Source organism: Actinomycetospora sp. ABD4_176, assembly GCF_056311855.1.
In genome coordinates this window covers 337882-394472 of the sequence record NZ_CM149974.1, presented here as the reverse complement: position 1 = coordinate 394472, position 56591 = coordinate 337882, and the positions used below count along the sequence as shown (strand labels likewise).

Annotated in this window: 53 protein-coding genes (2 of these 53 only partly in view); 22 read left to right on the top strand and 31 right to left on the bottom strand. The window is 75.9% G+C overall.

The features are described from left to right. Together aceE and ACYX4T_RS01850 are read left to right on the top strand one after the other, a co-directional pair. Positions 1 to 2553 carry the 3' portion of a pyruvate dehydrogenase (acetyl-transferring), homodimeric type gene (gene aceE, locus ACYX4T_RS01855; RefSeq protein WP_476012881.1) on the top strand. Its footprint begins 240 nt before the window's first position, so the window shows 2553 of its 2793 coding nt (coding positions 241–2793); its start codon lies off the left edge, out of view; the stop codon is at positions 2551 to 2553. A 203-nt stretch (positions 2554 to 2756) separates the two neighbouring features. Continuing rightward, positions 2757 to 2960 (top strand): cold-shock protein, encoded by a 204-nt coding sequence (locus tag ACYX4T_RS01850; RefSeq protein ID WP_116710338.1) that lies wholly within the window; start codon positions 2757 to 2759, stop codon positions 2958 to 2960. 133 nt (positions 2961 to 3093) lie between these two features. Here the strand turns inward: ACYX4T_RS01850 and ACYX4T_RS01845 are convergent, their stop codons facing one another. After that, complete coding sequence (locus tag ACYX4T_RS01845; protein ID WP_476012880.1) at positions 3094 to 3768, bottom strand: pirin family protein; 675 nt, start codon at positions 3766 to 3768, stop codon at positions 3094 to 3096. A 56-nt stretch (positions 3769 to 3824) separates the two neighbouring features. Between ACYX4T_RS01845 and ACYX4T_RS01840 the strand changes: the two genes are divergently transcribed. The 5 genes from ACYX4T_RS01840 to ACYX4T_RS01820 all read left to right on the top strand — a co-directional run bounded on the left by ACYX4T_RS01840 (position 3825) and on the right by ACYX4T_RS01820 (position 8716). Then, positions 3825 to 5018 (top strand): PucR family transcriptional regulator, encoded by a 1194-nt coding sequence (locus ACYX4T_RS01840; protein ID WP_476012879.1) that lies wholly within the window; start codon positions 3825 to 3827, stop codon positions 5016 to 5018. 147 nt (positions 5019 to 5165) lie between these two features. Continuing rightward, on the top strand, positions 5166 to 6101 hold the full coding sequence (locus tag ACYX4T_RS01835) for an ACP S-malonyltransferase (protein ID WP_476012878.1): 936 nt from the start codon (positions 5166 to 5168) through the stop codon (positions 6099 to 6101). After that, a complete protein-coding gene (locus ACYX4T_RS01830; RefSeq protein ID WP_476012877.1) occupies positions 6098 to 7078 on the top strand; it encodes a beta-ketoacyl-ACP synthase III in 981 nt (326 codons plus the stop codon). The genes ACYX4T_RS01835 and ACYX4T_RS01830 overlap by 4 nt, the downstream gene beginning before the upstream one ends. A 122-nt stretch (positions 7079 to 7200) precedes the next feature. Then, positions 7201 to 7443: an acyl carrier protein gene (locus ACYX4T_RS01825; protein ID WP_274201806.1), complete on the top strand. Its 243-nt coding sequence runs from the start codon at positions 7201 to 7203 to the stop codon at positions 7441 to 7443. Between the two features lie 10 nt (positions 7444 to 7453). After that, positions 7454 to 8716: a beta-ketoacyl-[acyl-carrier-protein] synthase family protein gene (locus tag ACYX4T_RS01820; protein WP_476012876.1), complete on the top strand. Its 1263-nt coding sequence runs from the start codon at positions 7454 to 7456 to the stop codon at positions 8714 to 8716. Here ACYX4T_RS01820 and ACYX4T_RS01815 read toward each other — a convergent pair. Both ACYX4T_RS01815 and ACYX4T_RS01810 read right to left on the bottom strand, forming a co-directional pair. After that, positions 8713 to 9318 carry a hypothetical protein gene (locus ACYX4T_RS01815; protein WP_476012875.1) on the bottom strand — a complete coding sequence of 202 codons (606 nt, stop codon included), beginning with the start codon at positions 9316 to 9318 and terminating at the stop codon, positions 8713 to 8715. The two genes, ACYX4T_RS01820 and ACYX4T_RS01815, sit on opposite strands and share 4 nt — an antisense overlap. A 49-nt stretch (positions 9319 to 9367) precedes the next feature. Then, positions 9368 to 9859 carry a DUF3145 domain-containing protein gene (locus ACYX4T_RS01810; RefSeq protein ID WP_476012874.1) on the bottom strand — a complete coding sequence of 164 codons (492 nt, stop codon included), beginning with the start codon at positions 9857 to 9859 and terminating at the stop codon, positions 9368 to 9370. A gap of 167 nt (positions 9860 to 10026) precedes the next feature. On the opposite strand from ACYX4T_RS01810, the gene ACYX4T_RS01805 reads away from it, so the two are divergent. Beyond that, positions 10027 to 11241: an MFS transporter gene (locus ACYX4T_RS01805; RefSeq protein WP_476012873.1), complete on the top strand. Its 1215-nt coding sequence runs from the start codon at positions 10027 to 10029 to the stop codon at positions 11239 to 11241. Positions 11242 to 11385: 144 nt separating this feature from the next. Here ACYX4T_RS01805 and ACYX4T_RS01800 read toward each other — a convergent pair whose 3' ends face one another. After that, positions 11386 to 11523 (bottom strand): hypothetical protein, encoded by a 138-nt coding sequence (locus ACYX4T_RS01800; protein ID WP_476012872.1) that lies wholly within the window; start codon positions 11521 to 11523, stop codon positions 11386 to 11388. Between the two features lie 462 nt (positions 11524 to 11985). Between ACYX4T_RS01800 and ACYX4T_RS01795 the strand changes: the two genes are divergently transcribed. Further along, positions 11986 to 13383 carry a sensor domain-containing diguanylate cyclase gene (locus ACYX4T_RS01795; protein WP_476012871.1) on the top strand — a complete coding sequence of 466 codons (1398 nt, stop codon included), beginning with the start codon at positions 11986 to 11988 and terminating at the stop codon, positions 13381 to 13383. A 4-nt stretch (positions 13384 to 13387) separates the two neighbouring features. Here ACYX4T_RS01795 and ACYX4T_RS01790 read toward each other — a convergent pair whose 3' ends face one another. Both ACYX4T_RS01790 and ACYX4T_RS01785 read right to left on the bottom strand, forming a co-directional pair. Continuing rightward, positions 13388 to 14575: an acyl-CoA dehydrogenase family protein gene (locus tag ACYX4T_RS01790; RefSeq protein ID WP_476012870.1), complete on the bottom strand. Its 1188-nt coding sequence runs from the start codon at positions 14573 to 14575 to the stop codon at positions 13388 to 13390. A 4-nt stretch (positions 14576 to 14579) separates the two neighbouring features. After that, positions 14580 to 15038 carry an NUDIX hydrolase gene (locus tag ACYX4T_RS01785; protein WP_476012869.1) on the bottom strand — a complete coding sequence of 153 codons (459 nt, stop codon included), beginning with the start codon at positions 15036 to 15038 and terminating at the stop codon, positions 14580 to 14582. Positions 15039 to 15106: 68 nt separating this feature from the next. Between ACYX4T_RS01785 and ACYX4T_RS01780 the strand changes: the two genes are divergently transcribed. Further along, the gene (locus ACYX4T_RS01780; protein ID WP_476012868.1) at positions 15107 to 16201 is read left to right on the top strand and encodes a carboxylate-amine ligase; all 1095 of its coding nucleotides are present in this window, start codon (positions 15107 to 15109) and stop codon (positions 16199 to 16201) included. 46 nt (positions 16202 to 16247) lie between these two features. On the opposite strand, the gene ACYX4T_RS01775 is transcribed toward ACYX4T_RS01780, so the two are convergent. Continuing rightward, a complete protein-coding gene (locus ACYX4T_RS01775) occupies positions 16248 to 17693 on the bottom strand; it encodes a DUF2867 domain-containing protein (RefSeq protein ID WP_476012867.1) in 1446 nt (481 codons plus the stop codon). Between the two features lie 45 nt (positions 17694 to 17738). Beyond that, positions 17739 to 17948 (bottom strand): hypothetical protein, encoded by a 210-nt coding sequence (locus ACYX4T_RS01770; protein WP_476012866.1) that lies wholly within the window; start codon positions 17946 to 17948, stop codon positions 17739 to 17741. Between the two features lie 573 nt (positions 17949 to 18521). Between ACYX4T_RS01770 and ACYX4T_RS01765 the strand changes: the two genes are divergently transcribed. Beyond that, on the top strand, positions 18522 to 18779 hold the full coding sequence (locus tag ACYX4T_RS01765) for a WhiB family transcriptional regulator (protein ID WP_476012865.1): 258 nt from the start codon (positions 18522 to 18524) through the stop codon (positions 18777 to 18779). Positions 18780 to 18869: 90 nt separating this feature from the next. Here the strand turns inward: ACYX4T_RS01765 and ACYX4T_RS01760 are convergent, their stop codons facing one another. The 5 genes from ACYX4T_RS01760 to ACYX4T_RS01740 all read right to left on the bottom strand — a co-directional run bounded on the left by ACYX4T_RS01760 (position 18870) and on the right by ACYX4T_RS01740 (position 26824). Next, positions 18870 to 19793 carry a DUF2188 domain-containing protein gene (locus ACYX4T_RS01760; protein ID WP_476012864.1) on the bottom strand — a complete coding sequence of 308 codons (924 nt, stop codon included), beginning with the start codon at positions 19791 to 19793 and terminating at the stop codon, positions 18870 to 18872. 90 nt (positions 19794 to 19883) lie between these two features. After that, on the bottom strand, positions 19884 to 24482 hold the full coding sequence (locus tag ACYX4T_RS01755) for a cation-translocating P-type ATPase (protein WP_476012863.1): 4599 nt from the start codon (positions 24480 to 24482) through the stop codon (positions 19884 to 19886). Positions 24483 to 24646: 164 nt separating this feature from the next. Further along, complete coding sequence (locus ACYX4T_RS01750; protein ID WP_476012862.1) at positions 24647 to 25969, bottom strand: FAD-dependent monooxygenase; 1323 nt, start codon at positions 25967 to 25969, stop codon at positions 24647 to 24649. A gap of 175 nt (positions 25970 to 26144) precedes the next feature. Next, positions 26145 to 26342, bottom strand: coding sequence for a hypothetical protein (locus ACYX4T_RS01745; RefSeq protein WP_476012861.1), 198 nt, complete (start codon positions 26340 to 26342; stop codon positions 26145 to 26147). Then, complete coding sequence (locus ACYX4T_RS01740) at positions 26339 to 26824, bottom strand: helix-turn-helix domain-containing protein (RefSeq protein WP_476012860.1); 486 nt, start codon at positions 26822 to 26824, stop codon at positions 26339 to 26341. The genes ACYX4T_RS01745 and ACYX4T_RS01740 overlap by 4 nt, the downstream gene beginning before the upstream one ends. Positions 26825 to 27103: 279 nt before the next feature. Here ACYX4T_RS01740 and ACYX4T_RS01735 point away from each other — a divergent pair, with 279 nt between their 5' ends. Further along, entirely contained in the window at positions 27104 to 28942 is a 1839-nt protein-coding gene (locus ACYX4T_RS01735) for a serine/threonine-protein kinase (protein WP_476012859.1), read from the top strand. Positions 28943 to 28955: 13 nt separating this feature from the next. Here ACYX4T_RS01735 and ACYX4T_RS01730 read toward each other — a convergent pair whose 3' ends face one another. Further along, complete coding sequence (locus tag ACYX4T_RS01730) at positions 28956 to 29240, bottom strand: MSMEG_0570 family nitrogen starvation response protein (RefSeq protein WP_476012858.1); 285 nt, start codon at positions 29238 to 29240, stop codon at positions 28956 to 28958. Positions 29241 to 29369: 129 nt separating this feature from the next. Between ACYX4T_RS01730 and ACYX4T_RS01725 the strand changes: the two genes are divergently transcribed. Both ACYX4T_RS01725 and ACYX4T_RS01720 read left to right on the top strand, forming a co-directional pair. Next, a complete protein-coding gene (locus tag ACYX4T_RS01725) occupies positions 29370 to 29936 on the top strand; it encodes a type II toxin-antitoxin system PemK/MazF family toxin (RefSeq protein WP_476012857.1) in 567 nt (188 codons plus the stop codon). A gap of 224 nt (positions 29937 to 30160) precedes the next feature. Further along, on the top strand, positions 30161 to 31042 hold the full coding sequence (locus ACYX4T_RS01720; protein ID WP_476012856.1) for a PP2C family protein-serine/threonine phosphatase: 882 nt from the start codon (positions 30161 to 30163) through the stop codon (positions 31040 to 31042). A gap of 26 nt (positions 31043 to 31068) precedes the next feature. Here the strand turns inward: ACYX4T_RS01720 and ACYX4T_RS01715 are convergent, their stop codons facing one another. The 4 genes from ACYX4T_RS01715 to ACYX4T_RS01700 form a co-directional block, all read right to left on the bottom strand. Next, positions 31069 to 31275 (bottom strand): hypothetical protein, encoded by a 207-nt coding sequence (locus tag ACYX4T_RS01715; RefSeq protein WP_476012855.1) that lies wholly within the window; start codon positions 31273 to 31275, stop codon positions 31069 to 31071. 61 nt (positions 31276 to 31336) lie between these two features. Continuing rightward, a complete protein-coding gene (tsaD, locus tag ACYX4T_RS01710; RefSeq protein WP_476012854.1) occupies positions 31337 to 32392 on the bottom strand; it encodes a tRNA (adenosine(37)-N6)-threonylcarbamoyltransferase complex transferase subunit TsaD in 1056 nt (351 codons plus the stop codon). 37 nt (positions 32393 to 32429) lie between these two features. After that, positions 32430 to 33401: an NAD-dependent epimerase/dehydratase family protein gene (locus ACYX4T_RS01705; RefSeq protein WP_476012853.1), complete on the bottom strand. Its 972-nt coding sequence runs from the start codon at positions 33399 to 33401 to the stop codon at positions 32430 to 32432. After that, complete coding sequence (locus ACYX4T_RS01700; RefSeq protein WP_476012852.1) at positions 33398 to 34522, bottom strand: FAD-dependent monooxygenase; 1125 nt, start codon at positions 34520 to 34522, stop codon at positions 33398 to 33400. The genes ACYX4T_RS01705 and ACYX4T_RS01700 overlap by 4 nt, the downstream gene beginning before the upstream one ends. 72 nt (positions 34523 to 34594) lie before the next feature. Here ACYX4T_RS01700 and ACYX4T_RS01695 point away from each other — a divergent pair, with 72 nt between their 5' ends. Then, positions 34595 to 35158 carry a TetR/AcrR family transcriptional regulator gene (locus ACYX4T_RS01695; protein WP_476012851.1) on the top strand — a complete coding sequence of 188 codons (564 nt, stop codon included), beginning with the start codon at positions 34595 to 34597 and terminating at the stop codon, positions 35156 to 35158. Here the strand turns inward: ACYX4T_RS01695 and ACYX4T_RS01690 are convergent. The 3 genes from ACYX4T_RS01690 to sigJ form a co-directional block, all read right to left on the bottom strand. After that, positions 35139 to 35549, bottom strand: coding sequence for a hypothetical protein (locus ACYX4T_RS01690; protein ID WP_476012850.1), 411 nt, complete (start codon positions 35547 to 35549; stop codon positions 35139 to 35141). The genes ACYX4T_RS01695 and ACYX4T_RS01690 overlap by 20 nt on opposite strands. Beyond that, positions 35546 to 36202, bottom strand: coding sequence for an SDR family oxidoreductase (locus ACYX4T_RS01685; RefSeq protein ID WP_476012849.1), 657 nt, complete (start codon positions 36200 to 36202; stop codon positions 35546 to 35548). The genes ACYX4T_RS01690 and ACYX4T_RS01685 overlap by 4 nt, the downstream gene beginning before the upstream one ends. Positions 36203 to 36312: 110 nt before the next feature. Next, entirely contained in the window at positions 36313 to 37227 is a 915-nt protein-coding gene (gene sigJ, locus ACYX4T_RS01680; protein ID WP_476012848.1) for an RNA polymerase sigma factor SigJ, read from the bottom strand. A 59-nt stretch (positions 37228 to 37286) separates the two neighbouring features. Between sigJ and ACYX4T_RS01675 the strand changes: the two genes are divergently transcribed. Together ACYX4T_RS01675 and ACYX4T_RS01670 are read left to right on the top strand one after the other, a co-directional pair. Continuing rightward, positions 37287 to 37745: a MerR family transcriptional regulator gene (locus tag ACYX4T_RS01675; protein WP_476012847.1), complete on the top strand. Its 459-nt coding sequence runs from the start codon at positions 37287 to 37289 to the stop codon at positions 37743 to 37745. Between the two features lie 31 nt (positions 37746 to 37776). Next, on the top strand, positions 37777 to 38466 hold the full coding sequence (locus ACYX4T_RS01670; protein WP_476012846.1) for a TetR/AcrR family transcriptional regulator: 690 nt from the start codon (positions 37777 to 37779) through the stop codon (positions 38464 to 38466). On the opposite strand, the gene ACYX4T_RS01665 is transcribed toward ACYX4T_RS01670, so the two are convergent. From ACYX4T_RS01665 to cobN, 3 genes are all read right to left on the bottom strand, one after another. Next, entirely contained in the window at positions 38427 to 38834 is a 408-nt protein-coding gene (locus ACYX4T_RS01665; protein WP_476012845.1) for a RidA family protein, read from the bottom strand. The genes ACYX4T_RS01670 and ACYX4T_RS01665 overlap by 40 nt on opposite strands. A gap of 188 nt (positions 38835 to 39022) precedes the next feature. Then, positions 39023 to 40612 (bottom strand): SLC13 family permease, encoded by a 1590-nt coding sequence (locus tag ACYX4T_RS01660; RefSeq protein ID WP_476012844.1) that lies wholly within the window; start codon positions 40610 to 40612, stop codon positions 39023 to 39025. A 106-nt stretch (positions 40613 to 40718) separates the two neighbouring features. Continuing rightward, positions 40719 to 44366 carry a cobaltochelatase subunit CobN gene (cobN, locus tag ACYX4T_RS01655; RefSeq protein ID WP_476012843.1) on the bottom strand — a complete coding sequence of 1216 codons (3648 nt, stop codon included), beginning with the start codon at positions 44364 to 44366 and terminating at the stop codon, positions 40719 to 40721. Between the two features lie 69 nt (positions 44367 to 44435). Here cobN and ACYX4T_RS01650 point away from each other — a divergent pair, with 69 nt between their 5' ends. From ACYX4T_RS01650 to ACYX4T_RS01640, 3 genes are read left to right on the top strand one after another with little or no spacing between them, the layout of a single operon-like run. Then, on the top strand, positions 44436 to 45563 hold the full coding sequence (locus tag ACYX4T_RS01650; protein WP_476012842.1) for a precorrin-3B synthase: 1128 nt from the start codon (positions 44436 to 44438) through the stop codon (positions 45561 to 45563). Continuing rightward, positions 45560 to 46231, top strand: coding sequence for a precorrin-8X methylmutase (locus ACYX4T_RS01645; protein ID WP_476012841.1), 672 nt, complete (start codon positions 45560 to 45562; stop codon positions 46229 to 46231). The genes ACYX4T_RS01650 and ACYX4T_RS01645 overlap by 4 nt, the downstream gene beginning before the upstream one ends. Next, positions 46228 to 47742 (top strand): precorrin-2 C(20)-methyltransferase, encoded by a 1515-nt coding sequence (locus tag ACYX4T_RS01640; protein WP_476012840.1) that lies wholly within the window; start codon positions 46228 to 46230, stop codon positions 47740 to 47742. The genes ACYX4T_RS01645 and ACYX4T_RS01640 overlap by 4 nt, the downstream gene beginning before the upstream one ends. 6 nt (positions 47743 to 47748) lie before the next feature. Here ACYX4T_RS01640 and ACYX4T_RS01635 read toward each other — a convergent pair whose 3' ends face one another. Genes ACYX4T_RS01635 through ACYX4T_RS01625 form a run of 3 tightly spaced genes read right to left on the bottom strand, consistent with a single transcriptional unit; the run spans position 47749 to position 48692 of the window. Further along, positions 47749 to 47934: a hypothetical protein gene (locus ACYX4T_RS01635; protein ID WP_476012839.1), complete on the bottom strand. Its 186-nt coding sequence runs from the start codon at positions 47932 to 47934 to the stop codon at positions 47749 to 47751. A 12-nt stretch (positions 47935 to 47946) separates the two neighbouring features. Then, a complete protein-coding gene (locus tag ACYX4T_RS01630; RefSeq protein ID WP_476012838.1) occupies positions 47947 to 48339 on the bottom strand; it encodes a hypothetical protein in 393 nt (130 codons plus the stop codon). After that, the gene (locus ACYX4T_RS01625; protein ID WP_476012837.1) at positions 48336 to 48692 is read right to left on the bottom strand and encodes a VOC family protein; all 357 of its coding nucleotides are present in this window, start codon (positions 48690 to 48692) and stop codon (positions 48336 to 48338) included. The genes ACYX4T_RS01630 and ACYX4T_RS01625 overlap by 4 nt, the downstream gene beginning before the upstream one ends. A 100-nt stretch (positions 48693 to 48792) precedes the next feature. On the opposite strand from ACYX4T_RS01625, the gene ACYX4T_RS01620 reads away from it, so the two are divergent. Beyond that, complete coding sequence (locus ACYX4T_RS01620; RefSeq protein ID WP_476012836.1) at positions 48793 to 51582, top strand: DUF2232 domain-containing protein; 2790 nt, start codon at positions 48793 to 48795, stop codon at positions 51580 to 51582. Between the two features lie 65 nt (positions 51583 to 51647). Next, a complete protein-coding gene (locus ACYX4T_RS01615; protein WP_476010294.1) occupies positions 51648 to 53249 on the top strand; it encodes an IS1182 family transposase in 1602 nt (533 codons plus the stop codon). 224 nt (positions 53250 to 53473) lie between these two features. Here ACYX4T_RS01615 and ACYX4T_RS01610 read toward each other — a convergent pair whose 3' ends face one another. The 4 genes from ACYX4T_RS01610 to ACYX4T_RS01595 form a co-directional block, all read right to left on the bottom strand. Continuing rightward, positions 53474 to 54184 (bottom strand): cobalt-precorrin-6A reductase, encoded by a 711-nt coding sequence (locus ACYX4T_RS01610; protein WP_476012835.1) that lies wholly within the window; start codon positions 54182 to 54184, stop codon positions 53474 to 53476. A 157-nt stretch (positions 54185 to 54341) separates the two neighbouring features. After that, positions 54342 to 55085, bottom strand: coding sequence for a precorrin-4 C(11)-methyltransferase (cobM, locus tag ACYX4T_RS01605; RefSeq protein ID WP_476012834.1), 744 nt, complete (start codon positions 55083 to 55085; stop codon positions 54342 to 54344). Further along, the gene (gene cbiE, locus ACYX4T_RS01600; RefSeq protein WP_476012833.1) at positions 55086 to 56285 is read right to left on the bottom strand and encodes a precorrin-6y C5,15-methyltransferase (decarboxylating) subunit CbiE; all 1200 of its coding nucleotides are present in this window, start codon (positions 56283 to 56285) and stop codon (positions 55086 to 55088) included. A 167-nt stretch (positions 56286 to 56452) separates the two neighbouring features. Then, positions 56453 to 56591, bottom strand: partial view of a PaaI family thioesterase gene (locus ACYX4T_RS01595; RefSeq protein WP_476012832.1) — the end only. The gene runs 797 nt beyond the window's last position; the window shows 139 of its 936 coding nt (coding positions 798–936); its start codon lies beyond the right edge, outside the window; the stop codon is at positions 56453 to 56455.

Sequence of the window (56591 nt, the reverse complement as noted above, 5' to 3'; positions counted from 1 at the left end):
GACTACGTCAACACCATCCCCACCGACCAGGAGCCCTGGTTCCCGGGTGACGAGGAGACCGAGCGGCGCTACCGGGCGTGGATCCGGTGGAACGCGGCGGCGATGGTGCACCGCGCGCAGCGCCCGGGTGTCGGGGTCGGCGGCCACATCTCCACCTACGCGTCGGCCGCGTCGCTCTACGAGGTCGGCTTCAACTGGTTCTTCCGCGGCAAGGACCACCCGGGCGGCGGCGACCACGTCTTCATCCAGGGCCACGCCTCCCCCGGCATCTACGCGCGCGCCTTCCTCGAGGGGCGCCTCGGCGCGCAGCACCTCGACGGCTTCCGCCAGGAGCTCTCCCACGCGGGCCCCGGGGGCGGGCTGCCGTCGTACCCGCACCCGCGCCTCATGCCGGCGTTCTGGGAGCACCCGACGGTGTCGATGGGCCTCGGGCCGATCAACGCGATCTTCCAGGCGCGCTTCGACCGCTACCTGCACAACCGCGGGCTCAAGGACACCAGCCAGCAGCACACGTGGGCGTTCCTCGGCGACGGCGAGATGGACGAGCCCGAGTCCCGGGGCGCCATCCACGTCGCGGCGGCCGAGGCCCTGGACAACCTGACCTTCGTCATCAACTGCAACCTGCAGCGCCTCGACGGGCCGGTGCACGGCAACGGCAAGGTCATCCAGGAGCTGGAGTCGTTCTTCCGCGGCGCCGGCTGGAACGTCGTCAAGGTGATCTGGGGCCGGGAGTGGGACCGGCTGCTGCACGCCGACCGCGACGGCGCGCTGATCAACCTGATGAACAACACGCCGGACGGCGACTTCCAGACCTACAAGGCCAACAACGGCGCCTACGTCCGCGAGCACTTCTTCGGCCGCGACCCGCGGACGAAGGAGCTGGTCAAGGACCTGTCCGACGACGACGTCTGGAACCTCAAGCGCGGCGCCCACGACTACCGCAAGGTCTACGCGGCCTACCAGGCGGCCATGGAGCACCAGGGCCGGCCGACGGTCATCCTCGCCAAGTCGATCAAGGGCTACACGCTCGGTCCGACGTTCGAGGGCCGCAACGCGACCCACCAGATGAAGAAGCTGACGCTGCAGGACCTCAAGACGTTCCGCGACGAGGTCCGCGTGCCGATCAGCGACGCCGAGCTCGAGCGCGACCCGTACCTGCCGCCCTACTACCACCCGGGCGCCGACGCGCCGGAGATCGAGTACATGCTCGACCGCCGCCGCCAGCTCGGCGGGCCGCTGCCCGAGCGCCGGGTGCCGGGCAAGCCACTGGTGCTGCCCGGCGACAAGGTCTACGACGTGGTCAAGCGCGGCTCGGGCAAGCAGGAGATCGCCACGACGATGGCGTTCGTCCGGCTGGTCAAGGAGCTCACCCGCGACGCGGAGATCGGCAAGCGGGTCGTCCCGATCATCCCGGACGAGGCGCGGACGTTCGGGATGGACTCGTTCTTCTCCAACCTGAAGATCTACAACCCCGAGGGCCAGCTCTACACCTCGGTCGACCACGACCAGCTGCTCGCCTACCGCGAGTCCGAGGCCGGCCAGCTGCTCCACGAGGGCATCAACGAGGCCGGGTCGGTCGGCTCGTTCACCGCGGTGGGAACGTCGTACGCCACCCACGGCGAGCCGATGATCCCGATCTACATCTTCTACTCGATGTTCGGGTTCCAGCGCACCGGCGACGGCATCTGGGCGGCCGCCGACCAGATGGCCCGCGGCTTCCTGCTCGGTGCGACGGCCGGCCGGACGACGCTGGTGGGCGAGGGTCTGCAGCACAACGACGGGCACTCCGTGCTGCTCGCGGCCACCAATCCCGGCGTCGTCGCCTACGACCCGGCGTACGCCTACGAGATCGGGCACATCGTCCGTGACGGGCTCGCGCGCATGTACGGCGAGGCCGATCCGCACCGCGACCCGAACGTCATCTACTACCTGACGGTCTACAACGAGCCCTACCAGCAGCCCGCCGAGCCCGAGGGCCTCGACGTCGACGGACTGCTGCGCGGGCTCTACCGCTACGCCCAGGCGCCCGGTGGCCCCGGGCCGCGCGCGCAGGTCCTCGCGTCCGGCGTCGCCATGCCGTGGGCGCTCGAGGCGCAGCGGATGCTCGCCGAGGAGTGGGGCGTGCAGACCGACGTGTGGTCGGCGACGTCGTGGGGCGAGCTGCGTCGCGACGGCGTGGAGTGCGACGAGCACAACCACGCCCACCCCGAGGTCGACCCGCGCACCCCGTACGTCACCGAGGCCCTCGCCGACGCCGCCGGGCCCGTGGTGGCGGTGTCGGACTGGATGAAGGCGGTCCCCGACCTGATCCGCAAGTGGGTGCCCGGCGACTACACCGTGCTCGGCACCGACGGCTTCGGGCTCTCGGACACGCGCCCCGCGGTGCGGCGCCACTTCGGCGTCGACGCGGAGAACATCGTCGTCGGCGTGCTCGCCGCACTGGCCCGCCGCGGCGAGGTCGGGCGCGACACCGTGGTCCAGGCCGCCCGGCAGTACCGGATCGACGACCCCCAGGCGGCCGGTCCCCAGACGTCCGACTCCGGAGTGGCGTGACCGTTCGGTGACCGTTCGTCGCGGGGTTGGTGGTCGGGGCTGGCAGACGACCCCGTCCTTCCGGATAGGCTGTCGGCGTCGCGCACCTCGGACGTCTCCGGACGATCCGGGACGCGACTCCGACGTGCGGAGCCCGGACTCCAGCGGCGGATCTGAAGGCCGGGGCTGATCGACGCCTCGGGACATCGGTATGAGGAGCAAGAATGGCAGAAGGCACCGTCAAGTGGTTCAACAGCGAGAAGGGCTTCGGCTTCCTCGCTCCCGACGGTGGTGGCGCTGACGTGTTCGTCCACTACTCGGCCATCCAGGCCCGCGGCTTCCGCACCCTGGACGAGGGTCAGCGCGTCTCGTTCGACGTCGAGCAGGGCCAGAAGGGCCTGCAGGCCGTTCAGGTCACGCCGCTCTAAGCAACGCAGCGGAGTCACCTCACGAAGACGGGGGCGGTGCGTCGGGAGACGCACCGCCCCCGTCGTGTGTCCGGGGTCGGGTTGCGCGCGGTGATCGCGGAGCTCTCCCACCACCCGGCGCTCCCCACGCCCCTCACACGGTGGTGACGACGACGAGCTCAGCGCCGTCGGGACCCGCGTCGAGGGTGACCGGGCCCGTGCCCGTGATCTCCAGCGCATCGCCCGCCCCCGCATCGCCCGCCCCGGCCCCGTCCAGCGACCCGCGCGCGACGTGCACGTGGCGGAAGGTGCCGTCGGCAGGCGCCCACGTCACCCCGGCCCCGAGGCGCGCGACCGTCACCGTGACACCCGGACGGCGCAGGGCGAGGACGAAGGGGCCGGCGTCGAGGTCGGGGCGGTGGTGGGTCAGCGACGGCTCCCCCGCCGGCGGGTCGTCGAGGCCCGGCGTCACCCAGAGCTGGAGCAGGTGCACCGGGCCCTCGTCGGCCGCGCGCTCGTCGTGGTGCCAGCCGGTGCCGGCGACGAGGTGCTGCAGGGTGCCGGCGGGCACGCGCGTCTCGCGGCCGTCGGGGCCGGTGTGGACCATGGTGCCGTCGAGCACCCACGCGAGGATCTCCACGTCGCGGTGCTCGTGCGCGCCGTAGGCGACGCCGGCGTCGAGGACGTCGTCGTTGTGGGCGACCAGCGCGCCGAAGGAGGTCCGCTCGGGGTCGTAGTGGGCGCCGAAGGACAGCCCGTGGCGCGAGGACACGCCGCCGCCCGCGCTCTCGGGACGGTCGGTGCGCAGGAGACGTCGGAGCGTCGGCATCCGTGGAATGCTGCCCCGATGGGTCGAGCTCCGCTGCGCTGCGTCTCCCGCCGGCCATGACCAGCGCGGCAGCGCCAGGGCGGCAGGACCCCCGGCGCAGCCCCGTGCGCGCCACGACGCTGCGGCGCCTGGAGAAGGCGTCCGGGGACCTCGCCGCGGCCGGGGTCGCGGCGATGGGCGAGCGTCTCGCCTGGTTCGGGCGGTTGACCGCCGAGCAGCGCTCCGGGGTCCTGCTGGTCACGCAGACCGGGGCGGCGAACTTCGTCGCCTGGCTCCGCGACCCCGACGCCACCCCGCGCCTGACCGCCGAGGCCTTCCGCTCCGCCCCGCTCGACCTCGCGCGCCGGGTGACGCTGCGCCAGACCGTGGAGCTCGTGCGCATCGCGATCCAGGTGTTCGAGGAGCGCATCCCGGACCTCGGCGCCGACGAGGCCGAGCGCGCCGCCCTCGTGCACGCGATCCTCCGGTTCGGCCGCGAGGTCGCGTTCTCCGCCGCCACGGTCTACGCGAGCGCCGCGGAGGCACGCGGGGCGTGGGACGCGCGCCTCGAGGCGCTGGTCGTCGACGCCGTGGTGCGCGGCGAGGCGGAGGAGACGCTGCTGTCGCGGGCCGCGGCGCTGGGGTGGGACCCGGCGGCCGAGGCGACGGTGCTCGTCGGGGAGCCGCCGGCCGAGGAGCCGCCCGAGCCGCTGCACGCCGTGCGCCGCGCCGCGCACCGGGCCGGCGCCACCGTCCTGCTCGGCACCCACGGCGCCCGCCTCGTCATGATCGCGGGACCCGGCGCGCCGCTGGCGGAGCTCTCGGCGTCGTTCGGGCCGGGCGCGGTCGTCACGGGGCCGACGGCCGCCGGGCTGACCGGTGCCCACCGCAGCGCGACCGCCGCGCTCGCCGGGCACCGGGCGGTGCGCGCCTGGCCCGGGGCGCCGCGCCCCGTCGCCGCCGACGACCTGCTGCCCGAGCGCGTGCTCGACGGCGACGCCGAGGCCGTCGAGCAGCTGCGCCGTGACGTCGCGACGCCCCTGCGCGCGGCCGGCGGGGAGCTCGCCGCCACCGTGGAGTGCTACCTCGACGCCGCCGGGGTGCTCGAGGCGGCGGCCCGGCGGCTCTTCGTCCACCCCAACACCGTGCGGTACCGCCTGCGGCGGGTGGCCGAACTCACGGGGGTCCACCCCGGCGACGCGCGGGGCGGGCTGGTGCTGCGCCTGGCGATCGGGTTGGACCGTCTGCACCCGGACGGCGAGCCCGGATGAGCGCTGAGCTGCGCGGACGATCGTGGTCGCCGGTCTCGCGCCAGGTGTGTGACCCAGGGCATTGTGGGAACACGACAACGGCGACGGGCACGGTTTCGTCGCTCCGAGCCTTCGGAGGAGACCCCGAGCCGTGATGAGGTGGCCCACGTGATCGCGATCCTCGCTCCCGGCCAGGGCGCCCAGAAGCCCGGCATGCTCGCCCCGTGGCTCGACCGCCCGGAGGCCCGCGGACGGCTCGAGACCTTCTCCGAGGCGGCCGGCCTCGACCTCGTGCACCTCGGCACCGAGGCCGACGAGGCCGCGATCGCCGACACCGCCGTCACCCAGCCGCTGCTCGTCGCGTCGGCGCTGCTGGCGTGGGACCAGCTGCGGCTGCAGGTCTCGGTCCCCGACGACACGATGGTCGCCGGGCACTCGGTGGGCGAGCTCGCCGCCGCCGCGATCGCCGAGGTCCTCGACGCCGAGCAGGCCGTCGCCCTCGCCGCCGTCCGCGGCCGCGAGATGGCCGCCGCCTGCGCCGAGGAGCCGACGACGATGGCCGCGGTGCTCGGCGGCGACGCCGACGCCGTGCTCGCCCGTCTCGCCGAGCTCGACCTCGAGCCCGCCAACCGCAACGGCACCGGGCAGCTAGTCGCCGCGGGCCGCACGGAGGCCGTCGACGAGCTCGTCGCCTCCCCGCCCGAGGGCGCCCGGGTGCGCGGGCTGTCGGTGGCCGGCGCGTTCCACACCCGCTTCATGGAGCCCGCCGAGAAGGCACTCGGTGCGTGGGTCGCCGAGCACCGCGGCCGGCTCTCCCCCGCCGACCCGACCCACCCGCTGATCCAGAACGCGGACGGCGCCGTGGTCACCGACGGGTCGGAGATGCTCGACCGGCTCGTCGCGCAGGTGACGCGCTCGGTGCGCTGGGACGCCTGCATGGACACCATGCGGGAGCGCGGCGTCTCCGGCGTGGTCGAGCTGACGCCCGCCGGCACGCTCACCGGGATGGTGAAGCGGCAGATCAAGGGCACGCCGACCCACAACGTCAACACCCCCGACGACCTGGAGAAGGCCGTGCAGATGATCGAGGGCGGGTCGAGATGAGGCTGCAGCTCACCCCGCAGGCCGCCGGCGCGCGCCTCCTCGGGCTCGGCAGCATGCAGCCCGACCGGGTCGTCACCAACCACGACCTCGAGAAGATCGTCGAGACCGACGACCAGTGGATCCAGAGCCGCGTCGGCATCGTCGAGCGCCGCTTCGGCGGCGACGACGACTCCGTCGTCTCGATGGGTGTCGAGGCCGGGTCGAAGGCGCTCGCCGACGCGGGCCTCGGCCCCACCGACCTCGACGCGGTCATCGTCGCCACCTGCACCATGCCGAAGCCGATCCCCAACGCCGCCGCCCAGACCGCCGACCGCATCGGTGCGGGCGGCATCGGCGCGATGGACCTCAACACCGCCTGCGCCGGCTTCTGCTACGGCACCGGGCTCGCCGGCGACATGATCCGCTCCGGCACGGCGAAGCACGTCCTGGTCATCGGCTCGGAGAAGCTCTCCGACTGGCTCGACATGAACGACCGCTCGACGTGCATCATCTTCGCCGACGGCGCGGGCGCGGCGGTGGTCGGCCCGGCCGCCACCGAGGAGGAGGTCGGCGTCGGGCCCGTCATCTGGGGTGCGGCCGGCGACCTCGTCTCCACGATCCACATCGACGAGACCGACGCGCTGCGCCAGGAGGGGCAGGCGGTGTTCCGCTGGGCCACGACGAAGATCGCGCCGGTCGCGCTGCGCGCGGTCGAGGCGGCGGGCCTGCAGCCCTCCGACATCGACGTCCTCGTCCCCCACCAGGCCAACCTGCGCATCGTCGAGGCCATCGCGAAGCGGCTGCGCCAGGTCGGGGGCCGCGACGACCTGCGGGTCGCCGACGACATCCAGTACTCCGGCAACACCTCGTCGGCCTCGATCCCGATGGCCATCGACCACATGCGCGGTGCCGGGCGCGTGCGCTCCGGCGACGTCGCGCTGCTGGTCGGCTTCGGGGCCGGCCTGTCGTACGCGGCGCAGGTCGTCGTCCTGCCATGACCGTCCTGCCCTGACCCTCCTGCCGTGACCGTCCTGCCCCGATCTGTCCTACGGTGCGCACCCGAGCACCGGCAGGACGTCCGACCGCACGTCCGCACGTCCGAGAAAGAGAAAGGGAGCCCGTGGCGACCAACGAAGAGATCCTGCCCGACCTCGCGAGCATCGTGGAGGAGGTGGCCGGCGTCGACGCCGCAGAGGTGACCGCGGAGAAGTCGTTCGTGGACGATCTGGACATCGACTCGCTGTCGATGGTCGAGATCGCGGTCCAGGCCGAGGACAAGTTCGGCGTCAAGATCCCGGACGACGAGCTCGCGAAGCTCACCACCGTCCAGGACGCCGTCGACTACATCTCCAACCACTCGTAAGGGGCGACGCGTGAGCAGCACCGGCCAGGGGGTCGTCGTCACCGGTATGGGAGCGACGACCCCGCTCGGCGGCGACGTGGCGACCACCTGGGACGGCCTCCTGGCCGGTCGCAGCGCCGCGTCGAAGATCGAGCAGGACTGGGTCGACACCTTCGAGCTGCCCGTGAAGATCGCGTCGCAGCTCGCGGTGGAGCCCGGGGAGATCCTCAAGCGCGTGGAGGCGCGCCGCCTCGACCGCAGCGAGCAGACCGCGATCATCGCGGCCCGCGAGGCCTGGCAGCACGCGGACCTCGGCGACTACCCGGCCACCGAGGACGGGTCGCCGAAGGTCGACGCGCTGCGGCTCGCGGTCATCATCGGCACCGGCATCGGCGGGGCGCTGACCCTGCTCGGCCAGGACGACATCCTCGAGCAGCAGGGCCTGCGCAAGGTCGCGGTCCTGACCATCCCGATGCTCATGCCCAACGGGCCGGCCGCGCACGTGGGCCTGGAGTTCGGGGCGGCCGCGGGCGTCCACGCGCCCGTGAGCGCCTGCGCGTCCGGCGCCGAGGCGATCGCCTGGGGCTGGCGGATGCTCATGGCGAACGAGGTCGACGTCGTCGTCGCCGGCGGCACCGAGGCCTGCATCCACCCGATCACGCTGGCGGGTTTCAGCCAGGCCCGCACCATGGCGCTGCGCAACGACGAGCCCGAGCGTGCCTCGCGCCCGTTCGACACCGGGCGCAACGGGTTCGTGCTCGGCGAGGGCTCGGGCATGGTGGTGCTCGAGCGCGAGGAGTTCGCCGCCGCCCGCGGGGCCACCGTGCACGGGCGGCTCGCGGGCATCGGCACCAGCGCCGACGCGTACCACATCACCGCGCCGGACCCCGAGGGCACGGGCCAGTCCCGGGCCGTCGCCAATGCGCTGCGCACCGCGGGCCTCGAGCCCGCCGACGTCGGCCACGTCAACTGCCACGCCACCGCCACCAACGTCGGCGACGTGGCCGAGACCGTGGCCGTGAAGAAGGCGATCGGCGACCACCCGGTGCTCACCGCACCGAAGGGCTCGCTCGGTCACCTGCTGGGCGCCGCCGGCGCGGTCGAGGCGATCGCGACGATCCTGTCGGTGCGCGAGGGGCTCATCCCGCCCACCGCGAACCTCGAGGAGCTCGACCCCGACGTCACCCTCGACGTCGTGGCCGGCGAGGCCCGCAAGACGAGCCTGGACGCCGCGATCAGCGACTCCTTCGGCTTCGGCGGGCACAACGTCTGCCTGGCGTTCACGCCCGCCTAACAGGGTGTGCGGAGCTGGCTGCCCGGCCTCGGTTCGACGAGGCGGGGTGTGCCGCTCGCGGTCTCGACCACCGCGCTGATCTGCCAGCACAGGCGCGGGACGCGGACGTCGGGCGGGGCGACGGCGGGGTCCTGGGTGGTGACGTAGCCCAGGGGCACGACGATCTCCCCGCCCGCGACCGGGTCCAGGCGCCGGACGACCACCGAGCCCACCCGCTGGGTGCGCGCGGTGTCGGCGAACGTCGCCGGGTCGACGCGGGCGTCGGGCACGAGCGTGGCGCGGTAGGCGGCGAGGTCGCCGGCGTTGCGCGCGTCGGTCCAGCGCTGCACGAGGTCGCGCACCGCGGCCGCCTGCGGGTGGACCGCGGCGGCCGGCGAGAGCACGACCGTCGGCGGGCCCGCCGACCCGTCGCCGGGGAGGTCGACCCCGGCCAGCACCGGGCCGGTGTCGCCCACCGCGGCCCGGCCGACGACCGCCGCGCGGGCCCCGAGCAGGGCCCCCGCGACGACGAGCAGGGTCAGCGCCACGACGAGCACCACCGGCACGACGATCCCCGGGCGCAGCCGATCGGCCGGCGCACCGTCGCGGAACCGCCCGAGCATGCCGTCCAGACTGCCAGCACTCCCCGACACTCCCCGGGCGGGCGTCAGGTCAGCCCACCTGGTGCAGGCGTGCCGGCGCCACGCCGTCCCCGGCGTAGCGGAACTCCTCGAGGGCCGCGTCCCAGCGGGTGCCGAGGAGGTCGTCGAGGCGGCGGGTCAGCGATTCGCGGGTGGACGCGCCGGCGAGGGCGGCACGCACCTGGTCCTCACCGAGGACGATGTCGCCGTTCGCGCTCGTGCGCCCGTGCCAGAGACCCAGGCCGGGGACGTGGCTGAAGCGCTCGCCGTCGGTGCCCGGCGAGGGGTCCTCGGTGACCTCGAAGCGCACCATGCCCCAGGCGCGCAGCGCGGTCGCCAGACGGGCCGCGGTGCCCACGGGACCGTCCCACGCCACCTCGGCACGCACCGACCCCGGTGCCGCGTCCTGCGCGGACCAGTCCAGTGCGACCCGGGCGTCGAGGACGCCCGAGATCGCCCACTCGACGTGCGGCCGGACCGCAGACGGCGACGAGTGGACGTAGATCACGCCACGGGTGCTCACTGCTGACCTCCGACTGAGACGAGAAGCGTCTTCCCCAACGTCCTCGTGCTCGGGCAGAGATCGAACCGATCGCAACCGGCGTGAAGTGTGCACCGTGATGCTCCTGTGGCGCCAGTGTCACCGATTCCCGGGCGTGTCGCGGACCTCGACCGTAGAGTCGTCACACCGTGACCGAGGATGACCGTCCGAGCACGGGCGGTGCCCGGTTCGGCGACGTCCTCGCCGATCCCCAGTTCCGCGCCCTGTGGGCCGCGCAGCTGCTCTCGGTGCTCGGCGACCAGGTCGCCCGCGTCGCGCTGGCCGTGCTCGTCTTCACCGACACCGGCTCGGCCGGGCTCACCGCGCTGACCTACGCCCTGACCTTCCTGCCCGACCTCGTCGCCGGCCCCCTGCTCTCCGGCATCGCCGACCGGGCGCCGCGGCGCGCGACGATGGTCGTCACCGACCTCCTGCGGGCGGCGCTGCTCGCCCTCATGGCGATCCCCGGGACGCCGTTCTGGGTGCTCTGCCTGCTCGTCGTCGCCGGCCAGCTGCTCGCGGCGCCCTTCGCGGCCGCGCGGGCGGCGATCCTGCCGCACGTGCTCGCCGGGGAGCGCTACGTCGTGGCGTCGGCGGTGTCGGGCACGACGTACCAGAGCGGGCAGGTCCTCGGGTTCGCGCTCGGCGGCCCGCTCGTGGCCCTGGTGGGCGTGCCGGTCGCGCTGCTCGGGGACGCGGTCACGTTCGTGCTCTCGGCGGTGATCCTGCAGCTCGGGGTGGCCGAGCAGCGGGTGACGACGTCGGTGGAGGGCCGGGCCGGCTCCGGGCTGCGCGAGGGCGCCCGGATCGTGACCGGCGACCGGCGGCTGCGCGCGCTCGTGGCGCTGGCCTGCGTGTCGGCGTTCGTGGTGACGATCGAGGGACTCGCGGCGCCCTACGCGGCCTCGCTGGGCGGGGGCCCGGTGGCCGTGGGGCTGCTGCTGGCCGCGAACCCGCTCGGGGCGGCGCTGGGTATCGTGCTGCTCGCGCGCCTCGTGCCGCCCGAGCGCCGCGACCGGCTGCTCGGGCCGCTCGCCGTCACCTCCTGCGTGCCCCTGATCGCCTCGGCGCTCGACCCGCCGCTCGCGGGGGTGGTGGCGCTGTGGGTCGCGTCGGGGCTCGCCTGCGCCTACCAGGTGCCGGCGAACGCGGCCTTCGTCGCCGCGGTCCCCGACGCCCACCGCGGCCAGGCCTTCGGGCTCGCGGTGACGGCGCTGCGCGTCACCCAGGGCCTCGGGGTGCTGCTCGCGGGCGTGCTCGCCGAGGCCACCGGCCCGTCGACCGCCGTGGCGATCTCCGGCGGGGTCGGCGTGCTCGTGGCGCTGGGGTGCGCGCTCGCCTGGACCCGCGCCCGCCGGCCCTGAGCGAGCGAGGGACGCCCTGGCTGCGCACCAGGCAGCCGGGGCGTCCTTCGCTTCGCTGTGCAGCCGACCACTGGACGCGGCGCCGCATGTCGACACCTCGTGCGACGGAGGAGCAGGAGGTGTCGAACCGGCTTGCCGCGACTCCTAGTGCCAGTTGGAGTCGCGGTGCCAGTTGGAGTCCGCGTAGTGCCAGTTGGAGTCCCGGTGCCAGTTGGAGTCGCGGTGCCAGTTCGAGTCCGCGTAGTGCCAGTTGGAGTCGCGGTGCCAGTTCGAGTCGGCCACGGGGCGTCCTTTCGCAGGGGGGCGGGAAGATCGACCGGGACGGCGTCCCGGACGACACGGACGTGGTCCATCGCACACGCTGTGTGGCGGACCGGGTCGCGGCGACGAGCGCCGGACTGATCGCCCTCCGCGTTGACGGAGAGCGACCGAACTGTCACATCCGGCGGCACGTCGCCGTGCATCCGCCCCTCGATGCTGGTCAAAGAAGCGGTGCGTGACCAGACGGCGACTGGGCGTCAACCAACGGGGTGATCTCTTCCCAACGGGTGACGTCCACTGCCGAGATCCAGAGTCCGTCGGTACCGTGTTCCGCACGCGGAGACCGCCCGGCGCGGGCTCTGCCGAGCCCGGAGGAGGTCACACATCGTGACGGCGCGTGAACCCTGGAGGGGTCCCAGCGACCCCGGGTCCGCGCTCACTCCCGCGCCCGGACCAACGCGCCCCGAGCGGCCGGTACGCGCCGTGACCGACGCCGGGATCCCGGCCGAGGGCGGCGGGGGTGCGCGCCCCTGGCGTCACGCCCGCCATCGCCGCGAGGACACCGGCGCCACCGGCGCGGCCGGTGTTGCCCAGAACACACCGCCCCGGCCCTCCCTGGGGCGCCGGCTCGACCCGCGGCGCTGGAGCCTGTGGCAGGCGCCGCGCCGGGTCGTCGTCGCGGTGCTCCTCGTCGACGTGCTCGCCGTTGCGCTCTCGCTGGCCGTCGCGGGACTCGAGCCGGTGGGCCCAGCCGATTGGCGGGCCCTCGCGCTGCTCGTCCTCGGGCTCGTCGTCCACGTCGAGACGGCGCGCGGCATCGAGCGGCGCCGCGAGGTCGTCGCCGACGGCGCGCCCTACATCGAGCTGAAATCGGTGTGGAGCTTCGCGGGCCTCCTGCTGCTCCCCCTCGGCCTCGCCCTCGCGCTCGTCGTCGTCACGTTCGCCTACTGGTGGCTGCGAGTCAGCCAGCGCCCGGTGCCCCACCGGTGGACCTACTCGGCGGCGACGGTCCTCATCGCGTCCGTGGCCGCCTGGGCGGTGCTCGAGCTCATCCCCGGCGGGCTGCTGGCCAAGGTGGCCGGGCCGGTCGGGCTCCTCGTGCTCGTCGCCGCGGGCCTGACGCGCTGGACCGTCAACCACGGTCTCGTCGTCTTCATGATCTGCCTGAGCGCCCCCGGCACGCCCTGGTGGAAGCGCCTCGGCTCCCCCACCGACACGCTCATCGGGCTCGGCGCGCTGGCCCTCGGCGCCGCGCTCGCGGTCGTGGCCCTGACGACGCCGTGGCTGCTCCCGGTGCTGCTCGTGCCCGTGATGGGCATGCACCGCGGCTTCCTCCTCCAGCAGTTCGCCCGCGCCGCGCGCACCGACCCGAAGACCGGCCTCGCCAACGCCTCGGCCTGGCGCGACCAGGCCGAGCGCGAGCTCGCCCGATTGCGGCGCCGGGGCGGCGAGCTCGGCGTCATCATGGTCGACATCGACGCCTTCAAGGCGATCAACGACCGGCACGGCCACCTCGTCGGCGACGCCGTCCTGCGCGCCGTGGCCGACACGCTGCGCTCCGAGGTCCGCCCCTACGACGCCGTCGGGCGCTTCGGCGGCGAGGAGTTCGTGGTGCTGCTCGCCGAGGCGGGGCCCGAGCAGGTGGGCACCACGGCCGAGCGGCTGCGCCGGCGGATCAGCGAGTGCGAGGTCGAGGTCGCCCCCGCCCTCGGCGGCGGCACCGTGCAGGGGCTGACGGCCTCGATCGGCACGGCGTCGTTCCCGGACGCGTCGCGCGACCTCGACGGCCTCATGGTCAGCGCCGACACGGCGCTCTACGCCGCCAAGCACGGGGGCCGCAACCGGGTGGAGTGCGCGCCCCCGCGCCAGGCGCCGCGCTAGCGACCTACCGGAAGGCCGCGATGCCCGTGACGGCCTGGCCGATCGAGAGGGCGTGCATCTCCTCGGTGCCCTCGTAGGTCAGGACGGTCTCGAGGTTCGTCATGTGCCGGAACACCGGGTACTCGAGGGTGATCCCGTTGCCGCCGAGCACGGTGCGCGCGGTGCGGGCGACGTCCAGCGCGGCCCGGACGTTGGCCATCTTCCCGAAGCTGACCTGCGCGGGGTGGAGCTGCTCGGCGTCCTTGAGCCGGCCGATGCGCGACGCCGTGAGGCCCGCCTGGTTGACGCTGACGACCATGTCGGCGAGCTTGCGCTGGGTGAGCTGGAACCCGGCGATGGGCTGGCCGAACTGCTCGCGGTCGACGGCGTAGGTGCGCGCCGACTCGTAGCAGGTGCGCGCCGCCCCGACCGCGCCCCAGAGGATGCCGTAGCGGGCCTCGTTGAGGCACGACAGCGGGCCCTTGAGGCCCTGCACCTCGGGGAACACCGCGTCGGCGGGCAGGCGGACGCCCTCGAGGACGAGCTCGGCGGTCAGCGACGCGCGCAGCGAGAGCTTGTGCTTGACCTCGTTGGCGGTGAACCCGGGGGTGTCGGTGGGCACGACGAAGCCGCGGATGCCCTTGCTGCCCTGCTCGGGGTCGGTCTGCGCCCACACCACGGCGACGTCGGCCAGGGTGCCGTTGGTGATCCACATCTTGGAGCCGTCGAGCACCCAGTCGTCCCCGTCCCGGCGGGCCCGGGTGCGCATCGAGCCCGGGTCCGAGCCCGCGTCGGCCTCGGTGAGCCCGAAGCAGCCGAGCGCCTCGCCCGTCGCCATCCGCGGGAGCCACTGCTGCTTGTGCTCCTCGGAGCCCCAGCGGTGGATCGCGAACATCGCCAGCGACCCCTGCACCGACACGAACGACCGCAGCCCCGAGTCGACGGCCTCGAGCTCGCGGCAGGCCAGGCCGTAGCTCGTGGCGTTGGTGCCGGCGCAGCCGTAGCCCTCGAGGTGCATGCCGAGCAGGCCGAGCGAGCCCAGGCCCTTCGCGATGTCGCGGGGCAGGGTGTTCGACTCGTACCACTCGGCTATGCGCGGCTCGAGCTCCACGGCCGCGTAGTCGCGCACGGCGTCGCGGATGTCCCGCTCCTCGGCGCTCAGGTCGGCGTCGACGGCGAGGAAGTCACTGGGGTCGGGAGGTGCGGCAGCCATGGCTTCACGGTAGGTGTTCGACGGCCTCGGGACCTGCCCAGAACGCCCCGAACCCCGGGTGCAGCGCCAGGTCCGACACCTCGTCCACCGGCGTCCAGCGCAGCTCGGTGGCCTCGCCGTCGGTGGGCTCGAGGGGCGGGGGCTCGTCGGTGTCGAGGCGCGCGTGGACGGTGACGTAGGACCAGCCGCCGTGGTCGTCGGTGGTCTCGCCGGTCAGCCGGACCCGCGAGGCGTCGACGCCGGTCTCCTCCACGGCCTCGCGCAGCGCGGCGTCCCGGGCGGACTCGCCGGAGTCGCGGGCGCCGCCGGGGATGCCCCACGTCCCGCCGTGGTGGCTCCACCAGACCCGGTGGGCGAGCAGGACCGCGTCGCCGTGGCGCAGCAGCAGCCCGGCCGCCCCGAACCGCCCCCAGTGCCGGTGGCCCGCGTCGCACACGACCCAGCCGTCACCGTCGCCACGCACGGGAGATCACACTAAGCGCAGCGGGCCCCGACGGCGATCGCGGCGGCCGGAACGGGAACATGACGGCCATGAGTGCCGTACCCCCGTTCGGGGCCGAGGAAGAACTGCTGCTGGTCGACCCGGCCACCGGCTCCCCCCGCGGGCGGGCCGGCCGGGTGCGCGACGCGGCGTCCGGCGAGCTCGACGGGGAGATGCGCACCGAGCAGGTGGAGACGGCGACCGCACCCCACCACGACGCGGCCTCCCTCGCCGACGACCTGCGCCGCCGGCGGCGCGAGGCGCGCGAGGCGGCGCACCGGGAGGGCGTGGACGTCGCCGGCCTGGCCACCTCGCCGGTCGCGCCGGACGAGGCGTCGGAGCCGAACGCGGTGCCCGACGGGCGCTACGGCGACATCGCGGAGCGCTTCGGCGCCATCGCCACCGCCCAGCTGACGAGCGGGCAGCACGTGCACGTCGAGGTCGCCTCCCCCGAGGAGGGTGTCGGCGTCCTCGACCGCATCGGGCCGTGGCTGCCGGTGCTGCGGGCGCTGGCGAGCAACTCCCCCTGCTGGCGGGGCCGCGACACGACCTACGCGAGCTACCGCAGCGTCGTCTGGTCGCGGTGGCCGTCGGCCGGCCCGACGCGGGTCTTCGGCTCGCTGGCCGCCCACGACGAGGCCGTCGCGGCGATGCTCGCCACCGACACCGTGCTCGACGAGGCGATGGTCTACTTCGACGCCCGGCTCTCCCGCGAGCTCGGCACGGTCGAGGTGCGGGTGTGCGACGTGGCGCTCGAGGTCGACGACGCGGTGCTGGTCGCGGTGCTCGCGCGGGCCCTGGTCACCACGGCGGCCCGCGAGGCGCGCGACGGCGTCGCCCCCCGCGACGAGCCGATCGAGGCCCTGCGCCTCGCGCACTGGCGGGCGGCGCGCTGGGGGCTCACCGCCGAGCTCGTCGACCCGCGCGGCGGCAAGCCCGCCCCGGCCGGCGACGTGCTGCGGGCCCTCCAGGAGCACGTGGCCGGGGCGCTGGCCGAGGCCGGCGACGCGGACCTCGCGACCGACGGCTGCGCGCGCGTCCTGGCGAACGGGACCGGGTCGGTCCGCCAGCGCGCGGCCATCGAGGCCGCCGGCGGGGACCTCGCCGGCGCCGTGCACGCGGCGGTGGAGCGCTTCCTGCCCTGACCGACCTTGTGTGAGCACTTTCCGGGCCCATAGGCCCGGAAAGTGCTCACGTGGGGGCGGCGGCGGTGATGCCCCGGGCCATGGCGCCGAAGACGGTGGGCGCGCCGGCGAGCAGGGCGCGGCCGTAGACGAGGCCCGCGAGGCCGGAGGGGACGAACGCCACGTCGAGGCGCAGGTGCGCGCCGTGCCCGGAGACGTCGGGGTCGACGGCCAGCGTGAGGGTCAGACGCCCGGGCTGGCGCAGCTCGGAGCGCAGCACCAGGCGCGCGCCGGGCTCGACGGCCTCGACGCACCAGCCGTCGACGACGTCGCCGGCCCGCAGCGCCCGGCCGTGCGGGCGGCCGCGGTAGCCGCCGACCCCACCGAGGAGCTGGTCGGCCCAGCCCCACAGCGTCCAGGCGCCGAGCGGGACGTACCAGCCGGCGTCCCCGCCGATGCCGGCCACGACCGCCCAGAGCGCCGCCGCGTCCGCGCGGCACGGGGCCGTCGTGCCCCAGCGGTGGACGGTGCCGCCGGAGCCCACCGGGTCGGTGGGGCCCGCGAGCGCGGGGTCGCCGGCGGGCGGCGACGCGGGGGCCTCGTACCGCCGGCCCAGCGCCGCGCGGACCGCGTCGTCGTAGGTCGTGCGCCCGCCCGGCGGCGGCCCGATCACGGTGAGGACGTCGTCCTCGCGGCAGACGAGGTCGTCGGCCAGCGACTCGATCAGCGGCGTCGCCAGCCCGCGGGGCAGCGGCGTCAGGGCCTCGACGACCCGCCCGGCGAGGGCGGGCCCACCGGGCGGCACCGGCACGGGCACCGGGACGACCGCGCTCTGGGGCAGGCCCGCGAGGCGCAGGTAGCGGCGGACGAGCTCCAGGTAGCTCAGGACGTCGGGGCCGCCGACGTCGAAGCGTCGGTCGACCTCGGGCGGCAGGGCGAGGGCGCCGACCAGGTAGTGCATGACGTCGGCGATCGCGATCGGCTGCGTGCGGTGCGCGAGCCACGGGACCGCGGGCAGCACGGGGACCCGTTCGGCGAGGTGGCGGATCATCTCGAAGCTCGCCGAGCCCGAGCCCACGACGATCGAGGCCTCGAGCGCCACGGTGGGCACGGCGCCGTCGAGGAAGACGTCGGCCACCTCGGCGCGCGACGACAGGTGCCGGGACGCGGCGCCCCCCGGGCGCAGGCCCCCCAGGTAGACGATGCGTCCCACCCCGGCCCGGGCGGCCGCGGTGCTGACGAGACGGGCGGCGCTGCGGTCCCGCTCGGGGAAGTCGGGCCGCTCGAGGGCGTGGGCGAGGTGGACGACGGCGTCGGCGCCCCCGACCAGCGTCCGCACCGCCTCCGGGTCGGCGAGGTCGCCGAGGACCGCGTCGACGCGCTCGGCCCAGCCCGTCGCCGCGAGCTTGTGCGGGCTGCGCACCAGCACCGCGACGTCGTGCCCGTCGGAGAGCAGGCGCCGGACCAGGCGCACGCCCACGTAGCCCGTCCCGCCGATCACCGCGCAGCGCATGGGGCCATCCTGGGGCGGAACGGGCGGTGCCGGCACCCCGGGCGATCAGGAGACGGTGGGCTTGCCTGGGCGGTCGAACGGACGCTGGTCGACGAACAGGCCGCCGCCGCGCCGGGCCACGAGGGTGAGCTGCCACACGCCGAACGCGAGCAGCACCAGGCCGATGATCCCCTGGCCGAGGACCAGGGCCACGATGCCCGCGGTGACGACCACCCAGATGACGACGTCCCGCGCCGTCCGTCGTGCCGTCTTCATCGCAGGTCGCCTCCGTCCCACGTCCGGGGGTCACCCGGTCGTGTCCCCGCTCCGGCCAGTCTGGCCCGCGGGAGGCCGAACCGCAGCACTCCGGCATGCTCGAGGTGGTCCCCACCCGTTCGCCGCGACCCGTGGGCGGAGCGTGAGCGCACGAAGTGTGCGACATCACACAGGTTCAGCAGGGTGGCGCGGATCAAATGCGTTTGCCCGACGCGCTGTACGGCTAGATCATGGAGGCTCGTTCGACACGGGGTTCCGGCATGCCCGGGAACCACGGCCGCGACCAGGTGTCGCGGGTGGAGGGAACCGATCCGGCTCCCTCGACGTCATATCGAGTACCGAAGTGCTCCGGACCCCGGGGCGCGGGCCCACCCGGGCCGCTCCGAGGACCGACACGCAGGAACCCCCGGATACGTACCGACGCCCGGCGCACGAACCGTGCCGCAGGGGCCGTCGCGAGGTGCGCACGCGCGCGCCTCGCGTCGGGCCCGGCGGCACCAGGCCCGCCCCGCCCGCTCCGGCGGGGCACGGGCCGGTGAGACCACCGACGAGCGAGATGGGACTGGCAAGGACATGGATTGGGAGCAGGCGGCCTGCCGCGACCACGACCCCGAACTCTTCTTCCCCCTGACCGAGCACGGTCCGGGCTCCGCGCAGCTGGCCGAGGCCAAGGCGGTCTGCCACAGCTGCCCCCTCCAGCGTGGCTGCCTGCAGTGGGCCATGGACACCGGCCAGGAGGCCGGCGTGTGGGGCGGGACCAGCGAGGACGAGCGGCGCGCCATGCGCCGTGCCGCGCGCGTGGGCGACGTCGCGCGCCCGCACGCCGCCTGAGCGGCGCGCACAGCACGCACACGACGGGCCCGCCCCCAAGCCGGGGGCGGGCCCGTCGTCGTCGGTGGGCCGGGCGGACCGGCCGGGGGCTCAGCCCCGGCCGGTGACCTTCCGCGCGGCGAACTGCAGCACCTGGCCGCTGGTGGAGATGACGGCCCCGGCGATGCTGAAGCCGGTCTTCACCGCCATCGAGGCGGCGTTGCCGACGATGCGCACCGGGTTGTAGCCCGGCGCGTTGTCCCGCACCTGGTCGGCCGCCTCGCGCACGTTGCGGTCCAGCTGCTGGGCCGCGGCCTCGCTGGCGCGGTTGACCCGCTGTGCCGCGGCGTCGCCCGCCCCGTCCAGCTCCGAGGCGACCCCGGCCGACACGGTGGCGGCGCGGTCGCCGCTCTCGGCGAGCGACCCACCGGCCTCGTCGGCGCGGGCCCTGGCCTCCGAGCCGGCGTGCTGGGCCACGCGGGTGGCGTCCTTGGCGATCCGCTCCCCCGCGCGCGACGTGGTGGTGGCCACCTGCTCGCCGCTGGTCTGCGCGATCGACGAGGCGTCCTTGGCGGCCGCCGACACCGACTTCTCGCCCGACGCGGCCTTCGCGGCCTCGTCGGCGACGCCCGACGCGCCGGCCTCGGCCTGCGCGGCGGCCTTCTTGCCCGACTCCTGGGCGCGGTCGGCGTCCTTCTGCGCGGTCGCCTTCGCGTCCTCGCCGACCTTCTTCGCGCTCGACGACGCCTTGTCCGACGCGGACTCCGCCTTCGCGCGGGCCCCCTCGGCGTTGGCCTTCGTCGTCGCCTTGGCCGCCTCGGCGGGCGCGCTGTCGGTGCTGTTGACCGTGTGGGTCTCGCGGACCTTGCCGTCCGTGCCGTGCACGACGACCTTGCCGCCGCCGTCCTTCTGCACGATCTCGGTCGCCCGCTCGACGGCCTCGGCCTGCGTGGCCGCCTTGGCGCTGGCTCGCTGGGCGCCCTTCTTCTGCACCTGCCAGCCGTCCTCGGTGGGAACGACGTACCGGTCGGCCATGACGGTCTCAACTCCTGTTCGACGGTGTCTTCACCAAGCCTGATGCCCAGGCCTCGACCTGCACAAACGCATCAGTAACCGGCACCGCACTCACCCGTTCAGCGCCTCCGCGGCGCGCTCCTGCAGCTCGAGGTACCGCTTGGCGGCCTCGTCGCGGATCTCCTCGAGGCGCTCCAGCCAGGACGCCTGGGGCGAGCCCTCGGGCACCACGATCGGCCCGTAGCGCTCCACCAGCCGCGGCCCGACCACCGACGCGGCGGTGGCGACGCCGGCGGACCCGGCGGCCTGCGCCCAGGCGACGGGGCCCAGCGGGACGCAGCCGAAGAACTGGCTCACGCCCGGGGTCTGCACCACCGCGACCAGCGCGCCCGCGGACACCACGCTCGCCCCGATGACCAGCGGGCTGCGCCCGCCGCCGGCGACGATCGTCTGCCCGAGCTGCGTGCCGACCAGCGCGGTCAGCGCGACCGTGCGCGCCCGCGCCGGGCTGCCGTACGGCGTGCTCTGGGCGGCCAGCCAGGCGAGGCTCGCGCCGCCGGCCGTGGCCATGGCACGCAGCCCGATCTCCTGGTTGAGCGCCTCGCCCAGCGACGCCTCCGGGCCCTCGGCGAGCAGCGAGGCCGCCGACCCGGGCTCGGGCGCGCGCACCGCCAGGGCGAGCGAGGGCACGAGGTCGGTGAGCAGGTTGACCAGCAGCAGCTGGCGCGCGTTGAGCGGCGAGGTGCCCGTGGTGGTCGCCCCGAGCACCGTGAAGGCGATCTCGCCGAGGTTGCCGCCGACGAGCACGCCGAGCGCCTCGCGCACCGACGCCCACATCGCGCGGCCCTCGACCAGCGCGGCGAGGATCGTCTCGAGGCGGTCGTCGGTGATGACGAGGTCCGCGGCGGCGCGCGCGGCGGGGGTGCCGCGCCGACCGAGCGCGATGCCCACGTCGGCCAGGCGGATCGCCGGGGCGTCGTTGGCGCCGTCGCCCGTCATGGCCACCGTGCGCCCGAGGCGCTGGAAGGCCTGCACGATCCGCACCTTGTGCGACGGCGTCCCGCGGGCGACCACCCGCACCTTCGGCAGCAGGTCGTCGAGGGCGTCGTCGTCGAGGGCGTCGAGGTCGGAGCCGGTGACGACGACCCCGCCGTTGAGGACGTCGAGCTCCTCGGCGACCGCCTCGGCGGTGCTCGGGTGGTCCCCGGTGATCATGACGACCTGCACCCCGGCGTCGCGCAGGTCGCGCACCGTGGCCTGCGAGCCGGCCCGCACCGGGTCGGTGAACCCGACGAAGCCGGTGAACTCGAGATCGGCGACGTCGCCGTCGTCGAGGGCGTCCTCGGAGCCGCCGTCGGTGTCGCGCCCGTCGGCGCGCGCCGCGTACTCGTCGGCGGTGAGCACCCGTTCCGCGACGGCGAGCACGCGCATGCCCTGGCCCGCGAGCAGCTCGGTGTGCTCGACGAGGCGCTGGCGGGCCTCGTCGTCGAGCGGGTCACCGCCCCAGCTCGCCGCGCGGGCGATGACGACCTCGGGCGCGCCCTTGACCGAGAGGAGGCGGTAGGGCCCGTCCTCCTCGCCGGCGTCCTTCGGCGGCTCGACCTCGCCGAGGGTGGCGTGGTAGCCACGGGAGGGGTCGAAGTCGAGCGACGCGACCGGCCACCAGCCCGGGCGCTTGTGGGCCGGGTCGACGTCGAACTGCTGGCCGCCGGAGACCACCGCGCGGTCGGTGAGGTGCGCGAGCCGCTCCCCCGGCGCCGGGCGCGGCGTCGCGCGCAGGGCCGCGGCGAGCACGCGCCGCTGGCGCTTGCGCAGCCGGTCGGTGGGCCGCAGCTTGATGCCGTCCGAGATCGCCGAGAGGGCCAGGCGGCCCTCGGTGAGGGTGCCGGTCTTGTCGAAGCACAGGACGTCGGTGCGCCCGATCGCCTCGATCGTGCGCGGGTTGCGGACCAGCGCGCCCTCGGCCGACAGGCGCCGCGCGGACGCGAGCTGGGCGGCCGAGACCACGAACGGCAGTCCCTCGGGCACGCTGGCCACGGCCAGGCCGACGCCGGAGTGCAGGTTCTGCTGGAACGGCAGCCCGCGCACCGCGCCGGCGGCCACGACGGCGGCCGCCGAGCCCAGCGCGAGCGGGGTGGTGATGCGGGTCAGGCCGGCGAGGCGCTCGTCGACGCCCGCGACCGGCGCGGCGGCCTTCGCGGCGGCGGTGGAACGGCCGACCTCGGTGCTCGAGCCGGTGGCGACGACGACCGCGCGCCCGCGGCCGGTGGCCACGGTGCTGCCCTCGTAGAGCATCGAGCGGCGGTCGGCGACGGTGCGCGCGATGACCGGGACCGGGGTCTTCGTCACCGGCAGCGACTCGCCGGTCAGCGACGACTCGTCGAGCTCGAGCGCGTCCGAGGACAGCACGCGGCAGTCGGCGGGGACGACGTCGTCGGGACCGAGCTCGATGACGTCGCCGACGACGACCTCGTCGGCGCCCACCCCGCGCGCGGTGCCGTCGCGCACGACCCGCGTGCGGATCGCGGAGCGCTCGAGCAGCCCGGCGACGGCGCGCTCGGTGGCGACCTGCTGGACGCCGCCGATCAGCGCGGAGAACGCGGTGACACCGACGACGATCGCGGCGTCGACGATCGCGCCGATCGCCGCGGAGAGGACCGCGCCGCCGGCGAGGACCGGGGTCAGCGGGTTGTTGAGCTCGTCGAGGAACGCGCGCCCGAGCGTCGTCTGGCTCTCGGCGGCGGCCGGGTCGTCGCGGTAGCGACGGTGCGCCTCGGCGGTGGTCAGGCCCTGCTCGGTGACGTCGAGGCGCGCGAGCACGGTGCTCGTGGGCATGACGTGCCACGGCGTGCGGCTGACGCCGGGCACCACGACGCGGCGCCCGAGCTCGGTCGCCGACCAGGCGCCCGCGCCGAGCGAGACCCCGGCCGCGCCGTTGACGGCGAGGCCCGCGAGGCCCGGGGCCGCGGGGGTCGTGCCCGCGGTGGCCATGACGGCGCCGAGCACCGTGCCGGCCCGCGCGAGGTTCACCGACCGGCCGGACACCCCGCGGGCGACCTTGACCCCCTCGATGAGCAGCGCGGCGGTGCCGAGGTCGTCGCCGACGAGGACGTGCGCGCCCCACGGGGCGACGCCGTCGGGACGGGAGACGCCGACACCGACGTCGGCGGCGGCCAGGGCGCGGCGGTCGCGGGAGACGACGAGCACGCCCGCACCGGCGGCCTGCAGGTCGCGCACCGAGGAGCGCAGGGCCTCCCCGCCCGCGACGGTGCGGTCGCCCGCCGCGGCGCCGCCGACCTCGCCGCCGATCACCAGCGTGACGCCGGCGCGGCGCGCGGCCGCGGCCAGGGCCTCGGCGGCCGAGGCGGGCTCGGGCAGCACGCCGACGACGGCGGCGAGCCGGTCGCCGCGGCGCAGGCCGAGCACGAGGGTGGCGCCGTCGGCGACGAGGGCGTCGGCGGCGGAGACCGCGCGCTCCTCGTCACCGCCGGGGACGTCGTCGAGGCCGGCGAGCAGCCAGTGCTCGGTGGTGCCGGTCGAGTCGTCGGTGACCCGGTGCGGCGCTGTCGGCGCGGTGGGGTCGAACAGCTCGTGGACCCGCGGGACGAGCTCCTCGAGCGGGTCGGTCGCGCCGTCGTCGCCGGGCAGCGGCAGCAGGTCGCCCAGCATGAGCACGCCGGTGGTCAGCGCGTCGGCGTCGAGCACCACGGTGTCGACCCGGTCCATGCGGCGCAGCGCCGACGGCTCGACCACCACCGCACCGCGGCGCGCGAGCACCCGGCCGAACGTGGTCGCGAAGCCCTCGCGGCCGAGGCGCCCGGCCTTCGGCAGCGTCGACAGGGCGACGCCGGCGGCCTTGCGCACGTCCCGGGTCGCGGCCGCGGTGGCGGCGAACCCGCCCGCGGCGGCCATCCCGACCACGTCGCCGTGGCGCTCGACCGGGCCGGCGGGCAGCGCGACCGGGCGCTCCTCGAGCAGGTCGTCGTCGGCGGGCGCGCCGGCGTGGTCGGCGGACTCGAGCAGGCGCGGTTCGGCCCGGCTCCACGTCGTGGTGCGCGCGCGGACCTCGGCGACCTGCAGCGCGCGGTAGGCGGCGTCGACCACGAGGCCCGTGGTGCCCTGGCCGAGGGCCTGGGCGGCGGCGTTGGACAGGGCGAGCAGGACGTTGGCGCGGTCCTGGCCGACGGCGCGCTCGACGGCGGCGCGCAGGCGGGGCTGGTGGTCGACGAACGTCGCGGCCGAGGAGAGCTCGGCGGGTAGTGGGCTGCGGCGCAGGACGCGGCCGACCGCGGCGACGCCGATGCCGGCGAGGTCGGCGGCGAGCGCGGTGAAGGCCTGCTGCGCGCCGCCTAGCGAGGGCGAACCGGCGGGCTCGACGGCGACCCCGCCCTCGCGCTCCTCGAGGATCTCGACCAGGTCGACGAGGTCGTCCACCAGCTCGTCGTCGGGCAGCGCGCCCTGCCCGTCCGGGCCCTCGGGCAGGCCCACGACGACGGCGGCGAGGTGCGCGTTCGCCGCGGCCCACCCGACGTCCGGGTGCGCGGCGAGCGCCTTCTCCACGGCCCGGGCCAGCTCCGACCCGGACTCGCGGGCCACCGCGGGCACCCCGATCTGCACCAGGCCGGCGCCGCGCCACACGCGACGACCCCGGTGGCGGAACGGGTCCACGCGGTCGAGCACGCCGGCGGCGATGCCGAACGGGTCCACCACGCGCGCGAGGAGACCCCGGGAGGGGCGAGGGGCGGGTTGGGATGCCATGAGGGTGGCTGTCGTCCTTCCGTCGGAGCGGGGAGCGGTGAGTACCCGATCGCGCCTCACCGTGCGCGCGCTCGCGGTCACGGACGGCCCAACGCCCGCTCCCGGCGAGCCACACCTTACGGGCGGTCGAGGGCAGGTGATCGGAGTGAACGCGACCCGGAAGTGGCGCCCGGGTGAATGTCACGCCGATCGGGTGCCCCGGCGGCGCCGCCGGCGGACGCGCCCGGGCCGCCGGGCCCCGCCGCGAGGGCCGCGAGGGCGTGCAGCACCCGCCCGGCGGGCCGCCAGGAGGCGAAGCGCAGGGCGGCCCGGCGCACGGCGGCGACGACGCCGTTCCCGGGCAGGAAGAAGTGGCGGGAGCGGCGCGCGGCGCTGGCGGCCGCGAGGGCCGCCGGACGGTGCGAGGCCTCCCACGCGGCGAGGCCCGCCTCGACGTCGTCGGGGTGCTCGGCGAGGTGCGTGCCGAGCGTCTCGCCGCCGACGAGCGCCAGCGCCGAACCCTGTCCCGAGTAGAGCGTCGGGCACCACGCGGCGTCCCCGACCAGCACGATCCGCCCGCGGCGCCACGACCCGAGCCGGATCTGCGCGACGGTGTCGACGTGGGTGGTGCCGGCCTCCTCGACCCCGTCGAGGATCTCCGGCACCAGGCCCGCGAAGTCGCCGTAGACACGCCGCAGCGCGCCCACCGGGTCGGCGGCCGCCCGCCACGCCGCCTCGCGCCCGTCGACGCCCAGCAGCTCGGCGCGGAACGTGAAGAACACGACCGGGGCGTGCCCGGCGACGGCCATGAGGTGCGCGGTGCGCCCCACCTCGGCGGGCACGACGTAGTCGCCCTCGCGCAGGCCGCCGGGCAGGCGCGGGAGCACCGCGGAGATCACGACGTGGTCGAACTCGTGGCGGAAGCGGCTCTCCGGGCCGAACACCATCCCGCGCACCGCCGAGCGCACCCCGTCGGCCCCGACGAGCAGGTCGAACCGCTCGCGCGACGCCCCCTGCGGGCCGTCGAGGACGACGTCCACCCCGTGGCGGCGGGGCTCGATGCGCCGCGGCACGGTGGCGAAGCGGACCGCGACCTCCGCGGGCCGCGCGTCCCACAGCGCGGCCTCGAGGTCACCGCGGACGAGCGCGAGCGCGCGGGGATCGTCGGCCAGCGACGCCTCGACCCGCGAGACCGTGCGCCCGCGGGCGTCGACCCCGGTGATGATCCCGTCGGCGGGCAGGCGGGTGCGCAGGGCGTGCGACACCCCGAGCCGGTCGGCGGCGGCGAGGCCCTCCGGCGCGAGGCGCACGAAGTAGCCGCCGGTGCGGCGCGCGGGCGCCCGCTCGCACACCGTCACCGTCCAGCCGGCCCGGTGCAGCGAGGTCGCGGCGGCGAGCCCGGCCACGCCGGCGCCGACGACGAGCGCCCGCGGTCGTCCGTCGCGCCCGATCCGGTCCACGATGTCCAGGGTAGGCGCCGAGGTCCTGGCGTCCCCCGGCGACGGACGTGGGCTCGCCCTCACACGCACGACGGCCCCGCCACCCCGGCGGGGTGGCGGGGCCGTGGCGGTGGTGGCTCCGGCTCCGGTCAGGGCTGCGACGGGCCGAGACGGGCTGCGACGGGCCGAGACGGGCTCAGACGCGCGCCGGGTCGACCCGGCGGAAGTGCTGGCAGTCGCACTGGGCGCAGTGGTCGCCGAGGTAGTAGTGCTCGTGCGACTCGCGCGGGTGCTTGCAGGAGCAGAGGTCCACGAGCGGGACGCGCGCCAGGGACGGCGGCATCGGGGCACGGAGGACGGGGAGGTGGGTCCGACGGTGGTCGATGAGCTTCATGTCGAGGAGGTCCGTTGAGGTGGAGGGGTCGGCAGGGGCGGTCGAAGAGCGGTCGTGGGCACTTCGGGCCCGCACGCGCGGTAGACGCGGGCGGAGGGCCGTGCTGTGGGCACGGAGCGAGCGGTGTGCTCGCCCCGGGCCGCGGCGAGCTCGCGACGTGCCCACGCCAGTTCGCGTCGGGCCCGGTCGAGCTCGTCGTGGGCCTGGTCCCGCTCGCGCGTGACCAGGGCCACCTCGTCCTGCAGGGACACGACCATCGCGGCCGCGGTGAGGGTGAGCCCCTCGTCGAACAGCTCGCGGATCCGGGAGGCGAGGGTCAGCTGGCGGCGCGTCCAGCGCCGGTGCCCGCCTGCGGAGCGCTCCGGGCGGACCATCCGACCCGCGTCCAGACTCCGGAGGAACGCCGGCCGCACGCCGAGGAACTCCGCCGCCTGACCGGTGGTCAGCGGGGGGTCCTCCTCGTCGAGGCTGTCGGCGCCCACGGCTTCCGTCGCGTCCTTGCGTTCGTGCTCTGCGCAGTCCGGCCCCACCGCTGAGCAGGGCGGACGTGGAGAAGTTCTACTCGGCACTGCAATTTCTGTCAATGCTCGTGGCGGCGGTGCGGGGCGTGTCACCCGAGGGGGGTGCTCGGGGCGGCGACCGATGGGTGACGGCACTGCATCGATCACCCGAATTCGCGAATCCGGTATGTCGATGTGCCCCGATCCGGGTAGAGGAGGTGGAAGGATGGAGATCGGAGTCCGGGGAGGGGGGAGACAGGCATGTCCGACGACGATCCCTCCGCCGTGCCCGGCCCCCCGCTCCCCGAGCGGCTGGGGCAGCGCTTCGCCCTCGGCGAGCTGATCGGGCGCGGCACGTGCTCCGAGGTCTACCGGGCGCACGACCTCCTGCTCGACCGGGACGCCGCGGTGAAGATCTTCCCCGTGGAGAACGACCCGCGCATCGAGCGCGAGGTCGCGCTCATGGCCTCGCTCGACCACCCGAGCCTCGTCCCCGTCTTCGACGTCGGCCACGTCGCCGGCCGCGCGTTCGTCGTCATGTCGCTCCTGGGCGGCGGCAACCTCAGCGATCGCCTCGCCGACGGCCCGATGGGGGTCACCGAGACGCTGCTGGCCGTCGCGTCGGTGGCCGACGGCCTCGGCCACGTCCACCGCGCGGGCGTCCTCCACCGCGACGTCACGCCGCGCAACGTGCTGTTCGACGACGACGGGCGCGCGCACCTCTCCGACTTCGGCGTCGCCTTCGTCGCCGACGCCCCCCGGATCACCGACACCGGCATCGTCGTTGGTTCGGCGCCCTACCTCGCGCCGGAGCAGGTCCGCGGCGAGACCGTCGGGCCGCCCGCCGACGTCTACGCGCTGGGCCTCGTGATGATCGAGGCCCTCACCGGGCGGCCCGCCTACGACGGCAGGCCGCTGGCCGCCGCCCGCGCCCGCCTCGAGCGCCGCCCGGACATCCCGGACGGGCTGGACATCGAGGTCGTCGCGCTCCTCGACGCGATGACGGCGGACGACCCGGCGCACCGGCCCACCGCCGAGCAGGTGTGCGTCGGCCTGCGCCGCGCCGCGCTCGCCGCCGAGACGCTGACGCCGCTGCGCGCGATCGTCCCGCCGGCCGGTGCGGGGCTCGCCGGCGCCGTCCCGGAGGCAACCACCGAGACCCTGCGCCCCGGCGGGCCGACGCCGGCCGCGGCCCCCGTCGGCGTGCGCGGCGCCGTCGCCGGGTCGCTCGGGATGCCCGCCACCGACGACGCCGGGACGAGCGGGACCGCCGAGACGCCGGCGGCCCCTGCCCGCACCCGGCGACCCCGGGCTGCCGACGCCGGCGGGATCGCCGTGGCCGCGTCGGTCGCCGCGGCGGTGCTGCTCGCGGGCGGCGTCGTCGTCGCCTCGGCCTGGACCGGGGACGGCGTGAGCTCGGTCGCGGCCCCCGCGGCCACCGTGCCGCCGCCCACCGCGGAGATCGTCACCGACCCCGGCGGGGGCGGCACCTTCGCCGACGGCCTGCGCGCACGCCCCGCGCCGGAATCCGACGAGGACGCGCCGGTCACCCACGAGCGGAGCTCGGCATCCACCGGCGCCGACGACGGGACCCGCCACGCGGTGGCGACCACCGACGACGCCTCCTCCCCCGCGCCGAGCGAGGAGCCCTCGTCGCCGACGCCCCCGTCGACGCCCCCGTCGACGCCCACCTCGACCCCGCCGTCGACCACCCCGCCGTCGACCACGCCCTCGTCGACCGCCCCACCGTCGACCACCCCGCCGTCGACCACGCCCTCGCCGACCACCCCGTCGTCGACCCCGTCGTCCGGCGCCCCCACCTCGACCTCGCCGCAGGAGCTGCTGCCGGGCGTCACGCTGCCGAGCCTGCCGACCCGCTCCTCGACCGAGGAGCCGGCGCCGTCGACGACCACGACGCGCGCGAGCACCACCAGCTCGGCGGCCCCGACCTCCCCGACCTCCACCACGCCCGAGGACGACGAGACCAGCCAGGCCGGCGGGTCCGACGAGGCCGCCGAGACCACCACGACCACCCCGCGGCGGGCGGCCCTGGCCGACCCGGCGATCGAGGCCCTGGGCGGGCTGCTCGGCGGCCGCTGAGCCCGGTCCCGGGTCAGCGGTCGAAACCCTCGACCCGCACCACGCCCGGCGCCCCGCCGTGGCGGGCGGCGTCCTGCTCGATCGCGGCGAGCGACGCCGCCGCGCGGCCGCACGGGAACCCGTAGCGGGCCCGGACGCGCTCGCTCGCCTCGATGAGCGCGGTGCGGGCCCGCGCGAGGAGGTCCGGGGTGGCGTAGCCGGCCCCCTCCTCGACATGCTCGGTGAGCACCAGCGAGGGCGAGTAGTAGCGGCGCGCGGTCCCGTCGGGCCAGCGCAGGCGGACGTGCACCTCGGGCATGGCGGTGATCGTCGCGCACGGAGGTGTCGGCGGTGTTGCCCGCGGTGTGCTCCGCGCGAGGACGAGGAGTGGATCCCGGGCCGGGCCCCGCGCGGCGACCGTGGTCCCCGGCGCGGCAAGCTGTGCGCCGTGGCGGGATTCCGGGACGTGGTCGGACGGGCACTGCAGGCCGGTCTGGACCTGCTGAACAAGCAGGTCGACGGGCAGGGCCGGCGGGACGGGCGGGGCCGGCGGGACGGACAGGGCCGGCGGGACGACCGGCACGGCCCCGAGCAGGCCGCCCCGGCACCGACGCCCGGGGTCCGCACCGCACCGGCGCGGGACCGGGCGCGCTCGATCTCCTACCAGCCCGACCTCGACGGGGCCGCCGACCCGGGCGAGGTCGTGTGGACCTGGGTGCCCTTCGAGGAGGACGCCTCGCAGGGCAAGGACCGCCCGGTCCTGGTCGTGGCCCGTGCCGGGCAGGGCGAGCTGCTGGGCCTGATGCTGTCGAGCCAGGAGCACCGCCGCGACGACGCCCACTGGCTGCCGGTCGGGTCGGGCGGCTGGGACCGCGAGGGCCGCGACTCGTTCGTCCGCCTCGACCGCGTGCTCGAGATCCCCGAGCACGGCATCCGGCGGGAGGGCGCGGTCATGCCGGCCGATCGCTTCGAGCGCGTCGCGGCCGAGCTCCGCGGCGGCTACGGCTGGAACTGACCGCAGATCGTCAGGACGCGGGCCACCACCCGTTCGCGGGAACGGCTACCCTCCGGTGCACGACCCGGGTACCGCCGGGTCGTCGCGGGAAGGGGCTGCCGGTGATCGCTCGGGAGCCCGCGTGCCGACCGGTCCACGCCCCGACCCACCCGTCGGGCGGAACGCCGCCCCGGGCTCACCGCGTCGTCCCGGCCCTCGCGGTCCCGAGGGTGTAGGGAGTGCCCGTGCCGATCGAGCCCGCGTCCGCCTCCCCCGCGTCGTCCCCGTCGTTCGCGGGCGCCGAGCACGCCGAGGACGTGCTCGACGTGCCCGACGCGTCGGACGGCGCGGTCGGCCCGCTCGTCCTCGGCGCCGGCGTCACCGACCGCGGGCACCGGCGCCGCCGCAACGAGGACTCGTTCGCGCTCTGCCGCGCGGCCACCACCGAGGGCACGCCCACCGTCGTCGCCGTCGTCTGCGACGGCGTCGCGTCGGTGCCCGGCGGCGACACCGCGTCGCGCACCGCCTGCGACGTCGCCGTCGCGGCCGGGCAGGAGGCGCTCGCCGACGGCCAGGACCTCGACGACGCCGCCGCGAGCGCCGCCGACGCCGCGCGCACGGCCGTGTCCGCGCTCGCCCCGGGCAGCGGTCAGGCCCCGGCGTGCACCTACGTCGCCGCCATGCTCGACGCCGGGCGCGCCGTCGTCAGCTGGGCCGGCGACAGCCGCGCCTACTGGCTCTGCCCCGGCGCGCCCGACGAGTCGACCGTGCTCACCGAGGACGACTCGTGGGCCGCGGAGATGGTGGCCGCGGGCATGGTCGCCGCCGACGACGCCCTCGCCGACCCGCGCGCCCACGTGATCACCCGCTGGCTCGCCGCCGACGCGCCCGACGTCGTCGCCCGGCACCGCAGCTGGGAGCTCGACGAGCACGGCGTCCTGCTGCTGTGCAGCGACGGGGTGTGGAACCACCTGCCCGACGCCGCGGTCCTCGCGGGCCTGCTCGACGGGACGCCCACCGACATGGAGACCGTGCACGCCGCGGCCCGCCGGCTCGTCGTGGCCGCGCTCGACGAGGGCGGGCACGACAACGCCACCGCGGTGGTGCTCGCGGTCGCGCCCGGCTGACCGACGGCGATCCACGGCGCGCCGACCTACAGCGGGGTGCGCGCCGCCAGGTGCGCCGGCGTCATGGCCAGGGCGATCATCACGTCGCCGCTGTCGGCGTACGGGCGGTCGGGGATCTGCTCGAGCTTCGTGCGGGTGCGGGCGTCGAGGCCGTAGTCGTCGGCCACGACCAGGATCTGCCAGCGGCGCAGCGGGAACGGCTGGCCGTCGAGGACCGCACGGAGACCGGGCACCCCTCCACCGATACCGGTGCTCCGACCGGGCGACAACGTGAGGGGTCCGACAGCGGTGATCTCAGCCGACGGGCACCGGCCGCGTGCCGTGGAGCAGCGCGCCCGTCAGCCGCGCCCGCGGGTCGGCGGCGACGTCGAGGGGGTCGGGCTCGACGTCGGCGCGGACGAGCAGGTCACCGAGGGCGGCGATCATCGCGCCGTTGTCGGTGCACAGCCGGATCGGCGGCACGCGCAGGGTGATCCCGGCGGCGGCGCAGCGCTCCTCGACCAGCCCGCGCACCCGCGAGTTCGCCGCGACGCCGCCGACCACGAGCAGGGTGTCGGCGCCCTGGTCGGCGCAGGCGGCGACGGCCTTGCGGGCGAGGGTGTCGGCGACGGCCTCCTGGAACGACGCCGCGATGTCGGGCACGGGCAGCGGGCCGTCCTGCCGCTCCACCCACCGCGCGACCGCCGTCTTGAGCCCCGAGAAGGAGAACGTCCACGGCGGGTCGGACGGGCCGGTGAGCGGGCGCGGGAAGGCGATGGCGTGCGGGTCGCCCTCGCGCGCGGCCCGGTCGATCGCGGGGCCGCCCGGGTAGGGCAGGCCGATCAGCCGCGCGACCTTGTCGAACGCCTCGCCGGCGGCGTCGTCGACGGTGTCGCCGAGGTGCACGACCTCGTCGCGGGCCAGGTCCCCGACGGAGAGCAGCGAGGTGTGGCCGCCCGAGACGATCAGCGCCACACAGCGCGGGGGCAGCGGCCCGTGGTCGAGGACGTCGACCGCGGCGTGGCCCGCGAGGTGGTGCACGGCGTAGAGCGGGACGCCCGCGGCCAGCGCGTACGCCTTGCCCGCGGCGAGCCCCACCTGCAGCGCCGGGCTCAGCCCCGGCCCCGCGGTGACGGCGACGGCGGTGACGTCGGCGAGGTCGACCTCGGCGCGGCGCAGCGCCGTACGCACCATCGGCGCCATCGCCTCGAGGTGGGCCCGCGCCGCGACCTCGGGCACCACGCCGCCGAAGCGCGCGTGCTCGTCCATGCTCGAGGCCAGCGCGTCGCCGAGCAGCCGTCCCTCCGACACGAGACCGACGCCGGTCTCGTCGCAGGACGTCTCGATGCCGAGGACCAGGGGCGTGCTCACCCCGGCCATTGTGCGCTGCCGCCCGGTCCTGCCCGGATCAGCCCCCGGCCGGGACCAGGCGGCGGCGCGTGCGCGCGGGGTCGCCGCGGTACCACGCGAGGGTCGCGGCGATGCCGGTGTCCCAGTCGGTGGCGCGGGTGGTGAAGGCCGCCCGGAAGGCCGAGTCGTCGACGAGGAACGGCTGCTCGAACTGGTAGAGCAGCTCGGCGCCCTCGCGGACCACCGGGGACACGAGCCGCAGACCGGCGACCATCGCCGGGGTGATGCGCCCGACGCGCGGCGGGTGCCCGGCGGCGGCGAAGACCTTCTCCACGAACAGCCGGCCGGTGATCGGCGGCGGCACCGGGGTGTGCCAGACGCGACCCGTCGTGTCCGCCGGGGCCAGGGCCAGCTCGACGAGCGCCGCGCCGACGTCGGGGGCGTAGCCGGCGGTCACGGGCAGGTCGGGGTCGCCGGGCCACCGGGCGGTGCGCCCGTGCACCGCGGCCGCGAAGATGCCGCCGGCCAGCAGCGACTCCACCCCCGGCCCCCACAGCTCCGGCGCCCGGCCGATGACCGTCTCGACCTCCCCGCGCGCGTGGGCGGCCAGCACCATCTCGGCGAGCCACGCCCGCAGCACGCCCTTGCCCGAGACCGGCGCGACCGTCGTGTCCTCCCGCATCGGGCCGTCGACCCGCCCGTACATCCACGTGTCGTCGGCGAGCACGAGCCGCGCGCCGGCCGCGCCCGCGGCCGCGAGCAGCGCGCGGGTGGCGGCCGGGAAGACCGCGCGCCACGCGGAAAAGGGCGGGTTCACGCAGTGGTGGACCGCCGCGGCGTCGCGGCAGACGTCGCGCATCGCGGCGGGGTCGGCGGCGTCGGCGGCGACGACCTCGGCCGCCTCGACGCCCTCGACCGGTGCCCCCGAGCGGCTCACGGCGCGGATCGGGAGTCCGCGGCGGGCGAGCTCCGCGCAGACGGCGCGGCCGATGCCGCCCGTGGCGCCGACGACGACGTGGGTGCCGGTCATGCGTTCTCCTCCACGGACGGGGTGCCGAGCAGGCGGTCGAGCGCGGCCGCCGAGGCCCGTGCGGGCAGGGCGGCGGTCAGGGTGGAGCGCAGCGCCACCGCGAGCGGCGAGCGCCAGGCCGCGACGGCGCCGGCGGTGCGCGAGCGGCGGGCGACGGCCTCGGCGGCGGGCCGGCGGCGGGCCTCGTAGGCGGCGAGCGACGACGGGTCGGTGGTCGCGTCCTGCGCCAGCGCCACCGCGTCGAGGAAGGCCTGCGCGGCGCCCTGGCCGAGGTTCGGGGTCATGGCGTGGGCGGCGTCGCCGAGCAGGGCGACGCGGCCGCGGTGCCAGGCGCGCGGTGGGGTGAGGTCGGCGAGCGGGTGCACGAGGACCGGGCCGACGGCGGCGTCGAGCACCGCGGGGACGGGGTCGTGCCAGCCGGCGAAACGCGCCCGCAGCCAGGGCACGGGGTCGCCGGCGGGCACCTCACGGCTCGGCACCACCGCGTACGCGTAGGTGCGCCCGCCAGGCAGCGGGCCGAGACCGACGTACTCGCCGCGGCCCCAGCTCTCGCCGCCGGCGTCGAGGGCGTGCTCGGCGACCAGGCGGAACGCCGTCTGCCCGGTGTCCCGCACGGTCGCCTCGGGCCACAGCGCACCCCGCACGAGGCTGCGCAGCCCGTCGGCGGCGACCACCAGCTCGGCCTCGTGGCGCCCGCCCGCGTCGTCGTGCACGACGGCCGGGGTCGCCGCGTCCCCGGGCTCGACGCGGGTGACGCCGGCTCCGGCGCGCACCGGCGGGGCGGCCGCGAGCAGCAGCGCGAACAGGTCGGGGCGCGGGAGCACGACCACGCCGTCGCCCTGCCGGCGCCGGAGGTCCGCCGCGTCGACGTGGGCGAGCCACCGGCCGGACGCGGTGCGGATGCCGCCGCCGATCTCGACCGTGCCCGCGTCCCGGGCCGCGTCGCCGAGCCCGAGGGCGTCGAGCGCGCGCAGGGCGTTGGGCCACAGCGCGATGCCCGCCCCGGACGACGTCGGCGGGTCGCGGCGCTCGAGCACCGTGACCTCCCAGCCCGCGCGCCGCAGCGCGATCGCGCCGGCCAGCCCGCCCAGCCCCGCTCCCACCACGACCGCCCGTCCCATGGCCCGGCTCCTCTACGCCTGTAGTAGGCAGTACTCTACGGCTGTAGAGGAACCGTCGGGAAGGGGCCGTCCGTGGACCGTCGGGACGTGCTCGCCGACGCGGCGATCGCCGTGCTCGCCCGCGACGGCGGCCGCGGGCTGACCCACCGCGCGGTCGACGCCACCGCAGCGCTCGCCGAGGGCACCAGCTCCTACTACTTCCGCACCCGCGCGGCCCTGCTGCAGGCCTGCGTCGACCGGCTGACCGCGCAGACCCTCGCCGAGGTGCCCTCCACGACACGCCCCCCGGCCGACGTCGACGAGCTCGTCGAGGCCGCCGTGGCGCTGGTCGGGCGCTGGCTCACCGCCGACCGCGACCGGCTGCTCGCGCGGTGGGAGCTGGCGCTGGAGTCGACGCGGCGCCCCGAGCTCGGCGCGGCGCTGCGCACCGGGGGCGCCCGCGTCCGCCGGCGCGTCGCCGCGACGCTGGACGGGCTGGGCGTGCCCGACGCCGCGCGCCGCGCCGACGACCTCGTCGCCTGCCTCGACGGCCTCGCCTTCGACGACCTCGCCGGCGCCGGCCCGCGCCGCGACACCGCGGGCCTGCGGGCCGCGGTCACCGACGCCGTGCACGGGTTCACGTCCGGGCGGGCGTGACCCGCCGGCGCGGCAGGAGCGCCAGCACCGCCACCGCGAGCAGGATCTCGAGGGCGAACGCCGCCTGCTGCAGCACCGCGTCGACCAGCGGGAAGTGCGCGAGGTGGAAGGTGTGGAACACCGCGTGCGGCACGGCGAACACGAGGAACGCGACGACCGCGGCGATCACCAACCGCCGCTCGGGCCACCACGCCGCGAAGGCCAGCACCACGCCGAGGGCGAGCGTGCCGGCGCCGTGGTCGCGCACGAGGTGCTCGTTGAACGGCGGGAGCAGGGCGACCCAGGGCGTGCCGCCGTACGGGAAGGCGTCGTAGAACAGCTGCGGGAGCACCAACGCCCAGAGGCCGACCACCAGCTGGAACGCGGCGAGGAGGCCGAGAAGCGCCCTCACGACCGCACCCCCGCCGCCAGGTACTGCTCGAAGGTGACGACGCCCTCGGCGTGCGCCGGCGTGAGGTGCGCGCCCTCGCGGAAGCCGCGGGCGATCGCCCCGGGGACGCGCAGCGGCAGCACCGGACGGCGCTTCCCGGTCGCCCGCGCCCAGACCCGGGCGAGGTCGTCCATGGCCCGGACCTCCGGCCCGCCCAGGTCCGGCGCGCGCCCCGAGGGCGGCGCGGCGACGAGGTCCGCGAGGCGCGCGGCGACGTCGCCGACCGCGATCGGCTGGAACGACGCCCCGGCCAGCACGGGCAGGACGCCGACGCGGGCGGTGGCGGCGAAGAGCGTCGCGAGCAGGTCGTGGAACTGCGTCGCGCGCAGGATCGACCACGGCAGCCCCGAGCCCTCGACGAGCTGCTCGCTCTGCACCTTCTCGCGGTAGTAGGGCAGCGGGATGCGGTCGGCGCCGACGATCGAGACGTGGACGAGGTGCGCCACCCCGGCCCGGCGCGCGGCGTCGACGAGGCGCGCGGTAGCCGACGCGTCGCCCTTCGGGCGGCTGGCCAGGTGGACGACCGTGCCGATCCCCGCCAGCGCCCCGTCGAGGCCCTCGCCGGTGGCGAGATCGCCGACCACCCGCCCCGGCCCCGCGCGACGGCTCAGCACCCGCGGACCGTCGAGCAGCGGGACGAGCGCGCTCCCCAGCGTCCCCGTCCCCCGGTCACCAGCACGGTCATGACGTCCTCCCGGTCCCCGGGCGTCCGGCCGGCGCCCGCTCAGAGAGGTCGACCGGACAGCCCCGCCGAACGTGACAGCTGCGCGACGAGGAACGCGAGCTTCTCGGGGTTGCGCAGGATGCGGACCGTGGCGACCTGGTCACCGGCGGGCTCGATCGTCAGGACCCCGTCGAGCACGCCGTCGAGGAACGCGAGCGCCGCCGGGGCGCCGTTGACCTCCGCGGCCGCCCCCGTCCGCCGCGGTCGTCGCGGCCCGAGGACGCCGACGAGGAAGCGGGCGACGGCGTCGCGGCCGTGCACGGGGCGACGGGCGGCGCTCACCCTGCCCCCGCCGTCGGACCACACCGTGACGTCGGCGGCCAGCAGGGCCTCGAGCCCCGCCACGTCGCCCTCGCGCGCGGCGGCGACGAACCGGGCGAGCAGCGGGCCGACGTCGGCGGGGTCGGTGGGCGGGGTCGCCGGCACCCCGTCCGCGGCGAGGTGGCGCCGGGCGCGGGTGTGCAGCTGGCGCGAGCCGGCCACGGTGACGTCGAGGACCGCGGCGACCTCGGCGTGGCTGTGCCCGAACGCCTCGCGCAGCACGTAGACCGCGCGCTCGGGCGGGGTCAGCCGCTCCAGCGTCGTGAGCAGGGCCAGCGACACCGACTCGCGCTCCTCCACCGTCGCGGCCGGGCCGGTCGCCGGGTCGGTGGTGAGGATCGGCTCGGGCAGCCAGGGGCCGACGTAGGTCTCGCGGCGCGCGCGGGCGGAGTCGAGGCGGTTGAGGCAGAGCCGGGTGACGACGGTCGTCAGCCACGCCGCGGGGTTGTCGACCTCCGCCTCGCGCCCCGCCCAGCGCAGCCAGGCGTCCTGCACCACGTCCTCGGCGTCGTGCGCCGACCCCAGCATCCGGTAGGCCAGGCCGAACAGGCGGGGACGCTGCGCGGTGAAGGCGTCCGTCGTCACGCCCGCCATCCTGGCCCGCTCCGGACGGGCTTGCCTTCGAGTGCGCTCGAAGCCCTACGGTCGACGGTGTGAGCGTGACGACCGACCGGCTGCGGAACCTCATCCACACCACGGAGGGCGAGCTGCCCCCGTTGACGGCGGAGCTGGTGCGGGACCTCGAGATCCCCGACCGGATGGCCATCGCCGAGGTCGCGGCGCTGACCGGGGTCAGCGCCCATACGCTGCGCTACTACGAGCGGATCGGTCTGGTCGACGTGCCCCGCGACGGCTCGGGCCGGCGGGTCTACGACCGCGACGCCGTCGGCCGGGTCGTGTTCATCTCGCGGCTGCGCGACTCCGACATGCCGATCGCGGCGATCGCCCGCTACGTCGATCTCGTCAAGCAGGGCCCCGCGACCGAGCCGGAGCGCCTGGCGCTGCTGGAGGCCCACCGCGAGGACATCCTGCACCGCCTGCGCGACCTGCAGGCCGCCCTGGCCGTCGTCGACTACAAGATCACCACCTACGGCGGGGCCTGCGGGACCTGACCTCCCCATGGCGTTGCCATAGCATCCCCGGATGGCGCGGCAGAAGGACCCGGCGGTGCGCACGCAGCTGCTGGAGCGCGCCGCGCGGATGCTGCGGGAGCGCGAGCCGATCACGTTGCGGTCGCTGGTCGCCGGGACCGGGGTCTCGACGATGGCCGTCTACACCTACTTCGGCGGGATGGACGGCGTGTGGCGCGCGCTGCGCCAGGAGGGCTTCACGCGGCTCGCGGCCCGCCTCGACGCCCTCGTCGTCCCGGCCGACCCCGTCGAGGACCTCGTGGCGGGCACCGCCGCCTACGCCGTCAACGCTCTCGAGCACCCCGACCTCTACCGCGTCATGTTCGACGCGACCGTCGAGCTCGAAGACGTCGCGGCCGCCGAGGCGACCCTCGGGTACCTCGAGCGCGCCGCGCGACGGTGCCGGCAGGAGGGCCGGATCGCGCCGGACACCGACCCCGACCGGCTCGCCACCGAGGTCTGGACCGTCTGCCACGGGATCGTGTCGCTGGTGGTCAGCCGTGTCGCGTCACGGCGCACCCTCGCCTCGGGGGTCCCCCTCCTCACCGCCGTCATCGTCGCCGCGGGTGACGACCCCGCGGCCTGCCGGCGCTCGGTCGAGGCCGGCTGGGCGGCGCTGCGCCCGCCGACGGACAGCGCCCGGGAGATCGTTCAGGGCAGCGTTCAGGACAGCACGGCGACGGCGTCGACCTCGACGAGGTAGCCGGGCGCGGCCAGCGCGGTGACCCCGATCCAGGTGCTCGGCTGCTGGAGCTCGACGCCCAGGGCCGCGGCCGCACGGTCGCGCCCGGCGACGAGCTGATCGGCCTTCGACGCGTCGAGGTCGACGACATAGATCGTGACCTTGGCCAGGTCGGCCGGCGTCGCCCCGACCGCGTCGAGCGCGGCGGCGACGTTGAGGAACGCCTGCTCGGCCTGCGCGGCGAGGTCGTCGCGGCCCACGAGGTTCCCGTCCACGTCCCAGGACACCTGACCGGCCAGGTAGACGGTGCGCGAGCCCCGCGTGTCGGCGACCTGGTGGTGGACGTCGACCCGGTGGACGCGCTCGGGGTGCACCAGCTGCACGGACATGGTCGTGCTCCTCTCTCGTCCCGGCATCGGTCAAGTATAGCAAAGCGATGCTATACAAGCGGTCTGTTTCCCGAGGGACCGGTCGAGAGTGGACCGGAATCCGGGAAACCACGGTCGGGAGAACTGGCGGGACGCGATTCCTGCGCTCATCCCCGTCGCGTCACGACGCGGCCGCCGGCCCGACACCGTCAGTAGGCGATGCCGAAGACCCACACGAGCAGGGTCATGGTGGTGAGGGTGATCAGCACGACGGCGATGAGGTTGAGCCAGAACCCGCCGCGGATCATCTGGCCGATCGTCACGTAGCCCGAGCCGTAGGCGATCGCGTTGGGCGGGGTGGCGACCGGCAGCATGAACGCGCAGGTGGCCGCGAGGGCGACCGGTGCGGTCAGCAGCAGCACCGGGGTGCCCACACCCATCGCGACGCCGCCGACGAGGGGCAGGAACGTCGCCGCCGTGGCGGTGTTGCTGGTCAGCTCCGTCAGCAGCAGCACCCCGGCCACGAGCAGCAGCACGAACAGCACCGTCGGGACGACGCCGAGCGCCCCGGCCTGCTCGCCGATCCACTGCGAGAGCCCGCTGTCGTCGAACTGCGCGGAGAGCGCGAGGCCGCCCCCGAACAGCAGGAGCACGCCCCACGGCAGCTTCAGCGCGCTCTCCCAGTCGAGCAGCCGCACGCCGCGGGCGGCGCCGGCCGGGGCGAGGAACAGCAGGACACCGATCGCCATGGCGATGCCCGCGTCGCTGATCGCCGGGTCCTCCCAGATGAGCGGGATCCCCACCCAGCTCACCGCGGCCAGGACGAACGCCGCGAGGACCCGCTTCTCCCCGCTCGAGGGCGGGCCCAGCTTGGCGAGCTCGCCGTCGATCAGCGCGTGACCGCCGGGGATGCGGTCGATCTCGGGCTTGAACAGCACCTTCGTGAGCACGAACCAGGCGACGACCAGGAACACCGCGGCCAGCGGCAGGCCCACGAGCATCCACTGCCCGAAGCCGATCTGGATGCCCTGCGTCTCCAGATACCCCACGAGCAGGGTGTTGGGCGGCGTCCCGATGATCGTCGCCAGGGAGCCGATGGACGCGGCGTAGGCGATGCCCAGCATCAGCGCGGTGCCGAACGTCGAGCGCACCACCGTGCGCCGGGCGCTCTCGTCGTCCCCGTCGGCCCCGTCGGTGGCGCCCGGGGCACCGGTGGTGGCCGGGTCGAGCACGAGCAGCAGCACCGAGATCCCGATCGGCAGCATCATCACCGAGGTCGCGGTGTTGGAGACCCACATGCTCAGGAAGCCGGTGGCCACCATGAACCCGGCGATGAGCATCGTGGGGTTGGTCCCCATCGCCCGGATGGTGACGAGGGCGATGCGGCGGTGCAGGTTCCAGCGCTGCATGGCCAGGGCCAGCAGGAAGCCGCCCATGAACAGGAAGATGATGTCGTCGCCGTAGGAGGCACCGACGTCGCTGACGGACGGCTCGCCGAGCACGGGGAAGAGCACCAGCGGCAGCAGGGCGGTGGCCGGGATCGGGATGGCCTCGGTCATCCACCAGATGCCCATGAGCACCGCGACCGCGGCGGTCAGCCGCGCCTCGGGCGCGAGGCTCGCCGGCAGCACGAGGTAGACCAGCCCCGCCCCGACCAGGCCCGCGACCAGCCCGATCCGGTGCCGTCGGACGGTGCTCGGCGCCTCCGGCTCGGTCTGCAGGCCCGGGGAACGGTAGCGCTCGTCGGTCTCCGTGGTGCTGTCGTCCCCGGCCTCCTGGCCCGCGGTCCGGTCGCTCATCGGCACCCCCCGTGGTCGGTCGCGTGTGGACCGTCACCGTAGGGCGGCGGCGTCACCCGCCCGTGTGCCGCACCTTACAATCGTCCGACGATGTCAGCACCCGGCGTCAGCCACCCTCGGCGTCGCCCTCGGCCTCGAGGAACGCCTCGCGCAACTGCTCGACCATCGCCGGGTCCGGGCTCTCCCACAGGCCGCGGTCGACGGCCTCGAGCAGGCGCTCGGCCATGCCGTGCAGGGCCCAGGGGTTGGCCTCGCGCAGGAACGCGCGGTTCTCGGGGTCGAGGACGTAGTTCTCGGTCAGCGAGCCGTACATCCAGTCGCTGACGGTCCCCGCCGTCGCGTCCCAGCCGAACAGGTAGTCGACGGTCGCGGCCATCTCGAACGCGCCCTTGTAGCCGTGCCGCCGCATGGCCGCCATCCAGCGCGGGTTGACGACGCGCGAGCGGAACACCCGCGCCGTCTCCTCGATCAGCGACCGCGTCCGCACGTTCTCCGGACGCGTCGAGTCGCCGACGTACGCCGCCGGCGCCGCCCCGGTCAGCGCGCGGACCGTGGCGATCATGCCGCCGTGGTACTGGTAGTAGTCGTCGGAGTCGGCGATGTCGTGCTCGCGGGTGTCGATGTTCTTCGCCGCCACCGCGATCCGCCGGTAGGCCGCGCGCATCTCCTCGACCGCCGACTCGCCCTGGCGCCCGCGCCCGTAGGCGTGCCCGCCCCAGGTCGTGTAGATCTCCGCGAGGTCGGCGTCGCCGCGCCAGTCGCGCGAGTCCATCGCCTGCAGCAGCCCCGCCCCGTACGCGCCGGGCGGCGAGCCGAAGATCCTCGTCGTGGCGGCCTGCCAGCTCGCCCCGGAGGCCGCGTCGGCGCGCGCGTGCGCGGCGACGAAGTTGTCCTCGTCGGGCTCCTCCAGCGCGGCGACGAGCGCCACCGCGTCGTCCATCGTCGCCACGACGTGCGGGAACGCGTCGCGGAAGAACCCGGAGATGCGCAGCACGACGTCCACGCGCGGGCGCCCGAGCTCGGCCGACGGCACGACCTCGAGCCCCGTCACGCGCCGCGACGCCTCGTCCCACACCGGCCGCACGCCCATGAGCGCGAGCGCTTCGGCGACGTCGTCACCGGAGGTGCGCATCGCGGCGGTCCCCCACAGCGAGAGGCCCACGCTGGTCGGCCACTCCCCGTCGTGGTCGGCGCGGTACCGCTCGAGCAGCGAGTCGGCCAGCATCTGCCCGGTCTCCCAGGCCAGCCGCGACGGCACCGCGCGCGGGTCGATCGAGTAGAAGTTCCGCCCGGTCGGCAGCACGTTGACCAGCCCGCGCAGCGGCGACCCGCTCGGCCCGGCCGTGACGTGCCCGCCGTCGAGGGCGTGCAGGACACCGGTGATCTCGTCGGTGGTGCGGTCCAGGCGCGGGACGACCTCGGTCGCGGCGAAGGTCAGGATGTCGGTGACGGTCGCGTCGGGACGACCGAGGACCTCGAGGGTGACCTGGGCCGGTTCGGTCCAGGCGCGCTTCTCCATGCCGAGCACGAGCGAGTGGGCGGTCTCCTCGAAGCGGTCGGTGTCGCTGCGCGACGTCGTCCCGTCCTCGACCATGCCCAGCGCCTCGCGCAGCCCGGGCAGCGACTGCGTGCCCGACCACAGCTGCCGCGCCCGCAGGACCGCGAGCACCATGTCGACGCGCTCCTGCCCGCTCGGCGCGCGCCCGAGGATGTGCAGGCCGTCGCGGATCTGCGCGTCCTTGATCTCGCAGAGCCAGCCGTCGAGGTGCATGACGAAGTCGTCGAAGCGCTCGTCGTCGGGCTGGTCGGTGACGCCGAGGTCGCTGTCGAGCTTCGCGGCCTGGATCAGCTGCCAGATCTGCCCGCGGATCGCGGTGATCTTGCCGGGGTCCATCGCCTGGATCGACGCGTACTCGTCGAGCAGCTGCTCGAGCCGCGCCAGGTCGCCGTACGACTCGGCGCGCGCCATCGGCGGCACCAGGTGGTCGACGAGCGTCGCGTGCGCCCGGCGCTTGGCCTGCGTCCCCTCGCCCGGGTCGTTGACGAGGAACGGGTAGACCAGCGGCAGGTCGCCGAGGATCGGGTCGGGCGCGCAGGACGCGCTGCTCGCGACCGTCTTGCCCGGCAGCCACTCGAGGTTGCCGTGCTTGCCGACGTGCACCAGCGCGTGCGCCCCGAACGTGCTCTGCAGCCAGCGGTAGGCCGCGAGGTAGTGGTGGCTCGGCGGCAGGTCGGGGTCGTGGTAGATCGCGATCGGGTTCTCGCCGAACCCGCGCGGCGGCTGCATCATCACGACGACGTTGTCCCGCTGCAGCGCGGCGACGGTGATCGCGCCGTCGTGGAGGAACATCTCCCCCGGCGCCGGGCCCCAGTGCTCCTCGACCCCGGCGCGGAAGTCGTCGGGCAGGGTCGCGAACCACGCCGTGTACTCGTCGACGGGGATGCGGATCGGGTTGGCGGCGAGCTGGTCCTCGGACAGCCAGTCCTGGTCGTAGCCGCCGGCGTCGATGAGCGCGCGGATGAGCAGGTCGCCGTCGCCCTCGGCGAGACCCGGCACCTCCCCGATCCCGTAGCCGGCATCCTTCATCGCCTGCAGGAGGCGCACCACCGACGCCGGCGTGTCCAGCCCCACCGCGTTGCCGATGCGGGCGTGCTTCGTCGGGTAGGCGGACAGCACGAGGGCGATGCGCTTCTCGGCGTTCGGCACGTGGCGCAGCCGGGCGTGGCTCACCGCCAGCCCCGCCACGCGCGCGGCCCGCTCGGGGTCGGCGACGTAGACCGGGAGCCCGTCGGCGTCGGTCTCCTTGAAGCTGAACGGCACGGTGATGATGCGGCCGTCGAACTCCGGGACGGCGACCTGGTTCGCGGCGTCCAGCGGGCTCACGCCGTCGTCGTCGTCGAGCCACTCGTCGCGGGTCCGCGTCAGGCACAGCGCCTGCAGGATCGGGACGTCGAGCGCGGCGAGCGCACCGGTGTCCCAGCTCTCGTCGTCCTCGCCGGCGCTGGCCGCCGCGGGTCGCGAGCCGCCGGCCGCGAGCACGGTCGTGACCAGCACGTCCGCGTGGCGCAGGACCTCGACCAGCTCGTCGTCGGGGCTGCGCAGCGACGAGCAGAACACGGGCTCGGGCACCCCGCCGGCGTCGACCACCGCCCGGCACAGGGCGTCGACGAACGCCGTGTTCCCGGCCATGTGGTGCGCGCGGTAGTAGACGACGGCGACCCGGGGGCGGGCGTGGGGTGTTGCAGCGAACGCGCTGTTCGTTGCGCTAGAAGCAGCGAACAGCGCGTTCGCTGCGTCCTCCGGATGCTCCCAGCCGTCCAGGCGCCCCCAGCTCGGCATCTCGGCGGGCGGCTCGAAGCCGTGGCCGGTGAGCAGGACCGTGTCGGACAGGAAGTGGTGGAGCTGCGCGAGGTTCTCCGGCCCGCCCTGGGCGAGGTAGAGGTGCGCCTGGGTCGCGACGCCGACCGGCACCGTCGACGACTCCATCAGCTGCGCGTCCGGGCTCTGCTCCCCGCCGAGCACGACGACGGGCCGCGGCTGCGACGGCGCGAGCAGCGCGTCCAGCCCGTCCTCCCACGCCTGGCGGCCGCCGAGCAGGCGCACGACGACGAGGTCGACGCCGTCGAGCAGGCCGTCGAGCTCGTCCACCGCCACCCGCGCCGGGTTCGCCCAGCGCCAACCACCCGCCTGACCGGGTGCGCTGGCCCGCGCCGAGCGCAGGTCGGTGTCCGAGGTCGAGAGCAGCAGGAGCACCGCGCCTCCAGGCCGATGTATGAACACCTAGATAGATGTTGAGGACCAGTCGTGGCTACTGTGTCACGGATGCCCGCTCCCCGACGACGTGACGGTGCCCCGGTCCGGGCCCGGCCCGACGCGTGCCCGGGGGCCTGGCGCCGTCACGACGCCGCCGACGGGGCGCTCGCGCGGTTCCGCCCGGTGGGCGGCGCGATCGCCCCCGCGGAGCTGCGCCTGCTGGCCGGTGTTGCCGGTACGGCCGCCGACGCCGCCCCGCTCGAGCTCACGTCGCGGGGATCCTGGCAGGTGCGCGGCCTCACGGTGAAGGGTGCCGACGATCTCGCCGCCGTCCTGTCGGCGATCGGCGGGCCCGCCCCGCTCCTCGACGACCGTGGCCGCGACGTGCCCTGCAGCGTGGTGGCCTCGCCGCGCTCGCCGGCGGTCGACGCGCCGGCCCGCGCGATCGCCGACGCCCTGCGCGGGCGCACCGAGGTCCCCGGCCGCCTGCTCGTCGCGATCGACGACGGCACGGGCGACGTGCTGGGCCTCGGCGCCGACGTGGCCGTGGTGCTCGGCGGCGGGCTGTGGCTCGCCGGCGCCCCCACCGACGTCACCGGCAAGCACCCCACCGCCGACCCCGCGGCCCTGGCCCTCGCCGCGGTCGAGGCCTTCCTCGCCGTGCGCGGCGACGCCTGGCGTGTGGCCGAGGTGGGCGCCGACGCCGTGCTCGGTGCGCTCCGCGCTCGTGAGCAGAGAAGAGTGCTGGAGCACGCCGACGTGCTCACGAGCGCGGAGCGCACCTGCCTCGAGGTCCTCCCCCGCCTGGGCGAGGTCACGCCCGCCGCAGCGCGGGTGCTCGCCGACCTCGGCGACGAGGGCGCCACGCTGCGCGTCACGCCGTGGCGGACGGTGGTGCTGCGCGACCCGCCCGACGACGCCCGCGAACGCCTGGCGCCCCACGTCGAGATCGGGCCCTCGCGCTGGGCGAGCCTCTCGGCGTGCGTCGGTGCACCGCGCTGCGCCAAGTCGCACACCGACGTCCGCGGCGACCTCGCCCGCGCCGTCGCCACCGGCCGCGCCGGCGGGCTCCTGCACCAGCACTGGGTCGGCTGCGACCGGGCCTGCGGCACGCCGGCCGGACCCGTCGCCGTGGTCGAGGGCACGCCCGGCGGTACCTATCGCACGATCGTCCGAACAGGGAGGGTGTCGGGGTGAGCGAGACGACGGAGAGGTCGGCCGTCCCCTCCTACGTCGCCGACGGGCCGGAGATCTACCGCCGCTCGTTCGCGATCATCCGCGCCGAGGCGGACCTCGCGCACCTGCCCGAGGACGCCCACGACACCGTCGTCCGCATGATCCACTCCTGCGGGATGGTCGACCTCGCCGCCGACACGGAGGTCTCCCCCGGCGCGGTCGCCGCCGCCCACGCGGCCCTGCGCGCCGGGGCACCGATCCTCTGCGACGCGATGATGGTCGCGAGCGGCATCACGCGGCGCTTCCTGCCCGCGGACAACGAGGTGCTCTGCACCCTGCACGACGCGCAGGTCCCCGACCTCGCCGCCACCCTGCAGACCACCCGCAGCGCCGCCGCCCTCGAGCTGTGGCGCGAGCACCTCGACGGCGCGGTCGTCGCGATCGGCAACGCCCCGACCGCCCTGTTCCACCTGCTCGAGATGATCGAGCAGGGCGCGCCCCGGCCGGCCGTCGTGCTGGGGCTGCCGGTCGGGTTCGTCGGGGCGATGGAGTCGAAGGCGGCGCTGGTGGGCTTCGGGTCGGGCGGGGACGGCACAGCCATCGAGCACGTCGTCGTCCACGGCCGGCGCGGCGGCTCGGCGATGACGGTCGGTGCGGTGAACGCGCTGGCGCTGGGGGCACGGGCGTGACCGGCACCCTCTACGGCGTGGGCGTCGGCCCCGGCGACCCGTCGCTGATGACCGTGCGCGCCGTCGACCTCGTCCGCGGCGCCGACGTCGTCGCCTACCACTGCGCGCGCCACGGGCGGTCGCACGCCCGTGGGATCGTCGCGCAGTACCTCGGGACCCAGGTCGAGGAGCAGCTCACCTACCCCGTCACCACGGAACGGACCGACGACTACCAGGGCCGCCTCGACGCCTTCTACGCCGAGGCCGCCGCCCGCCTGGCCGCGCACCTCGACGCCGGCCGCGACGTCGTCGTGGTCGCCGAGGGCGACCCGTTCTTCTACGGCTCGTACATGCACCTCCACAAGCGCCTCGCCGACCGCTACCCCACCGAGGTCGTGCCCGGCGTGACGTCGGTGGCCGCCGCGGCGGCAGCCCTCGGGCGCCCGCTGGTGGAGCGCGACGAGGTGCTGACCGTCCTGCCCGGCACCCTCCCGCCCGACGAGCTCGCCGCGCGCCTCGCGCAGACCGACGCCGCGGCGGTGATGAAGCTCGGGCGCACGTTCACCGGCGTCCGCGCGGCGCTCGCCACGTCGGGTCGGCTCGACGAGGCCTTCTACGTCGAGCGTGCCTCCACCGACGCGCAGCGCACCGCCCCGCTCGCCGACGTCGCCCCCGACTCGGTGCCCTACTTCGCCGTGGGCATCGTCCCCTCGCGGGTGCACGCCGACTCCACGCCGACCGCGCGCGCGGAGACGGCGGCCCTGATCGACAGGGGGATCGACGGGGGGATCGACCGCCACCACACCGGCGACGTGGTCGTCGTCGGCCTCGGGCCGGGCGCCCGCGACCGCCTGACCCCCGAGGCCGCCGCCGCGCTGGCGGCCGCGGACGACGTCGTCGGCTACGCCACCTACACCGCTCGCGTGCCCCCGAACCCGCGCCAGCGGGTGCACGCCTCGGACAACAAGGTGGAGTCCGAGCGCGCCGCGTTCGCCCTCGACCTCGCGCGCGACGGACGGCGGGTGGCCGTCGTCTCCTCCGGCGACCCGGGGGTGTTCGCGATGGCCTCGGCGGTCGTCGAGGTCGCCGCCGCCGACTACCCCGACGTGCCCGTGCGCGTCGTCCCGGGCGTCTCGGCCGCCCAGGCCGTCGCCGCCCGCGTCGGCGCCCCGCTCGGGCACGACTACGCGATGGTCTCGCTGTCGGACCGCCTCAAGCCGTGGGAGGTCGTCGAGCGGAGACTGGCCGCGGTCGCCGACGCCGACATGGCGGTCGCGCTGTACAACCCGGCGTCGCGGTCGCGGACCTGGCAGGTCGAGGCGGCCCGTGACCTGCTCCTGAAGTACCGCGACCCGTCGACGCCGGTGGTCGTCGGCCGGGACGTCGACGGGCCGGAGGAGTCGGTGCGCGTGGTGCGCCTCGCCGACCTCGTCCCGGGCGAGGTCGACATGCGCACCCTGCTCATCGTCGGCGCGTCGACGTCGCGCTGGCCGGCGCCGGGCACCGTCTACACGCCGCGGCGCTACGGCTGAGCCGGCTCAGGAGGGGTCGCCCTCCAGCGGGATCCAGTTCCAGTCCTCGCCCGGCCGGTCGCGGGCGACGAGCCGGCCGCAGGTCGGGCAGAAGATCTCGTCGGCGGCCATGAACTCGTTGCCGGAGTCGAAGTTGGTCACCACCCAGGCGTGCTGGCGTCCGCCCAGGCACAACCACTGCTCGTCAGCCACCCCCGGATCGTGTCAGGCGACCTGGGTCAGCGTCGCCGACTCGGAGGGCCGCGTCTCCCACCGGTCGAGCGGGAGGTCGGCGACGGAGGCGAACAGCTCCTGCGCGCCCGCGGCCATCGCCTCGGGCGAGGCCCAGACGGAGATCGCGACGATGCGCGAGCCGTCGGGCTCCTCGAACGCGCCGATCTCGTCGAGACCGGCGATGTGCGCCGAGGTCTCACGGATGACGGCCATCGCCGCGAGCATGTCCTCGCGGTGCTCGGGCCTGGGGAAGTGGACGACCTGGAACAGGACGCGGGACATCGGTCCTCCTCGGTGCGGGCGGTGGACGAGCTGACGGGCGGTCTCGAGGGCCGCGCCCCACAGCACGTGCAGGACGCGGCGCCCCGGGACCCCGGTGGTCATGCCCAGAGCCCCACGGGGTTGCCGTCGGGGTCGGCGACGACGGCGATGCGGCCGTAGCCCCCGGGCAGCTCCATGGGCGGCAGGAGGGTGGCGGCGCCGAGGTCACCGGCGCGGGCCAGGTCGCCCTCGAGGTCGTCGACCCGCACGTAGATCTTCACGCCGGTGTCGCCCGGGCCCACCGACGGGCCGATGCCGCCGGGGATCGCGTCGTCACCGGCGCCGGTGTCGACCATGGCGTAGCCCTCCATCGACGGGTCGTCGCTGGTCGTCCAGCCGAACAGGGCGCTGTAGAACTCGCGGATCTTCTCGGGCGCGGAGCTGGTGATCTCGAAGTACGCGACGGGCCTGCCCATGGTGACTCCCTGGGGTCGGTTGGTATCTAGCTAACGTTAGTGAGTACTTTCGTTAGTCGTCAAGGGACAGGTCGGGTTTGGCGCCGGGCATACTCGACGCGTGCGGCGCTTCCGCCGGTCCCCTCCCCGCCGACCCCTCGACGCGGTCGAGCTCGCGGAGGCGGCCGCCCTCGGCGATCTCGTCGCCGTCGTGTGCGTCCTGACGCGCCTCTTCCCGATCGGCCCGCTCGGGACGGTGATCGCCGCGTTCCCGGCGGCCGTGCTCGCCGCCCGCCGGCCGGGGCGCACGGGGGCGGTCGGGGTGCTCGTCGCCGTCGTCGTCGCGTTCCTCGTCGGTGGCGTCGGTCCGGCCGGGAGCGCCGCGTCGGCGGCGTCGCTGGGCTGGCTGCTCGGGGTCGGGGCCCGGCGCGGGTGGTCGACGGTGCGGACGGCGCTGACCGGCGTCGTCGTCCTCGCCCTGCCGACGTCGCTGGTCGGGACCGCGCTGCTCGCGCTGCTGGCCGCCTACCGCGAGCTCGTCCTCGACCAGCTGCGCACCTCGTGGGGAGGCATGGCCCGCCTCCTGCGCGCGGTCGGGGCGACCGACCACGTCACGGCCACCGGCGACCGGGTGGTCGCCGTGATCACCGGCTACTGGTGGGTGACCCTGCCCGCGGCGGCGATCGTCGCGACGCTGCTCGGGGTGGCCCTCGCCGCGCTCGTGCTGGCGCGACCGCTGCGCGCGGTCCGGCGCCTGCTGCCCACCGACCTCGCCGGTCGGCTGCCGTCCGGGCGCACCGAGGCCCCCGCTCCGCTGCCGCTGCGCCTGCGCGGGGTCGTGCTGCCCTCCGGCCCGCCCGTCGACCTGGACCTCGAGGCGGGCACGTTCGCCGTGGTCACCGGCCCGAACGGGGCCGGGAAGTCGACGCTCGGGCGGGTGGTGGCCGGGCGGCCGCCGGCGGCGGGCACCGTCGAGCGCCCGGGCGACGCGGGCCTCGGCGCGGTCGGCGGGACGGGGATGGTGTTCCAGCGCCCCGACAGCCAGGTCCTCGGCGTGCGCGCCGCCGACGACCTGCGCTGGGGCCTCCCGCCCGGCCAGGACGTGCCGGTCGACGCCCTGCTCGCGCGCGTCGGGCTCGAGGGCGCCGGCGACCGGGAGACGGCGACGCTGTCGGGCGGCGAGCTCCAGCGCCTGGCGGTCGCGGCGCTGCTCGCGCGCCGGCCCGCGGTGGTCGTCAGCGACGAGAGCACCGCGATGCTCGACCCCGACGGGCGCGAGGAGGTCACCGCGCTGCTGCGCAGCCTGACGCGCACCGAGGGTGTCGCCGTCCTGCACATCACCCACCACGACCCCGGGTCCGCCGACGTCGCCGTCGCGCTGCCGGGTGCCGACCGCGCGCCGGCCGCCCCGCCCGGGTCGTGGGGCCCGCCCCGTCCCGCCGCCGGCGGCGCGCTGCGCCTGCGGGGGGTCGACGTCGTGCACGACGCGGGCACCCCGTGGCGCCGCCCGGTGCTCGCCGGCATCGACCTGCGCATCCCCGCCGGGCACACGGTGCTGGTCACGGGCCCGAACGGCGCCGGGAAGACGAGCCTCGCATGGCTGCTCGCCGGTCTGGCGACCCCGGCGCGCGGCACCGCCACCCTCGACGGCGCGCCCCTGCGCAACGGGCGCGACGGCGCGCTGCTCGCCGTCCAGCACGCGCGCCCGGCCCTGCTGCGCCCGACCGTCGGCGAGGAGGTCGAGGACGCCGCCGGCGTCGGGCCCCGCACCGCCGACACCACCCTCGCCGCCCTCGGGCTCGACCCGGCGGTCTACCGCGACCGGCCCGTCGACGAGCTCTCCGGCGGCGAGCAGCGCCGGGTCCTGCTCGCCGGGCTGCTCGGGGCGGGCCCGCGGGTGCTGGTGCTCGACGAGCCCCTCGCCGGGCTCGACACCGACGCCGCGACGGCCGTCCGCAACGCCCTGGGGGCGGCCCGGGCGGCGGGGACGACGCTGATCGTCGTCACCCACGACACCGCACCCCTGGCCGACCTCGCGGACGCGGTGCTGCACGTCGACGACGGGACGGTCCACGGACCGCCGTCGCTCGTCGGCGCGCACGCCCCGGACCCCGCCGAGAAGGAACGCCGGAGCCGCGGTGCCCTCGGCGCCGTGCGCACGCTGCCACGTCCCTCGCCGCTGCACCGCGCCTGGGCGGGCACGAAGATCGCGGCGCTGGCGCTGACCGCGGGCTGCCTGTTCGTCGACCCGACCTGGCCGACGCTCGCGGCCGCGACCGCCGTGCTGCTGGTCGGGGCGGTCGCCGCCCGCCTGCCGCGCGGTGCCGTGCCCCGACCGCCGCGCTGGCTGCTGCTCTGGCTGCCGGCGATCGTGCTCTCGACGCTGTCGACGCGCCCGCCGCTGGTCGAGGTGGTCGGCACCGAGCTCAGCATCGGCGGGCTGGAGCGGGTCGTGCTGTTCCTCGCGACGACGCTGGTCTCGCTGCTCGGGGCGGCGCTGCTCATCGCGACCACCCCGCTGGGCGCGTTCCCGCCGCTGCTCGAACGGCTGGCGCGCGTCGGGCGGCGGCTGCGCCTCCCGCTGCGCACCCCGACGACCGGGATCGCGCTGGGCCTGCGACTGGTCCCGCTGCTGCTCGCCGAGGGCCGCACGTCGTGGCAGCTGCTGGGCCAGCGCCGCCCGGCGGGGCGGCAGTCGGTGCCGCTGCGCGAGCAGGTGCGCACGGGCGTGCGGACGGCGATGCTCGCCTGCGCCATGGCCGTGCGCCGGGCCGCCGAGACGGGCGAGGCCATCAGCGCGCGGGGCGGGCTCGGCGCCGTCGCGGGCCCCGACCAGCGCCCCGGCCTCCGCGACCTCGTCCTGCTGCTCGTCGTCGCCGCCATCCTCGCGGTGGGGGTGCTGGCGTTCTAGGAGACTGCTGAAGAAGTCAGCGCGTCGAGGCTGGTGGTCGGCGGGTGGGCTGGGATCCTTGTCGGGTGCAGGGTCGCTCTGATGATCAGCGTGAGTTGCTGGATGTGGAGTCGGTCGCCGGGCATTTGCTGAAGCCGGGCAGCGTGTTCGCGTTCCTGGCCGCGCATCGGGCCCGGCTGTTCGCCCCGGAGCTGTTCGCCGACCTGTTTCCCACCCGCCGCGGCCGGCCGAGTGTGCCGCCGGAGGTGGTGGCCACGGTGCTGGTTCTGCAGGCCCTGCACGGCCTGTCGGACCGGGAAGCTGTCGAGGCACTCACGTTCGATCTGCGGTGGAAAGCCGCCTGCGGGCTGGCGATCACCGACACCGCGTTCGACGCCTCGACGCTGACCTACTGGCGACGCCGGCTGGCCGCCTCGAACAGCCCGAACCGCATCTTCGAGACCGTCGCCGCGGTGGTCGCCGAGACTGGTGCGGTGGCGGGGAAGACCCGCCGGGCGCTGGACTCGACGATTCTGGATGACGCGGTGGCCCGCCAGGACACCGTGACCCAGCTGATCGCCGCGATCCGCCGGGTCGCCCGCGACGTCGGTGCCGGCGCCGAGGTCGTCACGGCGGTCACCACGAGCGGGCATGACTACTCCCACCCGGGCAAGCCGCAGATCGCCTGGGACGACCCCGCGGCCCGTGACGAGCTGGTCTCCGCGTTGGTCAACGACGCGTTGGCGGTACTCGCCGAGCTGGAGACGCGCCACCCCGGCGGGGCCGGGCTCGACGAGCGCGCCAGTCAGGCGGTGGCGTTGTTGGCGCTGGTCGCCGGGCAGGACGTCGAGCCTGCCGAGGGCTCCGATGGCACCGACGGGCGCTGGCGCATCGCGACCAAGGTGGCCCCGGACCGGGTGATCTCCACCGTCGATCCCGACACCCGCCACGCGCACAAGTCCCGGGAGCGCCGCCAGGACGGCTACCGCGCGCACGTGGTGGTCGAGCCCGACACCGGGCTGATCACCAACACCAGGCTCACCCAAGCCTCGGGCCCGGACAACAGCGACGCCACTGTCGGTATCGCCCTGCTCACCGGCGACCCCAACCTCGAGGCCGCCGCCAGCGAGCCGGGCGAGGCGCTGGAGGTGCTGGCCGACTCGGCCTACGGCACCGGCGACGCCCTGGCCGCGCTCGCCGCGGCCGGGCACACCGCGGTGATCAAGCCGTGGCCGCTGCGCCCGACCGTCCCCGGCGGGTTCACCATCGACGACTTCACCCACGATCCGGCCGCGAGCACCATGACCTGCCCGAACGGGATCACCCGCCCGATCACTGCGAGCGGAGCAGCGATCTTCGGGGCGCACTGCCGCGACTGCCCACTGCGCGCGCAATGCACCACCGCCACCTACGGGCGCACCCTGCACCTCGGGCCGCACCACGCGCTGCAACGAGCACACCGCGCCCGGGCGAGCACCCCCGAGCACCTCGAGTCCTACCGTCGGCACCGGCCCATGGTCGAGCGCTCCATCGCCTGGCTGACCCGCGGCAACCGGCGCGTCCCCCACCGCGGCGTGGTCAAGAACAACGCCTGGCTGCACACCCGCGTCGCCGCGCTCAACCTCCGCCGAATGATCACCTTCGGACTGCACCTCGACCACGGCCGATGGGCCCTGGCCGCAAGCTGATCCGAGGACCCAGCCGACTACCGGCCCGGCTACGGCCTCGACAGCCCATCAACAACCCGCCACTATCAGCGCCGGGCGGAGCGACCTCTTGTCGCACCCACGGGTGCTGACCGCAGCACGACTGCCGAGGCGCCCCGCCCACCAACCCACTTCTTCAGCGGGCTCCTAGCGGGGTGTCAGCGAAGTGCCTTGGCGGACACTCAACGTCCGTATCGGTACTTCGATCACACGTGCGCGAGCACCGCGTCCACGGAGTCCACGGCCGTCACGCCCTCCGGCACGGGCGGGCGGTCCACGAGCAGCACCGGCACCGACCGCTCGCGGGCGGCGACGAGCTTGGCCTCGGTGACGCCGCCGGAGTCCTTGGCGACGACCAGCGTGATCCCGTGGCGCTCGAGCAGCGCGCGCTCGTCGCCGAGGGCGAACGGGCCGCGGGCCAGCACGAGCTCGCTGCGCAGCGGCAGCACGTCGGGCGCCTCGATCGCGCGGACGAGGAACCACGCGTCGACGTCGAGGAACGCCCCGACGCCCTGACGACCGGTCGCGAGCAGCACCCGCGCGCCGGCCGGGACCGCGGCCGCGGCGGCCGCGAGCGACGGCACGCGGGTCCAGCGGTCGCCGGGGCCGGCGGTCCACCCGGGCCGGCGCAGCACGACGAGCGGGGTGCCGGTGCGGGCCGCCGCGCCCGCGGCGTGGTCGGTCATCGCCGCCGCGAACGGGTGGGTGGCGTCGACGAGCACGTCGACGGCGGCCAGCGCGGCCGCCAGCCCCTCGACCCCGCCGAACCCGCCCGTGCGCACCTCCCCCGCCGGCAGCCGCGGGTGACGCGTGCGCCCCGCGAGCGACGTCGTCACCGCGTGGCCCGCGGCCGCGAGCCGCGCCGCGAGCTCCCGCGCCTCGGCCGTGCCGCCGAGGACGAGCACACGCCGCGTCACGATGACCCCGCGGGATTCCGGCGAAGGGCGCCCCTCGCCGATCTAGCCGAGCGAAGGTGCCCTTCGCTCAGAACCCGCTCGCCCACTCCGTTCCGGCGAAGGGCGCCCCTCGCCGATCTAGTCGCGCGAAGGGGCCCTTCGCTCAGAACCACGCGGCTCACGGCCGAGCGCGCGCCGCGGAGTAGAGGTGCGACTCGCAGCCCTCGGCCACGCCGACCACCGGCCCCACGACGATCACCGCGGTGCGCCGGACGTCGGCGGCCTCGACGCGCTCGGTGATGTCGGCGAGCGTGCCGCGCAGCACCACCTCGTCGTCGCGCGACGCCCGGGCCACCACGGCGACGGGCTCCGACGCCGGCCGGTGCCGGCGCAGCGCCTCCACCACCGAGGCGCAGCGCTGCACGGCCAGGTGCAGCACGAGCGTCCCGCCGGCCGCGGCCCAGACGTCGAGCGACTCCCCCGGCGGCATCGGCGTGGCGTTGGCGGCGTCGCGGGTGAGCACCACCGACTGGCCCACCCCGGGCACGGTGAGCTCGGTGCGCAGGGCCGCGGCGGCGGCCGAGAACGCGGGGACGCCGGGCACGATCTCCCACGGCACGCCGGCCTCGTCGAGGCGCCGCGCCTGCTCGGCGACCGCGGAGAACACCGCCGGGTCGCCCGAGCACAGCCGCGCCACGTCATGGCCCGCCTCGTGGGCGGCGACCAGCTCGGCGGTGATCTCGTCGAGGGTCATCCGCGCGGTGTCGACCTGCCGGGCGTGCGGCGGGCACTGCCCCAGCAGCTCGGGCGGCACGAGCGAGCCCGCGTAGAGGCAGACCGGGCTGGTCGCGATCGCACGCAGCCCGCGCACGGTGATGAGGTCGGGGGCGCCGGGGCCCGCGCCGACGAAGCGGACGGTCACTCAGACATCCTTGCGCGCGACGAGCTGCGTGACGCCGGCCAGGGGCCGCCACCCGGAGAACCGCCCGACCGGCGCGACGCGCTCGATCCCGATCCGGCGCAGCGCCCCGCCGTGGTCGGCACGGAAGGCGGCGAGCGCGGCCTCGCCCTCCACGGTGACGGTGTTGACGACGAACCGCCCGCCGGGTCGCAGCGCGGCCCACGCGGCGTCGAGCATCCCGGGCGCCGACGCCCCGCCGCCGACGAAGACCGCGTCGGGGGGGTCGAGTCCCGCCAGCGCCTCGGGCGCCCGCCCGACCACCACCCGCAGCCCCGGCACCCCGAGGGTCGCGGCGTTGGCGCGGATGCGCTCGGCCCGGTCCTCGCGCACCTCGACGCTGACCGCCCGGCAGGCGGGGTGGTGGCGCATCCACTCGATGGCGATGCTGCCGGCCCCGCCGCCGACGTCCCACAGCAGCGCGCCGGGCGCGGGCCGCAGCGCGGCGACCGACAGCGCGCGGACCTCGGCCTTCGTCAGCTGGCCGTCGTGGTCGTAGGCGTCGTCGGGCAGGCCCGGGGCGCGGCCGAGGAACGGGTCGTCGGGGACCTCGGGGCAGGTCACGGCGACGACGGCGAGCGGGTCGCCCGACGGCTGGTCCCAGTCGCGCGCGCGGCCGTCGACGCGGCTCTCCCCCGGCGCGCCGAGCGAGGCCAGCACGGTCAGCGACGCCTCGCCGTACCCCCAGGTCTCCAGCGCGGCGGCCAGCGCCGCCGGGGCCTCGCCGTCGGGCACGAGCACCAGCAGCCGCCGCCGCGGCGCCAGCGCGGCCCGGACCGCCGCGAGCGGACGCCCGACCGTCGAGAGCACCTCGACGTCCTGCGCCGCCCAGCCCAGGCGCGCGCACGCCAGGGCGAGCGAGGACGGCGCGGGCAGCACGGTCGCCGCCGGGTCGTGGGCGAGGACGGCCGAGCCGATGCCGTAGAACGTCGGGTCGCCGCTGGCGAGGACGGCGAGGGTCCGGTCGGCGTGCTCGGCGAGCAGGCCGGGCAGCGCGGGCATCAGGGGCGAGGGCCAGGTGACCTGCTCGGCGGACGACACGGGCAGCAGCGCGAGCTGGCGCGGCGCACCGAGCACGACGTCGGCCTTCTCCAGCGCGGCGCGGGCGGGTTCACCCAGCCCGGGCCACCCGTCGGCGCCGATGCCGACCACGGTCACGCTCACCACGACACCTCATCACGGACGCCCCAGCGACGGCGCTGGGAGCCTCGTCACGAGCCGGGTCACGAGCCGGGTCACGAGCCGGGTCACGCGCCGGGTCGCGAGCCGGGTCACGCGCCGGGTCACGCGCCGGGTCGCGAGCCGGGTCACGCGCCGGGTCACGCGCCGGGTCACGCGCCGCTGTAGCGCAGCCCCGTCATCGTCAGCACCGTGCGGTCGCGGTCGTCCCGCAGCACCGCACGCGCGCTGCGCAGGCGCCGGCCGCCGTGCTCGATCTCGGTCGTCGCGTGCACCGTGCGGCCGTCGACG

Coding starts and splice junctions, on each gene's coding strand:
- ACYX4T_RS01730 (WP_476012858.1), bottom strand. CDS start 29,240: ATGCCCGAGGTGCACGTCCGCCTGCGCTGGCCCGACGGGACCGCGCGC.
- ACYX4T_RS01650 (WP_476012842.1), top strand. CDS start 44,436: ATGCCCGCTCCCCGACGACGTGACGGTGCCCCGGTCCGGGCCCGGCCC.
- ACYX4T_RS01790 (WP_476012870.1), bottom strand. CDS start 14,575: ATGGCTGCCGCACCTCCCGACCCCAGTGACTTCCTCGCCGTCGACGCC.
- ACYX4T_RS01845 (WP_476012880.1), bottom strand. CDS start 3,768: ATGCCGACGCTCCGACGTCTCCTGCGCACCGACCGTCCCGAGAGCGCG.
- ACYX4T_RS01770 (WP_476012866.1), bottom strand. CDS start 17,948: ATGAAGACGGCACGACGGACGGCGCGGGACGTCGTCATCTGGGTGGTC.
- ACYX4T_RS01765 (WP_476012865.1), top strand. CDS start 18,522: ATGGATTGGGAGCAGGCGGCCTGCCGCGACCACGACCCCGAACTCTTC.
- ACYX4T_RS01775 (WP_476012867.1), bottom strand. CDS start 17,693: ATGCGCTGCGCGGTGATCGGCGGGACGGGCTACGTGGGCGTGCGCCTG.
- ACYX4T_RS01850 (WP_116710338.1), top strand. CDS start 2,757: ATGGCAGAAGGCACCGTCAAGTGGTTCAACAGCGAGAAGGGCTTCGGC.
- ACYX4T_RS01830 (WP_476012877.1), top strand. CDS start 6,098: ATGAGGCTGCAGCTCACCCCGCAGGCCGCCGGCGCGCGCCTCCTCGGG.
- ACYX4T_RS01700 (WP_476012852.1), bottom strand. CDS start 34,522: ATGGGACGGGCGGTCGTGGTGGGAGCGGGGCTGGGCGGGCTGGCCGGC.
- ACYX4T_RS01670 (WP_476012846.1), top strand. CDS start 37,777: ATGGCGCGGCAGAAGGACCCGGCGGTGCGCACGCAGCTGCTGGAGCGC.
- ACYX4T_RS01760 (WP_476012864.1), bottom strand. CDS start 19,793: ATGGCCGACCGGTACGTCGTTCCCACCGAGGACGGCTGGCAGGTGCAG.
- ACYX4T_RS01815 (WP_476012875.1), bottom strand. CDS start 9,318: ATGCTCGGGCGGTTCCGCGACGGTGCGCCGGCCGATCGGCTGCGCCCG.
- ACYX4T_RS01630 (WP_476012838.1), bottom strand. CDS start 48,339: ATGACCACCGGGGTCCCGGGGCGCCGCGTCCTGCACGTGCTGTGGGGC.
- ACYX4T_RS01745 (WP_476012861.1), bottom strand. CDS start 26,342: ATGAAGCTCATCGACCACCGTCGGACCCACCTCCCCGTCCTCCGTGCC.
- ACYX4T_RS01660 (WP_476012844.1), bottom strand. CDS start 40,612: ATGAGCGACCGGACCGCGGGCCAGGAGGCCGGGGACGACAGCACCACG.
- ACYX4T_RS01665 (WP_476012845.1), bottom strand. CDS start 38,834: ATGTCCGTGCAGCTGGTGCACCCCGAGCGCGTCCACCGGGTCGACGTC.
- ACYX4T_RS01780 (WP_476012868.1), top strand. CDS start 15,107: ATGAGTGCCGTACCCCCGTTCGGGGCCGAGGAAGAACTGCTGCTGGTC.
- sigJ (WP_476012848.1), bottom strand. CDS start 37,227: ATGGCGGGCGTGACGACGGACGCCTTCACCGCGCAGCGTCCCCGCCTG.
- ACYX4T_RS01735 (WP_476012859.1), top strand. CDS start 27,104: ATGTCCGACGACGATCCCTCCGCCGTGCCCGGCCCCCCGCTCCCCGAG.
- ACYX4T_RS01625 (WP_476012837.1), bottom strand. CDS start 48,692: ATGGGCAGGCCCGTCGCGTACTTCGAGATCACCAGCTCCGCGCCCGAG.
- ACYX4T_RS01840 (WP_476012879.1), top strand. CDS start 3,825: ATGACCAGCGCGGCAGCGCCAGGGCGGCAGGACCCCCGGCGCAGCCCC.
- ACYX4T_RS01705 (WP_476012853.1), bottom strand. CDS start 33,401: ATGACCGGCACCCACGTCGTCGTCGGCGCCACGGGCGGCATCGGCCGC.